The sequence below is a fragment of the Streptomyces sparsogenes subsp. cuspidosporus genome, from assembly GCF_039532705.1.
GTDB lineage: Bacteria > Actinomycetota > Actinomycetes > Streptomycetales > Streptomycetaceae > Streptomyces > Streptomyces sparsogenes.
Genome location: NZ_BAAASD010000028.1, coordinates 56,446 through 113,459 on the forward strand (window position 1 = coordinate 56,446; position 57,014 = coordinate 113,459).

Below are 57,014 nucleotides of genomic sequence, written 5' to 3' on the forward strand. Positions count from 1 at the left end.
AGGTCATGGGCTACGGCCCGATCCCCGCGACCGACAAGGCCCTCGCCAAGGCGGGGCTGACGATCGGGGACATCGGCCTCTTCGAGATCAACGAGGCCTTCGCCGTGCAGGTCCTGGCCTTCCTCGACCACTACGGCATCGACGACGACGATCCGCGCGTCAACCAGTACGGCGGCGCGATCGCGTTCGGCCACCCGCTCGCCTCCTCCGGGGTGCGGCTGATGACGCAGCTGGCCCGGCAGTTCGAGGAGCAGCCCGAGGTCCGCTACGGCATCACCACCATGTGCATCGGCTTCGGCATGGGCGGCACCGTGATCTGGGAGAACCCGCACTTCGAGGGGAACAAGTGAGCGGCATGACCACTACCGCAGAGCTTCTCAGGGGAGCGGCCGAGCTGTTCCCGGACGAGGTCGTGACGCAGGCCCACGTCCGCCACCTGGACCTGCCGCAGGGCGCGGGCCGCTTCGCGCTCATCACGCTCGACAACGGCCTGGACCACACCAAGCCCACCACCTTCGGCCCGGCGTCGCTGGCGAACCTGAACGCCGCGCTCGACCAGGTCGAGAAGGAGGCGGCCGAGGGCGAGATCGTCGGCATCGGCGTGACCGGCAAGCCGTTCATCTTCGCCGTCGGCGCCGACCTCAAGGGCGTCGAGCTGCTGAAGCGCCATGAGGACGCGCTGGCCATCGGCAGGGGCGGCCATGACGTCTTCAAGCGCCTCTCGACCCTGGCCGTGCCCACCTTCGCGTACTACAACGGCGCGGCGATGGGCGGCGGCGTCGAGGTCGGTCTGCACTGCGCCTACCGCACCGTCTCGGCCGCGCTGCCCGCCTTCTCGCTGCCCGAGGTGTTCCTGGGCCTGGTCCCCGGCTGGGGCGGCTGCACCCTGCTGCCCAACCTGATCGGCGCGGACCGTGCCGTCACGGTGATCATCGAGAACTCGCTCAACCAGAACCGCCAGCTCAAGGGCAAGCAGGTCTATGAGCTCGGGATCGCCGACGCGATCTTCGAGGGCGCGGACTTCCTGGAGCAGTCGCTGATCTGGACCGCGTCGGTGCTGCGCGGCGAGATCCAGGTGGTACGCCCGGAGGTGGACCGCGGCGAGGCCTGGGACGCGGCCGTCGAGCGCGGCCGCGCCATCGCCGACGGCAAGGTGCACGGGGCGGCCCCGGCCGCGTACCGGGCGCTGGACATCATCGCGGCCGCCAAGAACGGCGATCTGCGCCAGGGCTTCGAGGCGGAAGACGCGGCCCTCGCCGACCTGATCATGAGCGGCGAGCTGCGCAGCGGCATCTACGCCTTCAACCTGGTCCAGAAGCGCGGCAAGCGCCCGGCCGGCGCCCCGGACAAGTCCCTGGCCCGCCCGGTCACCAAGGTGGGCGTGGTCGGCGCGGGCCTGATGGCCTCGCAGCTCGCGCTGCTGTTCGCGCGCCGCCTGGAGGTGCCGGTCGTGCTGACCGACATCGACCAGGAGCGGATCGACAAGGGCGTCGGCTATGTCCACGCCGAGATCGACAAGCTGCTGCTCAAGGGCCGGGTCAACCAGGACAAGGCCAACCGCCTCAAGGCCGCGGTGACCGGCTCGCTCGACAAGGCCGCCGCCTTCTCGGACGCCGACTTCGTCATCGAGGCCGTCTTCGAGGAAATGGGCGTCAAGCAGCAGGTGTTCGCCGAGGTCGAGGCGGTCGTGCCGGAGCACGCCATCCTCGCCACCAACACCTCCTCGCTGTCCGTCAGCGAGATGGCCTCCAAGCTGCGGCACCCCGAGCGGGTCGTCGGCTTCCACTTCTTCAACCCGGTCGCCGTCCTGCCGCTGCTGGAGATCGTCCGCGGTGACAAGACCGACGACGCCTCGCTGGCCACCGCCTTCGGCGTGGCCAAGAAGCTGAAGAAGACGGCCGTCCTGGTCAAGGACGCCCCCGCTTTCGTCGTCAACCGGATCCTGACCCGCTTCCTGGGCGAGATCCAGAACGTCATCGACGAGGGCACCCCGGTCGAGGTCGCCGAGCGCGCCGTCGAGCCGCTCGGCCTGCCGATGTCCCCGCTGGTGCTGCTGGAGCTGGTCGGCCCGGCCATCGGCCTGCACGTCTCGGAGACCCTGCACCAGGCGTTCCCGGACCGCTTCACGGTCTCGGAGAACCTGAAGCGCGTGGTCGAGGCGGGCAAGCGCGGCTTCTACGTCCATGACTCCGGCAAGCCGGAGCTGGACCCGGAGGTCGCCGCACTGCTGGAGCAGGGCGACACGGTCCTGACGGAGGAGCAGGTGCGGCTGCGCGTCCTGGAGGCGGTCGCGCAGGAGATCGGCCTCATGCTGGACGAGGGCGTCGTCGCCGAGGCGCAGGACATCGACCTGTGCCTGATCACCGGCGCGGGCTGGCCCTTCCACCTGGGCGGCATCACCCCGTACCTGGACCGCGAGGGCGTCTCGGAGCGGGTGCTCGGCCACCGCTTCCTGGCCCCGGGCGTGGCGAGCGTCCCGGCGTAGCACGCGCGTTGTGCCCCGAGCGCCGGACGGGCCCCTCGCCCGTCCGGCGCTCGCGCGTTCAGACCCGGCCCGCCCAGACGGGGCGGCCGTCGGCCTGGATGTGCACCGTGGGCGAGTACTCCCGGTAGCCCCATGCGGAGGCGTTCTGCTCCACTACGAAGGCCTCGGCCTGGAACGCCTGGGCGGGGACGCGGGGGGCGGCGCAGCCGCCGAGGGGGCTGGTCACGGTCGCGCCGGCGGGGATGGTGACCTCCTGGGCGGTGCCCCAGGGCGCGGGGCAGTCGTGGGCGGCCCCGGCCCGGACGTAGCCGATCCTGACCTTCACGGTGACCGCCCGCGACGAGGAGTTGTCGAGCTGTACGACGAAGGACAGGGAGTCCTCGGAGAGGCTCGTGCAGGGCTTCCATGACACGGCGCCCACCGCCCGTACCCGGCCGCAGCGGTGATCGCCCTTCAGATCCGCCGCCGACGCGCTGTCCCCGGCCGGTGCCCCGGCCCCTTCCGAGGCGCCGCTGCGCAGCGCCATGGTGCCGGTGATCAGCCCCACGGCGAGCGCGGTCGCCACGGCGAACTGCCACCTCCGCCATCTCCGCACCGGCTTCGGCGGTTCTCCGGGCGTCGTGGGCAGGGCCGGCGCCTCCGGAACGGGGTGCGCCGCGGCGACGGTCGCGGGCGCGAGAGAGGCGAGGACCGCGTCCCGCCACCCGGGGCCGGCCACCTCTTTCAGGCGGCGCGCCAGATCCGCGATCTCCGCGCCGATCTGCGGCAGTTCCCTCGCGCTGTCCGGCGCCTTGTGCCGCAGCGCCCGCGCGATGGCCGCACAGTCCTCCTGGCCGGGCAGCCGGTTCTTCTTGCTGCCGGGCAGCAATTGATCGCGGCCCTTGAGCCAGTACGACAGAAGCGGCAGATCGATTTTCTTGCGACTCCGGCCGGCCCGCTCGAATTCCAGGCGCTCTCTTTCCAGTTCCGCGACCAGGCCGGCCCGGGTGGGGCGCCGTGCGGTGTCGGTGACCTGGCCGACGGTGGCCGCCCAGGCGTCGAGGGCCTGGACCAAGGCGTGCGCCAAGTCCTTGAAGAGCCCGGTCGGTTCCTCCATGAACACCCCCCGTGGTGAATGCCCTTCACGATAGAACAGCGCTTCATCGAGGGCCAAGCCGGAGCCCGACCGAGGCGGTCCCCGTTGCAGTGCGACACCAGAATCCGCAGGTCACAGCGGTGCACTTGGCACTGCAACGAGCCACCCCGTAGCACCGCGGGACTCCCCCTCCGAACCGGTGCACGGTGGTTTCCGGCGGCGCGGTCCGCACCGCCGACCACCCCCGGACCGGAAGGACCACCACCATGTGCCGACGCTGCAAGGGCGACGGGAAGTGCACCACCTGCGGCGGTTCCGGCTTCCGCGGCGTATGGAAGTGCGACAGCTGCCGCGGCAGCGGTGACTGCAAGGCCTGCGACGGTCGCGGCTGAGCGAATTCACATGAAATTCGCATGCGGAGAAATGAATTCACGCGAGACCAGGAGCATTTCATGAGGAACGACGACGCACTGCTGGAAAAGCTGGTCCGCCGCGCCGACGAGGAGGACTGCGAAGCCCCGCTTCCCATCACCCTCATGGTCGGCGGCGTGATCATCACCGGGGCCGTCCTCCCCCGGGACGAATGGCTCAGGCAGCACATGAGCCTGCTGTCCGAGAAGGACGCGCTGACCGAATTCGCCAAGGACTTCGCCAAGGACATGCTGCGGCACGAGCCCGAGACCACCCACATCCATCTGACCTGGACCCGGATCGTCACCGGCGGCCCCACCGTGCCCATCGACGAACACGGACTCCTGCGGGTGCCGCTGTCCGAGGTGGGCGCCTGGACGATCGGCGACCTGAACCCCATCGGGTGAGTGGCGGACATGCGCAAACTATCGATCACGGCCGGTGTCGTGCTGATCGTCGCCGCGTCGCTCGCGGCCGTCTTTGCCTACCGCAGCGGTACCTCAGCGGCGAAACCACCGGCGCAAGAGCTGAGATACGAACCCGGCGGCCCGGTTCCGGCCGAGGCCGCCCGGGTCGCGCGGGGCCTGGTGGCGGAGGACGAGAAGGCACAGCGAGTGGCGCTCGCGCCCGAGTTGGAGCGAACCCTGCCCGAGGGGCGACTGACCGCCAAGGGCGCGAAGCTTCACGTCAAGGACGGCACCTGGCATGAGGAGGACGGCATCGCCAACGCCCAAGCCTCCCTGGAAGAACCGGGGAAGCCCGTTCGGCGGGTGCTGCTGGGATTCGCCCGGAGCGACGGGGACTGGCGGATCATCCTCGCGGAGGTCATGCCATGACCCTCGCCGCCCGCTGCCGGGCCCTCGTCCCCTGCGCCGCCCTGATGCTCCTGCTCACCCTGCTCGGGGCGGCGCCCACCGCTGCCGCCGCCGAGCCACGAAGCTGCGTCGGCGGCGGTCTCCAGCAGATCGCCGAAAAGGAGCCCGTCACGAACACGATGCCCGTCCTCTTCGTCCACGGCATCAACGCGGGCGCCGACACCTGGGACGAGCCTGGAGACGATCCGGAAGGCTGGTTCCCCCGGAAGGTCGCAAAGCTGCGCCAGGTCACCGCGTGGACCTTCGACTACAAGCCGGCCCAGCCGGCCTGGGTCACGGACCCACGCATCGGCCCCGCGCTGCGGACCGCGATCGACTGCCTCGCCGACGCCTCCGGCCACAAGGTCATGGTGGTGGCCCACTCGATGGGCGGCCTGGCCACGCAGTACGCCGTCTCGCTGCCCAGTCGCACATCCGACGGCAAGGCATGGCAGAAGGTGGCCGAGGTGATCACCATCGGGACTCCCTTCCGGGGTAGTCCCGTGGCCACTGGGATGGACCTCCTCGTTCCGTTCCCCAAGGGGTCCGTGGAAGAACTGCTCATGAAGCAGGAGCTCTCCCTGTGCCGCGGCTACGCCGGAGGCGGGCTGCTCGACACTTGCCGGCTTCTCGACGTACTCCGCTCGCCACAGGGCCTGGCTCTCAAGGCCGACTCACCGCAGATCAGGAAGTTGCCGCCCTGGCCCAAGGCGCTGCCCGTCCGTGCCATGGCGGGAGACATCCGCCTGAACCTCGAGCTCCTGGGGCTCGGGCCGTCCTCGGGGACGCTCTCGCTGGGCGATATCGTGGTGCCTCTCTCTTCGGCCACCGCATACCACAACAAGTCCGGCGCCCCCTACGTCCTCGCCTGCGTCGCGCGCACGTTCATGCAGGTGCTGTTCAACGACTGCAATCACACCAGCGTCAAGACCGCGCCGAAAATCATGTCCGCCGCCATCGACCGGGTGAAGACCATGCAGCGGAAACAGGCGACACCAGACCTCGCCTACGCCACCGCCGACAGCGTCAACGTGTGGACCAACGGCAGCACCAAGAACATCGCCCCCGTCCCCAGCGGATACCGCGTACGGCAGCTCACCTGGTCGGCCGACGGCACCTCCCTCGCCTGGCTGGCCGAGCGGCGCGGCGGCACGGGCCGGAAGGTCTTCCAGGTGCGCCGGGCCCGGGGACAGCCCTTCGTCACCCCCCGCGTCCGTAGCTGGGAGTGCCCCGACTGCTCGGCGATCGCCTTCCGCGACAACCAACTGGTCTCCGACGGCGCCTCGGACCCGGATTCGCCGAAGCTGTGGAGCTACCCGCCCCTGGGCGGCGCGCGCAGGGCGCTGCCGGTGACGGGCCTGCCCTCGCCGGAGGAGTGCTTCGGCCCGACGTACTGCGGCCGCCTCCAACTCCTCGGCGCCGCACCCCACGGTGAGTTGACCGTCTCCTATTTCGACTCCGTCGGCAACTTCCCCGGAGTGGGCTCGTTCTACCACGTCTCACGCGAGGGCAGGGCCCGGCGCGTCCAGTCGTTCTACGGCAGCGGGCTCGGACCCGAGGTGGCTGCCGCGAGTCCACGGCGGGACAGGCTCGCCGTGCCCTGGTACCAGCACCTCAGCGCCTGCGAGGAGTACTCCAACGTGGCGATCGTCGACCAGCGCAGCGGACGCGTGGACCGGCCTGATCTGCCCTCCCGGGACGGCAACCTCTGGATGGTCGCGGCCTGGTTCGACCGCGACGGCCAGGCGTACGCGGCCTTCCGGTCGGAGCCCGGCTGCGACGGTGACGACCAGTACGCGCCGGACGGTCAGCGGATTCCCCGCTGGGGCGAGACGCGCGTCTACCGCGCCTCGAACGTCCGGTGGGTCCAGACGCGGGAGAAGCGGCCCGTTCTGGCGCGCGACGTCCATGCCTCGGGGAAGACGGCGACGGTGGTCGGCACCCCGGCGGTCGAGGTGTCGGGCGGGTACCACACGGGGACGCTGGTCGCGCAGAACGCCGCGAACGCGGAAGTCGAAGTGGCGCGCGGGGTGCACGCCTTCGCCTGGCAGCCGGCGTCCTGACGAGCCGGGCGGGTGGGCCCGCTACGGGCGGCAGGCCGCCCTACTCCCCCACCCGCCCCCACGCCCGCAGGGCCAGCCCCGGCTCGTCCGTCTTCTGGCGGGCCACCAGCAGGCCGTCGTCGGGGGCGAGGGCGGCGAGGACGACCAGGCCCAGGCCGTCCAGGGCCAGTGCCGGGCGGCTGGTGCCCGGCTCGCCCGACGGGGTCCACCACACGCCCGCCGTCTCGTGCTCCGTGGGGTGCGCCGCGACGGCCAGCCGCCCGCTCTTGGCGTCGCGGTGGGCCAGCACCGTGCAGTCGTGGCCGTCCACGGTCGTACGGACCACCGCGACCGGGCCCGTGCCCGTCTCCCCGCCCAGGGGGGCCGGTTCGCCCGCGCCGGGTCGCCAGGCCAGCACCTCGAGCCCCACCGCGTCGCGCCAGTAGTGGGTGACGGTGCCGGCGCCGGTGGCGACCCCGGCGGCGGAGCCCGCCTCGGGGCGTGCCGGGATGTCGTCGGCGCGTTGGTACGCGGCGCCGGGCTCGGGCTGGTGCCAGCGCAGGGCGCCGCGCGCCGCGGGCGCGAGCAGTTCTATGCGGCCGTCGGCGGCCGCGGTGGCGGACAGCCCGTCGAGCACGTCGGTGCCCTTGAGGTCGGTCCATCCGCCCCACTTGCCCTTGGCGTCCTGGCGCCGCGCGCTCACCCCGCGCCCGGCGTTGCGCACGAAGACGTGCACGGCCCCGGAGGAGTCCACGGCCGCGGCCGGCGCCCCGGTCCGCTGGGCCTTGCGGCGGTCCTTGGGGTGCGGGGTTCCGAGCGAGTGCCAGGCCGTGAGGGGCCTGCCCGTCTGGAACTGGGTGGCGTGCACGACGTCCACGTCCGGGCCGTCGCCGCCGCCCTGGCGGTGCCGCAGCCCCACCAAGTGGACGTAACCGTCCGCGCCCTGGGTCACCGTCAGCGCGGTCAGGCCCGCCACCTCCAGCAGCCGCGGCCCGGTCCACCGCGGGCCCCCGGGCCGCTCCTCGGTCCAGCGGGCGACGCCGCCCGCCACCGGTGCGTAGGCCGTGAGCCTTCCGTCCTTGCCGCGGAGCAACCGCAACGCCATGGCCCGCTGCAACCTTCCCTGACGTCGATCCCCTGGGGTGTGCCTCCACGGGGCTGGCGCGCCCCCTACTGACGCGACGCCACCCATAGTATTTTGCCTGCCCTATGGAAGGCCTGGTCGTCGTGGACGCGGCGAATGTCATCGGTTCGGTGCCCGACGGCTGGTGGCGGGACCGGCACGGCGCGGTCGAGCGGCTGCGGGACCGGCTCGCCGCCCTCGCCGGGCGCGGGCTGCCGCGGCGCCCCGGGGTCCCGGAGTGGGCCGGGCGACCGCCCGTGGACCTCGTGCTCGTGGTGGAGGGCGCCGCGCGGGAGGTCTCGCCCGTGCCGGGCGTGCGGGTGGAGCGGGCGGCCGGCAGCGGCGACGACCGGCTGGTGGAGGTGGTGGCGGCCCGCGAACCGGGGCGGCCCTGCCTGGTGGTGACCGCCGACCGCGAGCTGAGGGAGCGGGTGCGGGCGCTCGGGGCGGAGGTCACGGGCCCGCGCGCGGTCCGCCCCGCCGACTGAGCGGCCCGCCGGCGCCACGTACCCTTAGGCAAGCCTTCGCTAAGCGCGGGCCTGGGCCGGGAGTACGGAAGAGAGTAGGGCGAATGTCGGGAGTCGCGCGCCGTCGCGTCGGCTGGATATCCGCGGCGGCGCTGCTGCTCCTGGCCGCCGTGGCGGCGAGCCTGGCGATCGGCAGCCGCCAGATCTCCCTCGCCGAGGTCTACGACGCCCTGCTGCACGGCGGTACGAGCGACAACGCCCAGGTCGTACGGTCGCTGCGGGTGCCGCGGACCGTCATCGGCGTCATGGTGGGGGCCGCCCTCGCCGTGGCCGGCACCGTCCTCCAGGGCATCACCCGCAACCCGATCGCCGAGCCCGGGATCCTGGGCATCAGCCAGGGGGCCTCGCTGGGCGTGGTGTGCGCGATCGCCTTCTTCGGGGTGCACACGCTGACCGGTTACGTGTGGTTCGCGTTCGCGGGCGCGGCGGCCGCGGCGGTGTGCGTCTACGCGGTGGCCAGCGGCGGGCGCGGGGGCGCCTCCCCGGTCAAACTGGCCCTGGCCGGGGCCGCGATGAACGCGTTCATCGCCTCGGTGGTCTCGGCGATCGTCACCACCAACGCCCGGGCGCTGGACGAGTTCCGCTTCTGGGACGTGGGCTCGCTGAGCGGGCGGGACGCCACGATCGTCGGCCAGACCTGGCCGTTCCTGGCCCTCGGGCTGCTGCTGGTGCTGGCCATGGCCCGGGGTCTGGACGCGCTCGCCCTCGGCGACGACGTCGCCCGGGGGCTCGGCCGCAACGTCGCGCTGCTGCGGCTGGCCGGCACGGCGGGCGCGACCGTGCTGACCGGCGTCGCGGTCGCGGCCGCCGGGCCCATCGCCTTCACCGGCCTGGCGGTGCCGCACATCGCGCGCGCCCTCGTCGGCACCGCCCACCGCTGGCTGCTGCCCATGGCCGCGCTGCTCGGCCCGGTGATGCTCCTCCTCTCGGACGTCATCGGCCGCGTCGTCTTCCCGCCCTCGGAGGTGCCGGTGTCCGTGATGACCGCCCTGGCGGGCGTGCCGTTCCTGATCGCCCTGGTCCGCAGGAAGGCGGTGCCGGCCACGTGAGCGTGTCTTGGCGCGCTGCGCGGGCTGGACTGAGGAGCCGCGCAGCGACGAAGGAGCGAGCAGTGACGAGGGAAGCCCGCGCGCAGGAGCGCGCCAAGACTGAGCGGGAAAAGGGGCGCGTGTCTTGGCGCGCTGCGCGGGCTGGACTGAGGAGCCGCGCAGCGACGAAGGAGCGAGCAGTGACGAGGGAAGCCCGCGCGCAGGAGCGCGCCAAGACTGAGCGGGAAAAGGGGCGCGTGTCTTGGCGCGCTGCGCGGGCTGGACTGAGGAGCCGCGCAGCGACGAAGGAGCGAGCAGTGACGAGGGAAGCCCGCGCGCAGGAGCGCGCCAAGACTGAGCGGGGGGAAGGGGTGTGAGTACGTCACACGCTCGGCCGGCCGTGCGCGCCGCCGGATACAGCGTGGTCAGGGCCGGGCGGGGCAGCTTCCTGGTGCACCGGCGGGCCGCCGCGGCGGCCGGCGCCCTCGCCGCCGTGCTGGCCGTGGCCGTCGTGGCGTCGCTGTGCGTCGGCGAGTCGTTCGTCGCGCCGACGGAGGTCGTCCGCGTACTGCTGGGGCGGCCCAGCCCCGACGAACTGGTGGTGGGCACCCTGCGGCTGCCGCGCCTGGTGACCGGCCTGCTGGTGGGCGCGGCCTTCGGGGTGGCCGGCGCGCTGATCCAGACCGTGGCCCGCAACCCCCTCGCCAGCCCCGACGTCATCGGGGTGACGCACGGCGCGGGCGCCGCCACGGTCGCCGCCATGACCTTCGGCGTCACCTCGTACACCGCCCTGCCGTATGTGTCGGTCGGCGGCGGTCTGGCCGCCGCCGCGCTGGTGTACGTGTTCGCCTGGCGCAAGGGGCTCAGCGCCTCCCGCTTCGTGCTCATCGGCATCGGCATCTCGGTGGCCCTGGGCTCGCTGTCCCGGCTGTTCCTGACCAAGGGCGACTATCTGGTGGCCCAGCAGGCCAAGGTCTGGCTCACCGGGTCGCTCAACGGCCGCGGTTACGAGCAGGCCGCGCCGCTCGCCATGGCGCTGCTGCTGCCCGTGGTGCCGCTGCTGTGGGCGGCGCGGGCGCGGCGCGGGGTGTCGCTCGACGACGACACGGCCACCGCGCTCGGCATCCGGCTGGACCGGGTCCGGCTGGGGCTGAGCGCGATCGGGGTGGTGCTCGCGTCCGTCGCCACGGGCGCCGCCGGCCCGGTGGACTTCGTGGCGCTGCTGGCGCCGCAGATCGCCCGTCGGCTCGCCCGCACCGAGCAGCCTCCGCTGGTGTGCTCGGCCCTGACCGGGGCGCTCGTGGTGGTCGTCGCGGACCTGCTGGCCCGCAGGCTGTTCTCGCCGATCGAGCTGCCGGTCGGCGTGTTCACCGCCCTGGTGGGCGCCCCGTATCTGATGTGGCTGCTCATCCGCACCCGTAGCCGTTCCGGAGGCACCGCGTGACCGACAACCGCCTGACCGCGCGGGGGCTCACCCTCGCGTACGAGGACCGCACGGTCGTCGACGACCTCGACCTGGAGATCCCGCACGGGAAGGTCACGGTGATCGTCGGCCCCAACGCGTGCGGCAAGTCCACCCTGTTGCGGGCGCTCGGCCGGCTGCTGCGGCCGCGGCGCGGGGCCGTGCTGCTGGACGGCACCGAGCTGTCCCGGCTGCCCACCAAGCGGATCGCCCAGGCGATCGGGCTGCTGCCGCAGACGCCGGTGCCGCCGGAGGGGATCACGGTGGCGGACCTGGTCTCGCGCGGGCGGCAGCCGCACCAGAAGTGGTGGCAGCAGTGGTCGGAGGCGGACGAACGGGCCGTCGGCGAGGCGATGGAGCGCACCGGGACCGCCGACCTCGCGGACCGCCCCGTCGACGAGCTCTCCGGCGGCCAGCGGCAGCGGGTGTGGATCGCCATGGCGCTGGCCCAGGACACCGACCTGCTGCTGCTCGACGAGCCGACGACCTATCTCGACATCGCCCACCAGGTGGAGGTGCTGGACCTGGTGCGGCAGCTCAACCACGACCGCGGCCGCACCGTGGTCGCGGTCCTGCACGACCTGAACCAGGCGGCGCGCTACGCCGACCATCTGATCGCCATGCGGGGCGGCCGGATCGTGGCGCAGGGCGCGCCGGGTGACATCGTGACGGCCGAGCTGGTGCGGGAGGTGTTCGGGCTGGCCTCGGTCGTCGTACCGGATCCGGTGACCGGCGATCCGCTCGTGGTGCCGGGCGCCCCGCGGCGGTCGGGGGACGGGGGCGCTGCTACCGCAGCAGCCACAGGCCACATAAGGTAAGCCTCGCCTAAGAACTTGCATGACAGGAGCCTTGCCATGTCCTACCGACGTCGCGGTACCGCCGCCGTCGCCCTCGCCGTCGCCGCCGCGCTCTCCCTCGCGGCCTGCGGCTCCTCCGGCAGCGGGAAGGAAGGCGACGGCGGGCAGGGCGGCAAGAAGTCCGTCTCCAAGGACGGCAAGGACTTCGCGAGCGCGGCCGAGAAGACCGCCGCGATGGGCACGGACGCCAAGCCCGGCGAGTGGCCGCGCACCATCGACCACGCCATGGGCAGCACCGAGATCAAGGCCCAGCCGAAGCGAGTGGTCGTGCTGGACGTCGGCGAGCTGGACAACGTGGTGTCGCTCGGCATCAAGCCGGTCGGCCTGGCACCCACCGAAGGCTCCCCGGAGCTGCCCTCCTACCTGAAGAAGGAGGCGGGCGACCCGAAGAACGTCGGCACCATCAACAACCTCAACCTCGAGGCCATCGCCGCGCTCAAGCCCGATCTGATCCTCGGCAGCCAGCTGCGCGCCGCCGACAAGTACGACGAGCTGTCGAAGATCGCGCCGACCGTGTTCTCCATCCGCCCCGGCTTCACCTGGAAGCAGAACTACCTCCTCAACGCCGCCGCGCTCGACAAGACGGCCAAGGCGAAGGAGGAACTCGCCGACTACGACAAGAAGGTCAAGGCGCTGGGCAGGAAGCTGGGCGCCGAGAAGCCGACCGTCACCATGCTCCGGTTCCTGCCCGACGGCGTGATCCGCCTCTACGCCAACGCCTCGTTCATCGGCACGATCCTCAAGGACGCGGGCATTCCGCGCCCGAAGAACCAGGACATCGAGGACCTCGCCGCCGAGATCAGCGCCGAGAACATCGACCAGGCCGACGCCGACTACATCTTCACCGGCGTCTACGGCGACCCGAAGGCCACGGACCGCTCCAAGGCGCAGGGCAATCCACTGTGGAAGAACCTGAAGGCGGTCAAGGCCGGCCACGCCTACGACGTCCCGGACGAGACCTGGTACCTGGGCCTCGGGGTGATGGCGGCGGGCGAGGTCGTGGCGGACCTGGAGCGGCACCTCACCGCTTAGGCCCACCGGACAGGGCCTAACGCCCGGCCGGGGGCGGCGTCCTGGCGTCGCCCTCCGCCGCGCCCAGCCTGCTGTGCGCGCGCCCGTACAGGAAGTACAGGACGAAGCCGATCGCCATCCACACCCCGAACCGCACCCAGGTCTCGGTGGGCAGATTCAGCATCAGCCACACCGAGGCGGCGATCGAGGCCACCGGCAGTACGGGCACCCAGGGGGCGCGGAAGGCGCGGGGCAGGTCGGGGCGGGTGCGGCGCAGCACGAGGACGCCGAGGGCGACCACCACGAAGGCGAAGAGGGTGCCGATGTTCACCAGCGCCGCCAGCTCGGAGATGCTGGTGAACCCGGCCACGACGGCGATGACGACGCCGAGCACGATCGTCGAGCGGTACGGCGTGGCGTACTTCGGGTGGACCTTCGAGAACATCCTGGGCAGCAGTCCGTCGCGGCTCATCGCGAAGAAGACGCGGGTCTGCCCGAGCAGCAGGATCATGCAGACGGTGATGAGCCCGATGGCCGCGCCGAAGCTGATCAGGCCCGCGTAGAAGGGGTGCCCGGTCGCCTTGAAGGCGTCGGCCAGCGGGGCGTCCACCGACAGTCGGGTGTACTTCTGCATGCCGGTGACCACCACCGACACCGCGACGTACAGCACGGTGCAGATGAAGAGCGAGCCGAGGATGCCGCGCGGCATGTCCCGCTGCGGGTTCCTGGTCTCCTCGGCCGTGGTGGCCACGATGTCGAAGCCGATGAAGGCGAAGAAGACCACGGCGGCGGCGGTGAAGATGCCCTGGACGCCGAAGGTGGTCTGCTGGTAGCCGAACATCACCTCGATCAGCGGGGCCTTGAGCCCCTCGCTGGAGACCGTGCCCCGGGCCTCGGGGATGAAGGGGTGGTAGTTGTCGGTGTTGATGAAGAAGGCTCCGGCGATGATGACGAGCAGCACCACGGTCACCTTCACCGCCACCACGACGGCGGTGATGTGGGCGGACAGCTTCATGCCCAGGACCAGGATCGCGGTCAGCAGCAGCACCAGCAGGAAGGCGAGGATGTCGAAGCCGAAGCCGTGGGCCGCGTCGGGGCCGGACAGCGCGGCCGGCAGGTGCCATCCGATGTTGTCCAGCAGCGAGCGCACATAGCCGGACCAGCCGACCGCCACCACGGCGGTGGCCAGGGCGAATTCCAGGACCAGGTCCCAGCCGATGATCCAGGCGGGCAGTTCGCCGAGCGAGGCGTACGAGAAGGTGTACGCGGAGCCGGCCACCGGCACGGTGGAGGCGAACTCGGCGTAGCACAGCGCGGCCAGCGCGCAGGCGATCCCGGCGGCCACGAAGGCGAGCGCGGTCGCGGGGCCCGCCTGTTGTTTGGCGACGGCTCCGGTCAGTACGAAGATGCCGGTGCCGATGATGACGCCGACGCCGAAGACGGTCAGGTCGAGGGCGGACAGCGTCCTGGTCAGGGCGTGCTCGGGCTCCTCGGTGTCCCGGATGGACTGCTCCACGGACTTGGTCCGGAACAGGCCTCCGCGACCCCTGGCCCCGCCCCTGCCCCCGCCCCTGTCTCCGCCCCTGTCTCCGGCGCCCCCGCTGCTGGGTTCTCTCGTGTTCACCGCGCCACCTCCACACCTGCCCGTGCGCGACATGGTTCTGCTAACCGGACATCGGGGATGTATGCACACTCTCGGGCATGACGGATTCACCCGATAGGGGCAGAAAGGCTCGGAAAAGTACTGGGCCGGTCGGAGCACCGCGCGTGTCGCGCGGTGCTCCGACCGGCCCGGCAAAGAAACCAGCCCTACGGAACCCGGCCCGCTACGGAAGCCAGTCCGGCGCGGAGCCCAGCCCGCTACAGAACTCGGCCCGCCGCGGAACCCGGCCCGCTACGGAACCCGGCCCGGCGCGGAGGTCAGTCGCGTACGGGCTCGGCGGCGGTGGGCGCCTTCGGCGCGGCCCCCGGCCCGGTGCGCTCGGCGGACCGGCCCGCCTCGGCCGACTCGGCGGACTGGGCCGCGTCGCTCTCGTAGCGTCCGCCGATCCTGGACACCAGGCCGGTGACCTGGCGGGCGATGTCGGGGGCGGTCAGCCCGATCTCCGCCATGACCTCCTTGCGGGAGGCGTGGTCGAGGAAGCGCGGCGGGATGCCGAAGTCGCGCAGCGGCATGTCGACCCCGGAGTCGCGCAGCGCCTGCGCGATGGCGGAGCCCACGCCGCCCACCCGGATGTTGTCCTCGACGGTGACCACGACGCGGTGGCGCTCGGCGAGCGCGGGCAGCTCCTCGTCCACCGGCTTGACCCAGCGCGGGTCCACCACCGTGGTCGAAATGCCCTGCTTGTCCAGAAGGTCCGCTACTTCCAGGCACATCGGGGCCAGCGCGCCGACCGACACCAGCAGAACGTCCGGCCGCTCCGCGTCCGCCGGGGCGGGCTCGCGCAGCACGTCCATGCCGCCGATCCGGCCCACCGCGCGCACCGCCGGGCCGACCGCGCCCTTGGAGTAGCGCACCACCGTGGGGGCGTCCGCCACCTCCACGGCCTCGCGCAGCTGGGCGCGGACCTGATCGGCGTCGCGCGGGGCGGCGATCCGCAGGCCCGGGACGACCTGGAGCAGCGACAGGTCCCACATGCCGTTGTGCGAGGCGCCGTCGGTGCCGGTGATCCCGGCCCGGTCGAGCACGAAGGTCACCCCGCACCTGTGCAGCGCCACATCCATCAGGACCTGGTCGAAGGCGCGGTTGAGGAAGGTGGCGTAGACCGCGAAGACCGGGTGCAGCCCACCGGTGGCCAGGCCCGCCGCCGAGACGGCCGCGTGCTGCTCGGCGATGCCGACGTCGAAGACCCGGTCCGGGAAGCGCTCGGCGAACTTGGTGAGGCCCACCGGGTGCAGCATCGCCGCGGTGATCGCGACGATGTCCTCGCGCTCCTCGCCGAGCCGGACCATCTCCTCGCCGAAGACCGAGGTCCAGTCGGCGCCGGCCGCGGTGACGGGCAGCCCGGTGTCGGGGTGGATCGGGCCGATGCCGTGGAAGCGGTCGGTCTCGTCCTGCTCGGCCGGGGTGTAGCCGCGCCCCTTCTCGGTGAGGCAGTGCACGATGACCGGGCCGCCGAAACGCTTCGCCCGCTGCAGCGCGGACTCCAGCGCCTCGATGTCGTGGCCGTCGATCGGGCCCACGTACTTCAGCCCCAGGTCCTCGAACATGCCCTGCGGGGCGATGAAGTCCTTGAGCCCCTTCTTGGCGCCGTGCAGCGTCTCGTACAGCGGCCGGCCGACCACCGGGGTGCGCTCCAGGATGTCCTTGCCGCGGGCAAGGAAGCGCTCGTAGCCGTCGGTGGTGCGGAGGGTGGCCAGGTGGTTCGCCAGGCCGCCGATGGTCGGCGAGTACGACCGCTCGTTGTCGTTCACGACGATGACCAGCGGGCGGTTCTTGGCCGCGGCGATGTTGTTGAGCGCCTCCCAGGCCATGCCGCCGGTGAGCGCGCCGTCCCCGATGACCGCGACCACGTGGTCCTGCTTGCCCAGCAGCTCGTTGGCCTTGGCGAGCCCCTCGGCCCAGCCCAGCACGGTGGAGGCGTGGCTGTTCTCGATGACGTCGTGCTCGGACTCGGCCCGCGAGGGGTAGCCGGACAGCCCGCCCTTGCTCTTCAGCTTGGAGAAGTCCTGGCGTCCGGTGAGGAGTTTGTGGACGTACGACTGGTGGCCGGTGTCCAGCAGCACCTTGTCCCGGGGCGAGTCGAAGACCCGGTGCAGGGCGATGGTGAGCTCCACCACGCCGAGATTGGGCCCCAGGTGGCCACCGGTCTTCGAGACGGCGTCGACGAGGAAGGTGCGGATCTCCGCGGCCAGCTGGTCCAGCTGCTCCGGAGTGAGCCGGTCCAGATCACGCGGTCCCCTGATGTGGGTCAGCAGCACCCGTGCCTCCTCGCTGTCGAGCGTCTTCGTCGAGCCTTACCGGTCCGCCCGAGTCTAATGTTCCGGCCGGGCGGCCATACGCCGGTCCATGCGATCCGCGTCACGCGGACGGCGGCAAAAACACCCGTGCCCGGCACCGTCTGCACCAGACGGCACCGGACACGTGAGGTTGGGCACAGGCGAGCCGGGCCGCGAAGGGCCTCAGCCGCGCCCCGCCGAGCGCTGCGTCCTGCGCGACACCGAGTCGATCACGACCGCGGCCAGCAGCACCGCGCCGGTGATCATGTACTGCACGGAGTTCGCGACGCCCAGCAGGCTCATGCCGGACGCGATGGAGCCGATGACCAGCATGCCCAGCAGCGCCGACCAGACCGAGCCACGGCCGCCGAAGAGGCTGGTGCCGCCGATGACCGCGGCGGCGATCGCCTCCATCAGCAGGTTGCCGGTGCCGGCCTGCTGGCTCGCCGAACCGATCCGGGAGGCGATCATGATTCCGCCGAACGCGGCCATGAACCCGGACAGGGCGAACACCGAGATCCGCACCGCCACCACGTTGATGCCCGCGCGGCGGGCGGCCTCGACGCTGCCGCCCAGCGCGATCACCTTGCGCCCGTACGAGGTGCGGCGCACCACGAAGTCGAGCACGAGCAGCACCACCACGAGGATGACGGGCGCCAGCGGCAGGCCCATGTACTCGTTGAGCCGCCAGGCCGCCGCGTACGCGATGACCGCCAGCACCGCGGTGCGCACCAGGATCTCGCTCAGCGGCCGGGAGGGTATGCCGGCCGCCTTGCGGCGCCTGGCCCCCAGGAACTGGGCCAGGAAGAACACGGCCACGGCGACCGTCGCCGCCCCGTACGCGGCGATCAGCTGCGAGAAGTAGTGGCTGGACAGGGTCTGCACAAAGCCGTCGTCGTCGAGGTCGATGGTGCCGGTGGTGCCCAGCACCTGGAGCATCAGCCCGTTCCAGGCCAGCAGCCCGGCGAGGGTGACCACGAAGGCCGGGACGCCGATCTTGGCGAAGAAGAAGCCGTGCAGCGCGCCCAGGGCGGCGCCGAGGGCCAGCGCGATCAGCACCGCGAGCCCCTCGGGCACCCCGTGCCGGGTCGTGAGCACCGCCATGGTGGCCGCGGCCAGGCCGCTGAGCGAGCCGACGGACAGGTCGATCTCGCCGAGCAGCAGCACGAAGACGATGCCGACGGAGATCAGGCCGGTGCCGACGATGAGGATCGACAGGTCGGAGAGGTTCTTGGGCGACAGGAAGGCGTCGTCCTTGAACTGGTAGACGGCCCAGATCACGGCGATGCCGACGATGACCGGGAGCGCGCCCAGCTCACCGCTGCGCAGCTTGCGGCCGAACTCCTGGACGTAGCCGCGGAAGCCTTCCTGACGCACCAGCAGCCGGGGGTCCACCGCGGTGATCGCGTCCCCCGCGACCGGGGCCGCGTCCGGCGGGCCGTCGCCGTTGGTCTTGTCGATTTCGGTGGTCACTTGGCGGCCTCCGCGTTACGCGCCTTGCGGCGGGTCACGGCGTTGTCCGTGGCGCCGGTGATGGCAGAGATGATCTCTTCTTGAGAGGTGGTCTTCACATCGAAGGTGCCGTTGTTGCGGCCGAGCCGCAGCACCGCGACCCGGTCCGCCACGGCCTTCACATCGGCCATGTTGTGGCTGATGAGGACGACCGCGAGGCCGCGCTCGCGCAGCCGCTCCACCAGGTCGAGGACCTGCGCGGTCTGCTCCACGCCGAGGGCCGCGGTCGGCTCGTCGAGGATCACCAGCTTGGGCTCGCCGAGCATCGAGCGGGCGATGGCGACGGTCTGCCGCTGGCCGCCGGACAGCGAGGCGATCGGGATCCGCACGCTGGGGATGCGGATGGACAGGGTCTGCAGCAGCTCGCGGGAGCGGCGCTCCATCTCGACCTCGTCGAGCACCCCGGCGCGCCGGATCTCGCGGCCGAGGAAGAGATTGCCGACCACGTCGATGTTGTCGCACAGGGCGAGGTCCTGGTACACGGTGGCGATGCCCAGTTCCTGGGCGTCGTGCGGGCGGGTGACCTGGACCGGCCTGCCCTCCCACTCGACGACGCCCTCGTCGGCGGGGCCGACTCCGGCGATCGCCTTGACGAGGGTCGACTTGCCGGCGCCGTTGTCGCCCACCAGGGCGACCACTTCACCGGCGTGGACCTCCAGATGTATGTCCGTCAGCGCCTGGACGGCGCCGAACCGCTTGGAGATCCCGCGCAACGCCAACACGGGTTCGTTCGGCACGATGGCCATCTCCGATCTGAGCAGGGGCGGGCCCCTGCGGTGTAACGGAGGGGAGAGAGCGCTCTCCCCCCGGTGGGGGTGGTATCGACGGAGGGGGCGGGCCGCCCGTGGGCCACGGGCGGCCGGGGCCGCGCTACTTGATGCCGAGCTTGTCGCACTCGGCCTTGTACTTGGCCGTGCAGATGTCGGCGACCTTGTACAGGCCGTCCTTGACCACGGTGTCCTTGATGTTGTCCTTGGTCATCGACACCGGCGGGATCAGGGTCGCCGGGATCTTCTTGGTGGTCGGGCTGTCGGCCGTGGTCTCCGCCGGGACCTTCTCGCCGCGGCCGAGCGCGAGGGCCATCTTGGCCGCGGCCACCGCCTCCTGGCCATAGGGCTTGTACACGCTCATGTACTGCGTGCCCGCCAGCACCCGCTGGACGCCCGCGAGTTCTGCGTCCTGGCCGGTGACCGGGGGCAGCGGCTTGACCCCGCCGGCCTTGAGCGCGTTGATGGCGCCGCCGGCCATGGTGTCGTTGGCCGAGTAGACGCCGACGATGTTGTCCTTGCCGAGCGAGTTGATCGCACCGGTCATCGCCTTGTTGGCCTCGTCCGCGAGCCAGCGGTCGACGTCGTACTTCTTGCCGATGTCGACCTTGCCCTCCAGGACGGAGAGCGCGCCCTTCTTGAACAGGGCGGCGTTCGGGTCGGCCTCCCAGCCGTTGAGCATGACGATCTTGCCCGACTTGGCCTTGTCGCCGAGCGCCTTGAGCAGCGCCTCGCCCTGGACCTTGCCGACCGTCTCGTTGTCGAAGGAGGTGTACGCGGAGACCGGGCCCTCGGCGAGCCGGTCGTACGCGACGACCGGGATGCCGGCCTTGTCGGCCTTCTTGACCGAGCTGGAGATGGCCTTGGAGTCCACGGAGTCGAGGATGATCACGTCCACGTTCTTGGTGATCATCGAGTCGACCTGCTGCTGCTGGACGGAGGTGTCCGACTTGGCGTTGGCGTAGATCACCTTGCAGTCAGCGCAGTTCGCCTTGATCTCTTTCTCGATCAAGGGGTGGTCCATGGCTTCGTATCTGGCGGTCTGGTCTTCGGGAAGGAGCAGGCCGATGGTGAGCGGGCCGGTCTTCTTCTTTTTGTCGTCCTTGCTCTTGTCGGCTTCCTTGGCGGAGCCGCAGGCTGCGAGCGAGACCGCCATGGAGACGGCGGCCGTGGCGACGACGACGCGACGCATCGTTGCGTTCATGGTGGGGGTGACCTCCCTGACGAGGCCGCGTCATTGCGGCCGAGGTGGCTGGAAGTCAACTCGGCCGTCTGCATGGCGTCAAGAAGTAAATCCTTAACGAGATGGCAACGGTGCCATTCATTATCTGAGTGAACGCATGGTGAGTTGGGCGCCGATATCCCCGGAAGCCGATATTCCGATGCGGGCACAAACAAAAACCGGGGCCCCGGGTGCGGAGGGCACCCGGGGCCCCGGCTCACGCGCGGGCCCGTGGCCCCGCCCCGCTCGGGACGGGAACGTGCTCAGGTCAGGGTGGGTGTCCAGGCGGGGACCCGCCCGGCTGGCGCCGGCTGCCCGCTCGGTCAGAGGGAGGCCCCCGCTCGGGCCGGCGCGGGCGCGGCGCTCGAGTCGGAGACCCGCCGAGGGGTCAGGGGCCCGCTCCTGGCCAGGGGCCCGCTCAGGTCGGGCCGGCCGCCGCGCACCGGTCGGCGCGGGCTCGGCGCTCAGGTCAGCGCGGGCTCGGCGCTCCGGTCACGGTCCCGCTCAGGTCAGCGCGGGCGCGCCCGCCGACAGGGCGCCGTCGAGCAGTGTCGAGTCGCCCATCTCGCTCAGCACCAGCGCCAGCGCGCCCAGCACCTCGGCCCGGCCGCCCAGCGCTCCCGGCATCACCGACAGCCGGCGGGCCGCGCTCGGGATGGCGTACCGCGCCACCGACTCCCGGATCGGGCCGAGCACCAGCTCCCCCGCCTCGGCGAGATGGCCGCCCAGCACCACCCGGCTCGGGTTGATCAGGTTGCACAGGTTGGCCACGCCGCTGCCGATGTGCCGCCCCACGTCCGCGATCACCCGGCGGCAGCCGGGGTCGCCGTCCCGGGCCAGCTGCACCATGCGCTCCACGGTCAGGTCGGCGCCGTGGCTGGAGTACAGCAGCGGCAGCACGTACCGGGCCGCGGTGAACGTCTCCAGGCAGCCGCGGTTGCCGCAGCGGCACACCGGGCCGGACTCGTCCAGCGTGATGTGGCCGATCTCCCCGGCCGTGCCGCCGGGCCCGCGGTAGATCTGCCCGCTGATCACCAGGCCCGCGCCGACACCGTCGGCGACCTTGATGTACGCGAGGTCGGCGACCCCGCGCCCGGCCCCCCACACCAGCTCGCCGAGCGCGCCGAGGTTGGCGTCGTTGTCCACGTGCACCGGCACGCCCAGGCGCTCGGCCAGGTCGTCGCGCGGGTTGGTGCCCGCCCACCCCGGCAGGATCGCGGTCGAACCGAGCGTGCCGGTCTCGACGTCGATCGGGGCCGGCACGCCCAGGCCGACGCCCACCACCTTCTCCTGGCTGATGCCGGTCGCCGCGATCAGCCTGCTGACCAGGTGCTCGGCCCGGTCCAGGCCCTGCGAGGCGGAGGCGTCCACATCCAGCGGCTCGGACTCCTCGGCCAGCACCTGGTGGGCGAGGTTGCCGATGGCCACGCGCAGATGCGTGTGCCCGAAGTCCACCCCCACCACGATGCCCGCGTCCCCGCTCAGCGAGACGCTGCGCGCCCGGCGGCCGCCCGCGGAGGTCGGGGTGACCTCGACCGTGCCGCCGTCCTTGAGCTCACGGACGATGTTGGAGACGGTGGCCGCGGACAGCCCGGTGGTCCGGGCGATCTCCGCCTGGGTGAGCGAACCCGCCATACGCACCGCGCGTACCACCCGCTCGAGGTTGGCCCGGTGCAGCGACGACTGCGATCCCGGAGTCTCCACGCCCATCCACTCCTGCCTCCGCGGGCGGCACGACCGCCGCTCCGCCGGCCGGGCCGCAGCAGTGAGGCCCGGCTTGTCTCCAACATGTGAACTCTAAGCTGAGCCGCCTCGGTTGTCCCACGTCAAGTCCTTGACGGACCTTGACGGAGTCCGGTCGACTCCTTGATCGGATAAGTGCGCGCGAGGACGGCCCGTGGGCGATCACCGGTGAAACCCGGCGAGGCCCGCCGCCGCGCCGCGGTCCGCGCTCCGCCGTTCCGGTACGACATGAGGCTTCCCGTGGCCCGCACGCACAATCTCACGATCTCGATATCGCGCCAGCGTACGACGGGCGCGGCCGCGAAGTGCGGGGTGTCCAGCACCTGGGCTGCGGGCCCCGTCACACGCGCACCCGAGCCCCTGAAGAACAAGCCCCTGAAGACCGAGCCCTCAGCGGAACGCCCCCCCTGAAGACCGAGCCCTCAGAGAAGAAGGGGTACGAAGGTGGCGAGGTGCAGCCGCCCCAGCCCTCGGTCACGGTCCGCGACCACCAGCCGCTCGGCGCCCTCCTCCGCCGCGCCCCGCAGCGCGGCGGACAGCGCCCGCCACACCCCGGCGCAGCCGTGCCCCGGCGTGGCATGGCGCACCGTCGCTCCGGTCGCCTCCAGGGCCCCCGCCAGGTCGCACAGCCCTTCGCCCAGGACGTACGCGGTGCGTGGGCCGGGCGCGCGGTCGGGGGCCGGGGCGGAGGGTGGAGCCGGGGGTGGAGCGGGGGCCGCGGTCAGCGGCGGCAGGCAGTCCGCCGCCCCGGCCCGCTCCTCCGCCACCGCCCGAAGCGCCCAGTCGCCCGTCCCGCCGAGGGTCAGCACCGCCCCGGCCGCCGGGTCGAGCACGAACAGCGCGGCGTCGTCCAGGCCGCCGCCCCGGTGGATGCGGTCGAGGATCCTGAGTCCGCTGAACGGGGCGCCGACCCCCTGGTCGGCGAGGGAGAAGGCGCGCGGGTCGCCGGGGCAGGCGTCGGCGAGATAGCCGGCCACCAGGCCGGCGGGGGTCGCGTCGTACGCCTCGTGGGCCACCACCAGGTAGTCCAGCGGGCGGGGCGGCGACGCCCCCGGCGCCGGCCGCCCGTCCTGCCCGGGCGGGCCGGCCAGCAGCTCGCCGCCCATCTCCACGAAGGAGCGCCCGCCGGGCCGCGCGGGGAAGTCCAGCCCCCAGGTCCCGGCCAGGCGCAGCCCCGCCGCTGTCGCGTCCGCCATCCTCAGGCCATCCTCAGCGCTCGGCCGGGAGAGAGCGCATGAGGAAGTCGACCAGCGAGCCGACGGTCTCGAAGACGTCCGGCTCGATGGCGTCCGTGTCGACGACCACCCCCGCGTTGTCCTCCAGGTCGATCATCAGCTCGACGATGCTGGTGGAGTCGAGCCCCAGGTCCTCGAAGAGCCGCTTGTCCTCCTCCACCGGAGTGTCGGAGTACGGCACCATCGCCGCCACCGACCTGCCGATCGCCTCGACCATCTGCGCGCGGTCCATCCCGGGCCTCCCCTTGCTCACTGAACGAACTGGTGGTGTCGCTGCTTGCGCAGCAGGTCATCGGCGGTGTCCCGGTCGCGGACCAGCAGCGGCCGGCCCTCGTGGACCAGCACCTCGGCCGGGAATCCATGGCTGAGGAAGTGGCCGGGTGAGGCGCTCGGACCGTAGGCGCCCGACCGCAGCACGGCCAGGACGTCGCCCGGCGCGAGGCCGGGCAGCGGCACGGCGCGGGCGAGGGTGTCGTCCGGGGTGCACAGCGGGCCGGTGATGTGCCAGCGGCGCTCGGGCCCCGCGCCGCCGCCCGCGACCGCCGCGACGGGGAAGTTGCGGCGGGCGTAGGAGCCGACCCCGACCGCCGCCATGTGGTGGTGGGTGCCGCCGTCGGTGACGGCGAACGGGGTGCCGCGGGATTCCTTCACATACTGAACCCGCACCAGGTAGGCCCCGGCGCGGGCGGTGAGGAAGCGTCCGGACTCCAGCAGCAGCCGGGTGCCCGGACGGCGGCGCGTGAAGTCGCCCACGACGGGGGCGAGGCCCGCGCGCAGCGCGCCGAGGTCCAGGTCCCGCTCGCCGTCGAAGTACGCGACGCCGAGTCCGCCGCCGACGTCGACCGCCTCCAACTCGATGCCGGTGGCCGCCGCGACGCGTTCGGCGAGCGCGAGCACCTGGGCGGTGTTCTCCACGACCGCCGCCGCGTCGAGGATCCGGGTGCCGAGGTAGACGTGGACGCCCATCGGCACGGCGTGCATCAGCGCGCTCAACCGGTCTTTGCCGGAGAGCAGTTGTTCCTCGTCGATGCCGAACTGCCGGGGCTTGCCGCCCATGGCCAGCCGGGAGCCGGCCGCGGCGAAGGAGGGGTTGACGCGCAGCATCACCCGCTGGCGCAGCCCGGCCTGGCGCGCGGTGGCCTCGATGAGCTCGAGTTCCTGCCAGGACTCACACACGATGGCGTACACCCGGCCCTGGACGCAGGCGCGGATGTCGTCGGCGTTCTTGCCGGGGCCGAGGAAGATGATGTCCTCGGGGCGGGCGCCGGCCGTGCGGGCGGTGCGCAGCTCGACGAGCGAGGAGACCTCGGCGCGGGCGCCGTGGGCGAACAGCAGGGAGCAGACGCTGCTGTTGGGGTTGGCCTTCAGGGAGTAGAAGATCTCCACGGGGTGCGGCAGCGCGTCCGCGAGGGACCGGACCGCGCCCGCCAGCAGGTCGCCGTCGTAGACGTACAGCGGAGTGCCGTAGCGGTCCGCGAGGTCCGCGGCCCGGATGCCCTGGACGGCCTCAAAGCTCTCCATCGCTCCCTCTCTCGCTCCCCGGATCGCCGACCGGACCGCCGCCCGGACCGCCGACCGGCCCACCGAGCGGACCGCCGTCCCGCGCGCTGTCCCGTTCCAGGACCGCCGCGCCGAAGGTGGCGCCGAGGCCGACGGCGGCCAGCACATACCGGTCGCCGGGCGCGAGCCGCCCGGAGGCGCGCAGCGAGGCGAGGTTGAGGTACGGGTCGGCGCAGTTGGCGTGGCCCAGGCGCGGCAGGTTGTCGAGGAAGACCTGGGAGTAGGGCAGGCCCAGCTCCTTGGCCACGCCTTTCCAGGACAGGCGGTTGACGTTGTGCGGGACGATCCACCGTATGCCGTCGAGCCCGGTCCCCGCCTCCTCCAGCGCCTCCCCGATCACGGCGGCCAGGGCGGGCGCGTAGAGCCGGGTGTACTCGCGCTCCCGGTCGGGGTCCGCGCCGCCGAAGCCGCGGTAGAACCTGCCGTACGTGCGGAAGGCGGAGCCGAGCAGCCGGTCCCCGGGCACCCCGGGTCCGACCAGGCACGCGGCGGCGGCGTCGGCGACGACCGCGACGCCGGGGATGGTGGCCTGCTCGGGTCGGGCCACCCGGTCGCCGGTGAGCACCAGCGCGCTCCCGCCCTCGTCGGACAGCGTCTGCCCGGCCAGGAAGAGCGCGAACAGCCCGGCGGCGCAGTTCATCTGGCCGACGGAGAAGGCGGGGGCGTGGTCGAGGCCGAGCGCGGTGCGGACGCCGTCGAGCAGCCGGGGCCCGGCCGGGTCGGCCTCCTCGTGGGTGTGCGCGTACAGCACGTGGCGCACCGCGCGCGGGTCGGTGCCGCGCAGGGCCTCGCGGCCCGCGGCGGTGAGCATGTCGGCGAGCGAGTGGCCGGTGCTTCTGGGGATGTCGCGGAAGCCGAGGTAGTCGCGGTAGAAGCGGGCCTTGGCGTCGGGGAGGCCGGCGGCCGCGGTGGCCTCGGCGACCGTGAGCGCGGTGGGCGGGACGAAGGTGCCGACGGGCCCCAGGCGCATCGGGGTCACCCGGCCCCGCCCGCGGGCACGGCGCCCGAGCGGGCGTAGTCCTGGGCCAGCCGGAGCCGTTGGATGTCGCCGGTGCCCTCCATGAGTTCCAGCGCGGCGGCGTCGCGGGTCCACTTCTCCAGCAGCGGGTGGTCCAGCAGCGCGCCGCGCCCGAGGAGGGCGGGCAGCCGGTGGGTGACGTCCCGGACCAGCCGGATCGCCTCCAGCTTGCACAGGGCGGAGGCGTCGCCGCGGGCCCCGTCCGCCTCGACGAGGAGCGCGGTGCGGTGGACGAGGCGGGCGGCGGCCGCGAGGCGCAGCGAAACCGTCTCCAGCGCCCGCCGCTCGGCCGGGGTCGGGGTCCCGCGCTCGGCGCTCACGTAGTCGTACACGGCGCCGGCGAGGCCGACGGCGGTCGCGGCGATCTGCACCCGCGCCCCGTAGAAGGCGGTGACCGCGCCCCACATGCCCCGGCGGGTGGCGGGCAGATGGGCGCCGAGCAGGCGGTCCCGGGCGACCGGCACCGCGTCGAAGGTCATTTCGCTGATGCGGGCGCCCCGCAGCCCGATCATGTCGAGCGGCTCGCCGTGGGCGCCGGGCGCCGGGAGGTCCAGGACGACGGCGCGCACGCCCAGGGGCGAGGTGCCGGTCTGGGCGAACACGACGCCGACGCCGGCGCGCGAGCCGTTCCCGACGTATTTCTTGGCGCCGCTCAGCAGCCAGTCGCCGGTGCGGTCGGCGGGGTCCGCGGGGGTCAGGGTGGTCTGCATGCGGGTGGCGTCGCTGCCCGCCTGGGGCTCGGTGATGGCACAGAACGCCCAGGTGGCGCCGTCGGCGACGCGCTCGTAGAAGGCGGCCTGTTGGCGTTCGTCGCCCATGGTGCGGACGACGACCCCGGCGAGGGCGGGGGCGGGCCCGGCGAACATGGCGCCCGCGTCGCCACGCGCCAGCTCCATGGAACAGATCATCTGGCCGAGGAAGTCCTGCGGCAGGTCCCGCACCGCGGCCCGGGCCCGCGCGTCCTGGAACCGCTTCGGGATGCCCATGGAGCGGAAGAGGCGGAAGGCGGGGTTGTCCAGGTGGTCGTCCATGCGGGCCGGGTCGGCGTCGATGGCGAGGGCGGCCTCCCGCAGGGCGGGGGCGAGTGCGCGGGCGTGGTCGCGCAGGCGCTCGTGCGCGGCGTCCAGGGCCGGGTCCGTCACGACCGTCCCTCTCCGGGGTCTCGCGGCGACGGCGCCCACAGGCTGCCGACGTACGCCGAGACGTACAGCGAGCGCACGGGGTGGTCGGCCAGATAGCCGGCGCCGCCGAACAGGTTCGTCAGGGCCGCGTCGGCCTCATCGAGGCGCCGGTGCAGCTCGTGGGCGGCGTGCGGATCGGCGCCCGAGGTGGTCAGCAGCAGTTCGCAGGCCCGGACGGCGGCGACGCAGTCGGCGACCTTGGCGCGTACCAACTGCCGCTCGAGCAGCGGCCGGTCGCCGGAGCGCCGCCCGGCCACATGGGCCACCGCGCGCTCCAGCAGCGCCTCGGCGAGCCCGGCGCGCAGCGCGGCGAACAGCGTCCCGGCCAGGTCGAGCCGGTCCTGGGCGCTCCGGGGGCCGGGCCCCGGCGGGGCGCTCCCGGGGTCGGGCCCCGGCCCGGCGGTGTCGTCGGGGACGACCCGCAGCACCTCAAGCCCCTCGCGCTCGGCCAGTTCATGGCGCGGGCCGGGCCGTACGGTGGCCCGCTCGGCGGGCACCACGCGCCCGGCGAGCAGCCAGCCGCGCAGGTCGGGGGCCGTGCGGCCGGGAAGGACGCACAGGCCCCCGTCGGAGCAGGGAGCGGTGAAGTCCAGATGCCGCACGGCACGCGCCAGAGCCGCCGAGAGGCCGCTCTCGCGGGCGGTGCGCAGGACGTCCAGGGCGGCGGGGAGGGAATCCGCTCCGGGGGCCGTTACGGGGTCCGCCAGGGGTTCCGCCGCAGCGTCTGCCACGGGGGGCGTTTCGGAGGTCGTTTCGGGATCTTTGGCGGGCAATTCCGCAGCTTTTGCCGCCATATCCCCCAGCCCCATATACCCCAGCCCCCGTGATGGTCAATCGTGCGGCAAGACCCTAGGAGCAGCCAAGATCCGCGTCAAGACCTTGACACCCGATGGCGTATCCACTTCGATCCGGACCATGCGAAAGTCCTCCGCGGAGCAGAGCGTTCTAGCGGCACTGCGACAGGTTTTGGGACGCGGCGAGCTGTCCGGTGTCGACTCCGGCACCCTGCTCTTCGAGGACCTCGGTCTGGATTCCACCTCGGTTATCGAGCTGCTCATGCTCATCGAGACCGAGACCGGCGCCGAATTCGATACGGAAAGCCTGGAACTGGAGCATTTCGCCAGCGTCGGAACGCTCACGGAGTTCGTGAGTTCGCATGGCTAGCGGCGGCGGACCGGACGCCCGGCACGGACTGCACCGCCACTTCCTGAACTCGGCGCGCACCCACCCGGACCGGCCCGCGCTGCGGGTCGGGGACCGCGGCTGGACCTACGCGGAGGTGCACCGGACCGCGCTGTCCTGGGCCTCGGCCCTGGTGGAGGCGGCCGGGGGCAGGCCGACCGCGGTCGGCGTGCTGGCCGAGCGGGGCGAGGTGGCGTACGTCGGCGTCCTGGCCGCGATGTACGCGGGGGCCGCGGCGATGCCGCTGAATGTGGAATTCCCCGCGGCGCGCACCGATGCCATGCTGCGGGTCGCCCGCCCGGCCGTGGTCCTCGCGGACGACCGGGGGGCGGGGATCCTCGCCGAGCTGGCCGATCATCCCCCCGTGGTGCGGGCCGAGACGTTGAAAACACTCGGCGCCAATACCCGAGAACCCGCCGAAGGCGGCGAAAGCACCCCGGGTGAAAGCACCGCGGGTGGAAATCGCCCGGCGGAAAATCCGGGCGGGGCCGTGCCGTTCGAGCCGTGGCGCGTGGAACCGGACGACCGCGCGTACATCATGTTCACCTCCGGCTCCACCGGACGCCCGAAAGGCGTGCCCATCTCGCACCGGAATGCCGAGCACTTTCTGCGGTGTGTGCGGGAGCTCTACGACTTCGGGCCGCGGGACGTCTTCTCCCAGACCGTCGACATCACCTTCGACCCCCTGATCTTCGATCTGTTCGCCGCCTGGAGCGCGGGGGCGTGCGTCGCACGCGTCCCCGGCTTCGGCTACGCCGATCTCCCCGCGCTGGTGAACGAGCTCGGCATCACGGTCTGGTTCTCCGCCCCCAGCGCGATCTCCGTCGTCCGCAGGACGCGGCGGCTCACCGACGGGGCCATGCCCGGTCTGCGCTGGAGCTTCTTCGCCGGCGAGGCGCTGATGGAGCACGACGCGGCCGACTGGCAGCGGGCCGCCCCCGGGTCCACCGTGGTGAACCTGTACGGGCCCACGGAAGTCACCATGAACTGCACCGTCCACGCCTGGCGCGCCACGGACGTCCTTCCCCCCGAGGCGCACGGCGCCGTGCCCATGGGCCGGCTCCACCCCGGGATGCGCGCCATGCTCCTCGACGCGGACGGCGCCCGCCACCCGGAGCGGGGCGAACTGTGCGTCGCCGGGCCGCAGGTGTTCGCGGGCTATCTCGACCCGGCGGACGACGCCGGGCGCTTCCTCGACCTCGACGGCGAGCGCTGGTACCGCACCGGCGACCTGGTCACCACGGCCCCCGACGGCACCCTGCTGTACTCGGGCCGGCTCGACCACCAGGTGCAGATCCGGGGCGTGCGGGTGGAGATCCCCGAGGTGGAGTGGGCGCTGCGGCGCTGCCCGGGCGTGGACGAGGCGGTGGTGGTGGCGGTGCCCGCGGGCAACACCCATGCCCTGCACGCCTTTTACACCGGGACCGCCACCGAGCGGGGGCCGGTCGTCGAAGCGCTCGGCACCCTGCTCCCCCGGGCCGCGATCCCGCGCGTCCTGAAGCGGGTGGCCCGCTTCCCGCTGAACGCCCACGGCAAGACCGACCGCAAGGCGCTGGCCGAACAGGCCACGCGGGAGGCCGGCCAGCGGGACACCCGGCAGCGGGAGACCGGGCAGCAGGAGGCCGGCCAGCGGGAGACCGGGCGGGAAGCGGAGCGGCATGCCCGCCGCTGACCTCGGCTCCGCGTCGCCGTCCGTCCTGCACGAGCTGCTCGACGCGGCGGCCCGCCGCCACCCTTCCCGCCCGGCCCTCACCCACGCCGGGCGGACCTGGGACTACGCCCGGCTGCGCGCGGCCTCCCTGCGCGCCGCCGCGTGGCTGCGCGAGCGGGGCGCCGGGCGTGGCGACCGGGTGCTGCTGGCCCTGCCGCCCGGACTCGCCACCGCCGCCCTGGTGTACGGCTGTTCGCGGGTCGGGGCCGCCTTCTGCGTGCTGCACGAGCAGGTCCACGGCCCGGCCCTGGCCCATGTCCGCGAGGACAGCGAGGCCGTCCTCCTGGTCACCGCGGGCGACGGCCCGCCGCCCCTGGACGCCCCCCTGAACGCCCTGGACGCACCCCTGGACGCTTTGGACGTTCTGGAAGAAGAAGCGCCCGAGGCCGGGGCCGACCCCGGGGAGGAGCGTGCCCGGGGCGCGGGCCCGCTGTCCGTGGACCCGGTCTGCCTGATCTACACCTCCGGCTCCACCGGTCCGCCCAAGGCCGTGGTGTCCACCCACGCGCAACTGCTGTTCGCCGCCCGGGCGATCCACGGCGAGCTGGCGTACACGCGCGACGACGTCGTCTACTGCGCGCTTCCGCTGTCCTTCGACTACGGCCTCTACCAGCTCTTCCTCAGCGCCCTGGCGGGCGCCCACCTGTGGCTCGGCAGCGCCTCGGACGTGGGCCCGGTCCTGGTGAAGAACCTGCGCCGCTCGGGCGCCACGGTGCTGCCCGTCGTCCCCTCGCTCGCGCAGGGCCTGGCCCGTATGCTGCCGCGCTACGGCACCGACGGCATACGGCTGCGGCTGCTCACCAACACCGGCTCGGCGATGCCCCCGGGGGTGCTCGCCGAGCTGCGGGCCGCGCTGCCCCGGATGCGGGTGCAGCTGATGTTCGGCCTGACGGAGTGCAAGCGGGTGGCCGTCATGCCGCCCGACGAGGACCTGCGCAGGCCCGGGGCGTGCGGCCGGGCGCTGCCCGGCACGGAGGTCTTCGTGGTGGACGACCGGGGGCGGCGGGTGGGCCCCGGCACCGTCGGGGAGATCGTGGTGCGCGGCCCGCATGTGATGGCGGGTTACTGGCGGCGCCCGGAGCAGACCGCGGAGCGGTTCCCGCGCGCCGAGGGCCTCTTCCCCGAGCTGCGCACCGGCGACTACGGCCATCTGGACGAGGACGGCTATCTGTACTTCTCCGGGCGCCGCGACGATCTGTACAAGCAGCGGGGGTTCCGGGTGAGCGCGGAGGAGGTGGAGACCGCGGCCCGCCGGGTGCCCGGGGTGCGCGGCGCCGCCGTGCTGCCGCCGGCGGGGGACGGCGAGGAGGCGGTGCTGTGCGTGGCGGGCTCCTCGCTGCGCCCCGGTGAGGTGCTGGCCGCGCTCAAGCGGGAGATCGAGCCGTACAAGATCCCCGCCCGCTGCCTGGTAATCCCGGAGCTGCCGCTGACCGGGCACGGCAAGACGGACCGCAAGGCGCTCAGGGCGATCGCCGCAGAATCCTGACGGAGGTCTTCACGGGCCCACCGTCGCCCGCCAGGAAGCACAGGTCCTCGTGGGGGCCGCAGATCTTCCACACCGTCCCCGCGACCGACCGGTGCGGCGGCCACCGCTCCCCGTCGAGCAGCCCGTATCCGGCCATGGTGACGAGGTAGTACGGGTCGGCGGGCAGCCAGCGGTCACCGCGGCGCACCTCGAGCCAGGCGTGCGGCAGGGGGAACGCTCCTGCCAGCAGCAGCCCGGTGGCCGGCCGTACGGCCGCCCCGGCGTCCTCCGCGACGCGCACCAGATAGGTGGTGCCGGCGCGGCAGTCGGCCAGCCGGGTCTCCGCCACGAACCCGGCGTCGCCCCGCAGCCCGTCGGGCACGAGGTAGTACTCCAGCCGTGCCGCCTCCGGCAGCACCGGCCCCAGCTCCCGCGCGCAGTCGGCCGCTTCCCCGTCCGCGTCCCCGTCCGCGTCCGCGTCCGGCGCGTTCTCGCCGGCGGACACCTGGAGGTCCGCCTCGAAGACATCGGGCCCCATCCGCCGCAGCGTGCCGGCCACCACGGCGGAGGCGAGCTGCGGCGAGGGCTCCAGCACCCCGGGCGCCCGTCCCTGGAACCGCGTCCGGTAGGTGGCGTCACGGACCTCCGCCGCGTTGAAGGGCTGGGCCGACAGCCGCACCTGCAGCCAGGCGGGGGACGGGATGCGCAGGCCGAGGCCGAGGTTCTTCAGGTCGAGGTCGTCGAAGCGGCGGTCCGCCCCGCCGCCCTCGTGCGCGAGGCCCAGGTCCAGCGCCTCGCCCAGCAGCGCCTCGTCGATCCGGTGCACCCGCGCCGCGGTGTCGGCGCTCACCGTGAACCGCCGCCAGCGGTGCGGGATCCGCCCGGCCCGCTCCAGCACGTCCTTGACCGCCTGTTCGCGGCTCATCGCTCACCTCGCAGGATGTCGCGCAGCGAGGACGCGTCGCGGCGCATCAGCGGGTCGGCTATCTCCACGGCCTCGTAGTTCCCGTCCTTCTCGACCACGTGCACGATCACCCGGGCCGTGTGGTCGCACGCGGCCACCTCGGCGCCGGAGGCGAAGGAGAGCACCCAGCCCAGGTCCGGGTCGCGGCACGCCCGCGTCAGGGGGCGTTCGTGCCCGGCGGCGAAGGCCCGTACGGGTTCGGGCAGCGGGCCGCTCACCGGGGCGAGGGCGCCGAGCGCGGCGAGGCCCGTGCGCTGCAGCAGGGCCACCTTCGCGGCCCGCCGGTGGAGCGGGTCCTCGCTGTCCTGGAGGAAGCGCTTCAGCACCTCGGTCTCCGCCTCGTTCCGGACGAAGCCGCCCGCGTAGCTGGAGGCCCGCACCCGGTAGACGTACGACGGCTCGGCCGGCTTGCTGACCCGCGCCCCCGCCGCGACCAGCCGCAGCCACAGGTCCCACTCCTCGCCGTACGCCACCTGGCGGTAGCCGCCGACCCGCTCGTACAGCTCGCGCGCGAACAGCGAGCCGACCACGACGTAGTTCTGCGCCAGCAGTTGGATCAGCTGGTCGCCCGGGAGCGGCAGCCCGCCCTTGGAGTACGTGGCGGGGCGGAACGGGCCCTGGCCGGTCCAGGTCAGCGGGCGCGGGCTGATCAGGCCGGGCGAGGCCGCGTACGTCTCGCTCATCGCGGCCACGTGGTGCGGCAGGACGAGGTCGTCGCCGTCCAGTTGGAGCACCAGGTCCGTCTCCAGCGCCTCGATGGCGGCCCGCCGCGCACCCCACACCCCCAGGCGCCCGGGGCCGCGGTTGCGCAGCAGGGTCAGCGGGAGGATGGCGCGCCAGCGCTCGACCAGCCGCACGGTGTCGTCGTCCGAGTGGTCGTCGACGACCACCACCTGGTCGGCGGGTGTGGTCTGCATGGCCAGGGAGCCGAGCGCCTGGTCGATGAACGCCGCGGAGTTCATCGCGGCGATCACCACCCCGACCGTCTCACCGGACATGGACCGGCAGCCGCTCGTCGGTGTCCCGCGGGTCCTGCGGGTCCTGCTGGTCCCGCGGGTGCTGTCGCTCGTCGGCGGCGGTCACCACCAGTTCCTCCATCCGGAAGAACAGTTCACGCAGGTCCGGCCGGGGCAGATACCGGGTGTCGGCGGCTATGCCGAGCACCCGCTCGCCGCGCGGGGAGGTGCGTACGTCGCAGTAGAGCTTGACCGAGGGCAGCCGGAACGGCTCGGCCCAGCGGAATGACGTCGCCACCGTGCCGGGGCCGGGCGCCGGGCGGCCGTCGCCGTCGCCGTCTTCCCGGGGCGGGGCGAGGGCGCCGAGGTCGTTGTGCAGCACCGACAGGTCCATCTGCTCGCCGCGCTCCCGGCCGACCTTCGCCACCAGCCGCTCCAGGCGGGCGGGGTCGTACTGGGCGCGGGCGTACCCGCGCAGCTTGGCGAGGTGGGCGGCGCGGACGCTGTCGTCGAACGAGGGGCCGCCGACGTCGAAGCACAGCAGCACGTCGGAGGCGAGCGGGGCCACCATGGCCTGCCGCTCGGCGCCGATCCGGTTCGCGAAGATGGTCTTGAGCACGCAGCGGGTCAGGCCCGCGCGGCGCGCGAGCAGGGTGCCGAGGGCCGCGAGGTAGACGGTCTCCTCACCGGCCCGGCAGCGCGCGGCCACCTCCCGCGCCGCCGCCTCCAGCCGCCCCGACCTGAACTCGCCGTGGGCCCACTCCGGCGGCCTCCCGGGAGCCCTGAGCGTCTCTCCGGGATCGGCGAGCGCCCTTCCGCCGTCGGGCAGCGCCCTTCCGGGGTCGGCGGCGGTGGGAAACATGGTCCGCGGCGCGCGCAGCAGCAGCGAGCGCTGGTACGCGGCGGCGCGGCGGTCCGCCGTGCGCCCGGCCGCCGACCGCTCGGCCACGGCGAGGTCGGCGGGCTGCGGCACGGGCCCGGCGGGTACGGCGGCGGCGTCGGCGAGCAGGGCCCTCGCCTGGCGTACGACGAGGCCGGCCGCCCAGCCGTCCACGGCCACGTGCGACAGGTAGAGCGCGAGGTGGCGCGGCCCGCCGGGCCCGGTCAGCACCGCGGCGCGCACGCCCCACTCCCGGGACAGGTCGAAGTCCGTGGCGGCGAGGGCGTCCAGGGCCGCGGCCGGGTCGTCGCCGTGGAGGACCCGGACCGCGAGCCGTCCCTCCCCCGCCACCTCCTGGTACGGGGCGGAGTCGGCGGTGCCGTCCCGGTAGAGGGTGCGCAGGCTCTCGTGGACGGTGACCAGCGCCCGTACCGCGTCGATCACGTCCGGCAGCGCGCGGCCCTCGGGCACCGGCAGCGACAGCCGCTGGTTGTAGTCGTAGTGGGCCCGGTCGGCCCGGCTCTGCAGCGCGCGGTAGATGACCTGCTGGCCCCAGGTGAGCGGGGCGCGCACGGCGCGCAGCCCACGGAACTCGATGACGACCTCTTCGCCCGCGCCGGTCAACGCTGCCTCAGCACGAAGTCCGCGATCCGGCCGACGGTCGAGAGGTTCTCCGGGGAGACCTCACCGTCGGGCACGTCGATCCCGTAGTTCCCCTGGAGCCAGACCAGCAGCTCCAGCATGGCCATCGAGTCGAAGTCGGGGATCTCCAGCAGGTTGGTGCCGGGGCCGGGCGGGGCCTCGGCCAGCGCGGGCACCACCACGGTGATCTGCCGGGCGATCTCCTCGACCAGGCTCTCGCGGTCCATCACGCGCTTCCTTCCTTCTCTCGCTCGGCCGCCGGCTCGGCTGCCGACTCGGTCGGCGGCCCGGCCACCGGCCCGGGTGCGGTCCGCGCTCCCGCCCGGCTCTGGGCGTGTGGGGAGAGGACCTTGCCGGTCGCCGAGCGGGGCAGTTCGGCGAGCACCTCGACCCGCCGGGGGATCTTGTGCTCCGCCAGCCGCTCCCGGCACCAGCCGATGAGCGCGTCGGCCGTGACCGGGCCGGGGGCCGCGACCCGGGCCACCGGCACCTGGCCCCGGCCGCCGTCCTCCGCCGCGAAGACCTGCGCCTCGGTGACGGCGGGGTGTTCGGCGAGCACCCGCTCCACCTCGACCGGATTGACCTTCTTCCCCCCGACGTTGACCATCCGGGCCAGCCGGCCGACCAGCCTGACCGAGCCGTCGGGGGCCAGCGTCGCCAGGTCCCCGGTGCGCAGCAGGTCCCCGTGCAGGGACAGCGGGCGCAGCCCGTCGGCATGGGCGTAGCCGTCGGCCAGCGAGTCGGTGGCCAGCAGGAGTTCGCCCGCGCCGTCCTCCTCGCCGACGTCAAGCAGGCTCGCCACGATGCCGGGCAGCGGCCGGCCGACATCCCCCGGGCGGTCGTGCGCCGGGTCGACCCGCTTGATGGTGATCGCGCCGGTCTCGGAGGAGCCGTAGTTGTTGAGCAGCGCGAAGCCGTGCGCCTTGGTGACCGCCTCCGCGGCGCCGGCGGGGATCGGCGCCCCGGCGGACACCGCGCGCTCCAGGCCGTCGAAGCGGGAGGCGGTGTCGGCCGCCATGAGCCGGTAGTGGAAGGGCAGGGCGATCAGGACCCGGGCCCCGGCGTCCCGGACGGCGGCCGCGAGCTGGGAGGGCACCAGGCGCGATCCGCACAGCGTCACCGGCGCCCCGCTGAGCAGCGGGGCGAGCATGCCCAGGGTGTATCCGTACGCGTGGACGACCGGCGCCGCGCACACCACAGGGGTGGTGGGGCCGTATTCGAGGAAGGCGGCGCACCGCAGCGCGTCCGCGAGCTGGGCGCGGGCCGACCGCACGGCGCCCGCGGGCTCGCCCGTCGAGCCGGAGGTGAGGAAGATGCCCGAGCGCGGGGAGCCGAAGGCGGGCCCTTCCGCCGCGCTCCCTCCCCCGCCCTCGCCGCCGCTGACGGAGACGACCACCGAGAGCCCGTCACGCTCCCATGTGGGCTTGGCGTCGGGGCCGGGGTCGGAGCCCGGGCCGGGGCCGGGGTCTGAGAGCAGCAGATGCGGCCCGAAGGCGGCGCCGATGCGGGCGTACTCCGCCTCGGTCTGGCCGGAGTCCAGGTGCACCAGCGGCACTTCGAGCAGATCGCAGGCCAGCGTCGCGACGAGCGTCAGCACGGGCCTGCTCGTACGGGCGGCCACCAGCCGCAGCGGCCCCCGCTCGCGAAGGCGCCCGGCCAGGTCCTCGGCCGCCCCCAGCAGCCCGTCCCAGCTCCAGGTCCGGCCGGTCTGCTCCCTGACGGCGACGCGGCGCGGATCGGCGATCCGGCCCGCGGTCTCCTCGCACAGCCCCGTGGACACCGCGGCTCCTCCCCGTTGTACGCCTCGTCGCGCCGGCCGCTTTCCGCTCGTGCGGCACCGCGGCTCCGCGGCGCGGCCAGGAATTCCGCCGCCGGGCGCGCAATTCCGTCGTCGGGGAATTGCGCGCCCGGAAACGGCGACGTGTCACCCGGGATCTCGCCGGGAAACTACCGGCACCTTACAGTCGCTCAGCGCGGGGGTGAGAGGGATCTGCGGCAACATCATCCGCGGATCGGGAATCGCCGGGAGACAAGCCGCCCCTCTTCGGACCGAAAGGGCCGAAGAGGGGCGGGGCTTACGAAACGGCTTGCGAAACGGCTTACGGCGCCGGTTACAGCGCAGGCAGGTCGCGGGTTACTTGAGCGCCCCCGCGGTCAGACCCGCCTGCACCTGGCGCTGGAAGACGATGTAGACGCCGAGCACCGGCAGCATCGCCAGGACCAGACCCGCGAACAGCGCGGACCAGTCGCCCTTGTACTGCTGGCTGGCCGCGAGCTGCACCAGCCCCTGCGTCAGCACCCGCTTGTCCTCATCCGTGGTGAGCACGGTGGGCAGCATGTACTGGTTCCACTGCCCGAGGAAGTTGAAGATGCCGACGCTGATCAGGCCCGGCTTCGCCATCGGCAGCATCACCTGGAAGAAGGTCCGGGTCTGCGAGGCCCCGTCGAGCATCGCCGCTTCCGCCACCGACGTGGGCAGCGTCTTGAAGAAGGACGTGAGGAAGAAGACGGTGAACGGCAGCGAATAGGCGATATAGACCAGAATCAGCCCGTGGAACGTGTTGAGCAGGCTCATGTTCCGCATGACGAAGAACAGCGGCACCAGCGCCAGGATGACCGGGAAGCTCATTCCGCCCACGAACAGGAAGTAGACGAAGCGCTTGCCGGGGAATTCGAAGCGGGCCAGGACGTAGGCCGCCATCGACCCCAGCAGCATCGTCCCGACCAGCGAGCACCCCACCACCAGGACGGTGTTGAGGAAGAAGTCGCCGATGTTCGACTTGCTCCAGGCCCGCGACCAGTTGTCGAAGTGCAGGCTGGACGGCAGGCCCCAGGGAGAGGTGAAGATCTCCTTGTCGGTCTTGAGCGAGCTCATCACCGCCCACAGCAGCGGCAGGGTGACCAGCAGTCCCCAGAGCACCAGCATGCCGTGCGAGAAGACGTTGAGGACCTTCCCCTCGCTGCTGATCCGGCCCTCGGGGGTGAAGCGCGGCGGGCGCTGCCCCTTGGCCGGGGGCGCCGCGCCGGGCGCCTCCTCCGTCTTCGTGGCGCCCGGGAGCTCCGAGGGCTGTGCTTGCGCGGTCACTGTGCTACCCCCAGGTCGGCGGAGATACGGCGGTTCCGGTGTGCGGTGGTGGGCCCCGTCATCAGTACTCCAGCCGCTCGCGCCGGCCGAGCCTGCCCACGATGACCGCGAAGATCAGGGTCACGATCAGCATCGCGACACCGATGGCCGTCGCGCGCCCGGCCTGCCCGTCACGGAACGTCTTGGTGTAGACCATGTAGCCCAGCACCTGAGTGGCATCCGCGGGTCCGCCGGGCCCCACGGTCATGATCTGCACGACGGCGAAGGCGTCCAGGGCGAGGATGCCCATGTAGATCCAGCCGGTCTGGACGGTGTCCCACAGCAGCGGCAGGGTGATCCTGAAGAAGGTCGTGATGCGGTTGGCGCCGTCCAGCAGCGCCGCCTCGTAGAAGTCCTTGGGAATGGCGCTCATTCCGGCGGAGAAGAGGACGACGTAGAAGCCGACGTTGCACCACACCATGACCACCATGAGGCACCACAGCGCGAGCTTGGGATCGGCGAGCCACTCCTGCTGAAGCGAATCCAGCCCGATTCCCCCGAGGAACGCGTTGAGCGCGCCGTTCCGCGGATTGTACGTGAACTGGAACAGCAGGGCGACGATCGCGATCGAGAGCACCTGCGGGAAGAAGTACACCACCTTGTAGATGCTCGACCCGCGCACCCCCGAGACGGCCGCGTTCTTCTTGCTGCGGCCGCCCACATTGAGCATGAAGGCGAAGAACAGCCCGAGCCCGAGCGTCACCAGCGGCACGACCAGCAGCAGGAGCACATTGTGCCCGACCGCTTTCCAGAAGAGGTCGTCGTGCAGGAGCCAGTCGTAGTTCTTGAACCCGACCATCTTGAAGTCGGAGCTCAGTCCGGTCCAGTCCGTGAAGGAGTAATAAATGGACTGGATGAACGGCGACACCACGAAGATCGCATAAATGACGACCGGCAGGGCAAGGAATCCCACAGGGAATCCGTACTGCCGGTACGCGCGCTCGAACTTCTGCCGCTTGGACAGCTTGACGCGCGGTGACCTGGCGCCCGGGTGCTTCCCACCCGGGACCTTCGCGACCACCGCCGTAGCCGACTGGTGCTTACCGTGCTGCATCTCTACCGACCTCGGTCTTCCCCTGCGGAAAACAGCCGCTGGTGACGCTCGGACCTCATCAGGCGTGCTTGTACTTCTTCACGGCGTCGTCCTTGGCCGTGTCGTCGGCGAACTTCTGGATCTTCTTGATCGCCTCGGCCGGGGTCATCCGGCCCGCCATCATCTCGCCCAGCGCGCCGACGCCGATCTGCTGCTTCTGCAGCGCCACGTACCAGTCCTGGAGACGCGGGTTGACGACGTTCTTGCCGGCCTTCTCCAGCGCCGCCTGAGCGGACGCCAGGCCCGGCGGCAGGGACAGCCCGTCGGTGCCGCCGTTGAGCGAGGTGAGCGAGGAGACCTGCTTGACGAAGTTCTTGGTGGACTTCTCGCCGAGCATGATGCGCAGCAGTTCCATGCCGCCCTCGGGGTTCTTCGCCGACTTGGGCACGATGAAGGGCTCCCCGCCGGAGGCCCAGATGGTGCCGAACGGCATCTTGTCGCCGCTGTCCAGGCTGGACGGCGCGCCGACGGACATCTGGAAGTCGTCCGGGGTGGTCTTCTTCGCCTCGTTCTCGACCCAGGAGCCGTTCGGGATGAACAGCGCCTTGCCCTGGTTCCAGGCGGTCTGCGACTCGATGTGGGTCAGGCCGGCGCTGCCCTTGAGGACGTAGCCCTTCTTGTACAGCTCGTAGTACGCCTCGAAGGCGGCCTTGACGGCCGGGTGCTTCCAGGCGTTCGGCTCCAGGTTGTCGATCGCGATCAGCGTCTCGGGGCCGCCGATCTTCGCGATGAAGGGGTAGAGGCTGAACGGCAGGTAGTACGGGTACTTGCCCGGGTACGTCCAGCCGGCGATGCCCTTCTTCTTCGCCTTCTCGCAGAGCTTGAGCATGTCGTCCCACGTCTCGGGGTACTCGGCGTCAAGCTTCTGGAGGTTGGTCTTGGAGTACCACACGCCGTACACGGTGTAGGCGTAGTACAGGATCCAGACCGACTTGCCGTCGAACTGGCCCATCTCCACGACACCGGGGCGCAGCGTGTCGCGCACCTTCTTGTTCGGGTCGTCCACCGAGGGGGCGTCCAGCAGCGGCGTCAGGTCGGTCAGCTGGTTCTTCGCGACCAGGGTGCCGAAGTCCATCTGCTCGGCGCCGGAGTTGTCGATCAGGTCCGGCGGGGTGCCGCCGTTGAACCGCGGCTGCAGGACCGTCTGGATCTTCTGGGTGGCGGAGTGCTTGATCTTGCCCTTGGTCTTCGGGAAAGCCTTCGCGTACTCGGCCTCGGCGTCCTTGGCGTACTTCTGGCCGAAACCACCGTCGAAAATGACGACGTCGAGCCCGGCGCTCTCATTGACGGCAAGCGGGTTCTTGGCGCTCTTCTCGCCCTTGTCGACCTTGTTTCCGTCGTCGTCACCGCCGCTCGCGCAGGCGGTCAGCGTGCTGATGGACGGCACGGCTACCAGTCCGAGCGCCGCGGACCGCTTGATCAGGTCGCGACGGCCGAAATCTGGGGTGGATCCCATGCTCAAGTCCTCGCCTTCGTCAGGACTCAGGCGGTGTAGCGGTTTCCCGTACATACTCGCCTCCGGCGAGGGGCCCGACACCGCGGGTCAGTTGAAGCGTGAATCGGAGTATTGCTGAGTGTGCGCCGGGGAGCACGGAGGCCCGCTAAGGCGGGCGCGACGTGGAGCCGCATGGCGGCCTCCCCCCGGGGCGACAGGTATAGTCCACTGGACCTCAAGTGGGCAAGATCGAAAGGTCATCGGGCCGGAGTCTTTCCCGAGTTGAGACCTGTCCGACATACCGTAGGGGACACAGCCCGTGCGGCACGCCGTCGTGCGCGGATACGATCGAAAGGCGGTCCCTGTGGTCCGGAAGCAATTCCCCTTCGCCTCCACGCTTGTCGTGGTCGCGACACTCGCGTCGATATCGGCGTGCGGCTCCGAAGGGGGCGGATCCTCCAGTGGAGACACCAAGGGCGGCGCCGCGATCGGGAAGGGCATGGCCCAGCTGCCGGTCGAGCCGACCGAGTCCCCCAGCCCCACCGAGGACCCGACGGACTACCCGACGGACGATCCCACGGACGAACCGACGGGCGGCGGCGGGCTGGTCACCTCGGACGCCAAGATGGGCACGTGCGGCTGGGGCTCGGACGGCATCCCGTACGCCAATGTGAAGATCACCAATTCGGACTCGACCACGTCCTACTACTCGCTGCTCGTCGGCTTCGTCGACTCCGACGGCACGGTGATCACCACCGGCATCGAGTCGGACCGCGCGGTCGCCGCGAACTCGACCAAGACCATCAAGGTCCTCGGGCTCAAGGCGGACTCGTCCAAGAAGGCCAAGCAGTGCCGGATCTCGCTCGGCACCAAGTCGAAGACCGCGTCCTGAGCCGCCGCTGAGGGTCCGGGAGCGGGAGCGGCCCCACCCCCACCGCGGCCGGTCCCCTCCTCCCGGCCGGTTCGCTCGACCTGGCCGGTTCCGCTTGCACCGGCCGGTTCCGCTTGCCCGGCCGGTTCCGCTTGCCCGACCCGTTTCGCTTGCCCGGCCCGTTTCCCTCGCCCCGGCCTGATTCCCTTGCCCCGGCGCCGGATTCCCCCAGCTTCGCGCGGCCCTCCTTGACACCGCCGGGCGCAGCCTCCCTACTTAACTCTGCCCTACGGAACTGACAACGTTGTCCAGCTCGTGGAGAGGCGGAGCATGCCACCGAGACCATCCAGACCAGGGCACATACTCCGACGACCGGCCGCCCTGGTGGCGGCCGTGGTGCTGACACTGACGGCCCAGGGCGCGGCGGCCGCCGCCCCGCACGGCGAGCCCGGCGCCGCGTCCGCCAAGTCGTCCTCCAAACCATCCTCCTCATCGTCCTTCGAGTCGTCCTTCGCATCGTCCTTCGAATCGAAGGACCCGCAGCCCGACTGGCGCAACACGGTCGAGACGGGGCCCGACGGCGAGAAGAAGACCTCCGGCGTCGACGGCGGCTACAGCAGCGGCATCCCCGGCAATGTCACCGACAAGGTCACCGCGGTCCGCGCCAGCGCGGAGAACGCCGGGGGCGGCGAGGTGAAGGAGAACCTCGTCGACGGCGAGACCACCACCAAGTGGCTCGCGTTCGAAAAGACCGCCTGGCTGGAATTCGACCTCAGCGACCCGGTCAAGGCCGTCCGCTACGCCCTCACCTCCGCCAATGACGCCCCCGGTCGCGACCCGGCCGACTGGACCCTCAAGGGCTCCGCGGACGGCTCCGACTGGACGACCCTGGACACCCGCGAGAAGCAGTCCTTCGCCTCCCGCCACCAGACCCGCGCATTCGGCTTCGACAACGCGACGGCGTACCGACACTACCGGCTGGAGATCACCCGCAACTCCGGTGATCCCACCACCCAGTTGGCCGAGGTGCAGTTGGCGACCGCCGACACCGCCCCGCCCGCCCCCGCCGAGATGCGCACCCAGGTCGACCGCGGCGCCTCCGGCTCCCCCACCGCCAAGGCGAACGCCGGCTTCACCGGCACCCACGCCCTGCTGTACGCGGGCACCCACAAGCCGGACGGCCGCGCGTACTCGTACAACAAGATCTTCGACGTCGACACGGCCGTCACCCGCGACACCCTGCTCTCGTACCGCATCTTCCCCTCCATGCCGGAGACCGACCTCGACTACCCGGCCACCCATGTCTCCGTCGACCTCGCCTTCACCGACGGCACCTACCTGAGCGACCTGCCCGGCGCGGTCGACCAGCACGGCGCCCGGCTGAGCCCCCAGGGCCAGGCCGCCTCCAAGACGCTGTACGTCAACCAGTGGAACCACAAGGAGTCGCGGATCGGCGCGGTCGCGGCCGGCAAGACGATCGACCGGATCCTGGTCGCGTACGACTCCCCCAAGGGCCCGGCGAAGTTCCGCGGCTGGGTGGACGACATCTCCATCGCCCCCAAGGCCCCCGAGAAGCGGCTGAAGCACGTGTCCGACTACGCCGTCACCACCCGCGGCACCAACTCCAGCGGCAGCTTCTCCCGCGGCAACAACTTCCCGGCCACCGCCGTCCCGGGCGGCTTCAACTTCTGGACGCCGGTCACCAACGCGGGCTCGACCAGCTGGCTGTACGAGTACGCCCGCGCCAACAACGCGGACAACCTCCCCACCGTCCAGGCCTTCAGCGCGAGCCATGAGCCGAGCCCCTGGATGGGCGACCGCCAGACGTTCCAGGTCATGCCCTCGGCCGCGTCCGATGTGCCCGACGCCGGCCGCACCGCCCGCGCCCTCCCCTTCCGCCACACCAACGAGACCGCCCGGCCGTGCTACTACGGCGTGACCTTCGAGAACGGCCTCAAGACGGAGATCACCCCCACCGACCACGCGGCAATCATGCGCTTCACGTACCCCGGCGACGACGCGAGCGTCATCTTCGACAACGTCACCGGGGACGGCGGGTTGACGCTGGACGCCGAGCGCGGCCTCGTCAGCGGCTACTCCGACGTCAAGAGCGGCCTCAGCACGGGGGCGGGGCGCATGTTCGTGTACGGCGTCTTCGACGCGCCCGTCAGCGCGGGCGGCAAGCTGTCCGGCGGGGCCGGCAAGGACGTCACCGGCTACTTCCGCTTCAAGCCCGGCGCGGACCGTACGGTGACGCTCCGGATCGCCACCTCCCTGATCAGCCTCGACCAGGCGAAGGCGAACCTGGACCGCGAAATCCCGGCCTCGGCTTCATTCACGCAGGTCAAGGACCGTGCGCAGACGGCTTGGGACACGATACTGGGGAGAGTCGAGGTCGAGGGCGCGACTCGCGACCAGCTCACCACGCTCTACTCCAGCCTCTACCGGCTGTACCTGTATCCCAATTCCGCTTTCGAGAACACAGGGACCGCGGCCAAGCCCCGGTACCAATACGCCAGCGCCTTCTCCAAGCCGGTCGGCGAGAACACCCCGACCCACACGGGCGCCAAGATCGTCGACGGCCAGGTCTACGTCAACAACGGTTTCTGGGACACCTACCGCACCACCTGGCCCGCGTACTCCCTCCTGACCCCGAAGCGGGCCGGGAAGATGGTCGACGGCTTCGTCCAGCAGTACAAGGACGGCGGCTGGATCGCCCGCTGGTCCTCCCCCGGCTACGCCGACCTGATGACCGGCACCAGCTCGGACGTCGCCTTCGCCGACGCCTACCTCAAGGGCGTCCCCCTCGACGCCGAGGCCGCCTACGAGGCCGCCCTGAAGAACGCCACCACCGTCCCGCCCTCCTCGGGCGTCGGCCGCAAGGGCATGGACCGCTCGCTCTTCCTCGGCTACACCACCACCGACACCCACGAGGGCCTGTCCTGGGCGCTGGAGGGCTACCTCAACGACTTCGGCCTCGCGAAGATGGGCAAGGCGCTCTACGCGAAGACCAAGAAGGCCCGTTACAAGGAGGAGTCCGACTACTTCCTGCACCGCGCCCAGAACTACGTCAAGCTCTTCGACGACAAGGCCGGCTTCTTCCAGGGCAAGAACGCGGATGGCGCGTGGCGTGTCGAGTCCGACAAGTACGACCCCCGCGTCTGGGGCTACGACTACACCGAGACCAACGGCTGGGGCTACGCCTTCACGGCCCCCCAGGACACCCGGGGCCTCGCCAACCTCTACGGCGGCCGGTCCGGGCTCGCGAAGAAGCTCGACACCTACTTCTCCACCCCGGAAACCGCCTCCCCCGACCTCGCCGGCTCCTACGGCGGCGTCATCCACGAGATGACCGAGGCCCGGGACGTCCGCATGGGCATGTACGGCCACAGCAACCAGGTCGCCCACCACGTGACGTACATGTACGACGCGGCCGGCCAGCCCTGGAAGACCCAGGCGAAGGTCCGCGAGGTCCTCTCCCGCCTCTACACCGGCAGCGAGATCGGCCAGGGCTACCACGGCGACGAGGACAACGGCGAGCAGTCCGCGTGGTACGTCTTCAGCGCGCTGGGCTTCTACCCGCTGGTGATGGGCGGCTCGGAGTACGCGGTGGGCTCCCCCTTGTTCACCAAGGCGACGGTGCACCTGGAGAACGGCCGCGACCTGGTCATCCGGGCCCCGAAGAACAGCGCGCGGAACGTCTACGTCCAGAGGTTGAGGGTCAACGGCAAGCCGTGGGGCTCGACCGCGCTGCCGCACTCGGTGCTCGCGCGCGGCGGCACGCTGGACTTCGACATGGGCGCCAAGCCCACGAAGTGGGGCACGGGGAAGGGCGCAGCGCCTACATCGATTACGACGAACGACAAGGTCCCGACCCCGCGCCGCGACGTGACGGCGCCGCCGAGCGGGGGTCCGGGCGCGGAGCTGCTGGACGACACGTCGAAGACGGAGGCGACGTTCGAGTCGGTCGACCTTCCGGTCGCGGATGGTTCGGCGCGGGTGGTCCAGTACACCCTGACCTCGCCTGCGGATCGGGCCAAGGCCCCCTCGGGGTGGGTGCTTCAGGGCTCCCGCGACGGCGAAAAGTGGACGGATGTGGACCGGCGGTCGGGCGAGTCCTTCGCCTGGGACAAGCAGACGCGGGTCTTCTCGGTGCACGCGCCGGGGTCGTATGAGCGCTACCGCCTTGTACCCGAGGGCAAGGCAACCCTGGCGGAGGTGGAGCTGCTGGGGTAGCAGCGACGCCAGTGACTGTGCGGTGAGTATCGGACCTGTCCGATACTCACCGCACCACCGAAGTCTTACTGGCTGTGCACGATCTGGATCAGGTTGCCGCAGGTGTCGTCCAACACTGCCGTGGTGACCGTCCCCATCTCCAGCGGCTCCTGGGTAAAGTGCACCCCCAGCTCGCGCAGTCGGTCGAACTCCGCGCGTACGTCGTCCACGGCGAAAGAGGCGGCCGGGATGCCGTCCTCGACCAGCGCCGTCTTGTACGGCGGCACGGCGGGATGGCCGGAGGGCTCAAGCAGCAGTTCGGTCCCGTCAGGATCCTCCGGCGAGACCACGGTCAGCCACCGGGCCGTACCCAGCGGGATGTCGTGCTTCTTCACGAAGCCCAGCACGTCGGTATAGAAGCGCAGGGCTTGCTCCTGGTCGTCGACGAAGACGCTGGTGACGTAGATCTTCATGGGGTGCCCTCCGGTGCATCGCGCTTGAGCCATCGGGTCACGATGCGCTCAAGGGGCTGGGTGTCGAGGTCGTGGAACTTGTAGCGGCCCTGGCGCCGCGAGACGACCAGACCCGCGGATTCCAGTACGGCAAGGTGCTGGCTGATCGCCTGACGGGACGATCCCAGACCGTGCTTGGTCGTAAGCCGCGTGCAGATCTCGAACAGCGTCTGGCCGTTCCGCTCCGTCAGCTCATCGAGGATCTTCCTGCGGGTCGGGTCGGCCAGCGCCTTGAAGACATCCTCCGCCATGACCCCCAGCATAGGCAAGTAACGACTTGCCTATCAAGGCGAGGCTGCCGCCCGCGTCGCCGTGCGCGCACTTGGGTCACCCAGCAGAGGTCCGTTCAGGGCGGATAATCACCTCGCTCCCCAGCGGCACGAACCCAGCGGCGAGAAAGGCGCGGAGCGATCGGGCGTTTCCCGGAGAGACAGCGGCAAACACCGGCTCGCCGGCGGGCACCAGGGTCAGGGCGTCGCGCAGGAGAGACCGCCCCAGCCCGCTGCTGCTGTTGTTGCTGCTGCCGCCGCCAGGCTCGTCGAGTTCGACGCTTAGCTCACGCCGTCCGGCCAGACCGTCCGCCAGCGTGACAAGACCACGCTCGTCTCCGTGGACGCGGACACCGGTGCGCAGTTCCCTGGCGTGACGAACCCGGGGGTGATCCTCGACATCCAGCCGCTGCGGCAAGCGAGGCGAGCCCGATGCGCCGCGCGCGACGAGTACGGCGTCGAGGGTGCCGATCCGGCCACCCTGACCCGCGAGGTAGCGCAGGAAGTCAGGGGCCAGGGATCCGCCGTAGCCATCGGGTTCCTGGGACTGGACCTCACCGGAGGAAAGGGCGGTGGCGATGACCGCGTGCCCCGTGAAGGCGACCGAGCACTCCAAGCCGCGTGGCAGAGCGGGAAGGATGGAGACCTGACCGTCTGCGGACGGGAAGCGTCCGTCGGCGGCGTTGTGGAACAGCGCCAGCAGGGGGTGAGGGGTGAGCGTGCTGTCTGCCTGGTCAAGGTCGGACATGCGTCCGACCCTACGACGCGTCAGCCGCACATGAGCATGCGCTTTGCGGTGAGTATCGGACAGCGACACGCCGTGGCGTCGGCGTGTCGCTGTCCGATACTCACCGCAAATCAGGCTTCGGCCCGTACGCGCTTCAGGCCGCCTGGACCGGCTGGAACGTGGGCACGGAAGGCGCACCGAACCAGAGGAGCCGAGCGGTGATGTCGTCCCGACGCCCGAACCACCAGGCGGCGCGCTCGGGCGACTTGAGGCTGAGGCGGTGTCGGCCGTCGGCGGTGACGACATGGGCGGTTCCGTCGCTGTAGGCGAGCCCCCAGGCGGCGATCTCACCGTCCGGGACGCCTGGGGCCACGTCGTACTGGACGGTGACGGCGAAGACGCGAGGGGCGTTGTCCAGGGCGAGCTGGCAGAGCTCTTTGTCGATGTCGTACGGGGTTTCGTTGGCCATGGAAGTCTCCCGATCAGGAGGGGAATTGGACCAGGGCGAAGCCGTGCGCTTACGGTGGCGCGACGCTGCCCGCCGAAGTGGCTTGGGTCACACCGTAGCGTGAATTATGGACTGCATCCCATGTTTGATGCGGATGGAGCCCAAGTACGCCCGTTAGGGTGACACCGCACGCCTGGACCGATCAGGGAGAGATCGCTCATGGCCCCAACCAGCCGCCCACCGACCGTGCGGCAACGGCGCCTTGGCGCCGAGCTGCGCCGACTCCGCGAACGCACGGACATGTCCGCAACCGAAGCGGGTAAGCACTTCGGCGCCAGCCAGTCGCGCATGAGCAGCATCGAGGCAGGGCGCTATGCGGTGAGCGCGGACCGGGTACGGGCGCTGGCCGGCCTGTACGACTGCGCGGATCAGGAATTGATCGAGGCATTGACCCAGATGACCGGGAGACAGACCCGGGGCTGGTGGGAGCAGGACCGGGAAGTACTGCCTGCGGGGCTGCTCGACATGGCCGAACTGGAGCATCACGCCCGCTTTGTGCGCGCGGCCACCATGGTCCACATCCCCGGGTTGCTCCAGACGAGGGACCACGCCCGCGCACTCTTCGACGCCACGGTGCCTCCGCTCCCACCGCCCGCTGTGGAACACCGCGTCTCGTTCCGCGTCAAACGGCAGGGGATCCTCTACGACAGCAAACCGACCCTGCTGACGGCGATCATTCATGAAGCCGCCCTACGGATGGGGGTGGGCGGTCCGAATGTAGCCCGGGCGCAACTTCAGCACCTCGCCGAGATGAGCGAACACGAGAACATCAAGCTCATGGTCATCCCGTTCGGCGCGGGACCCCTCCATGGCTCCGGTCACCCCATCGACTACTTCGGCGGCACGGTGCCACAACTCGACACCGTCCAGCTCGACACGGATCACGGCACCGTACTACTCGACGCGGAAGCCCACCTCATGAAGTATCGGAGCGTGCTGAACCATCTTGAGAGCTACGCGCTCAAGCCAGCAGCGTCCCGCGACCTGATCCACCACGTCATGAAGACTCTCTGAGAGGTAGCAAATCATGTCCGCCCAGGCCTGGCAGAAGTCGTCCTACAGCCAAGAGGGATCCGCTTGCCTTTACGTCGCCAGGGTGCCTGATGACTGGCACAAGTCATCGTTCAGCGCAGAAGCAGCCAACTGCCTCAATGTAGCCGCCCCCGCCCCCGAAGCCATCAAAATCCGCGAGAGCGACGACCCTGACGTAATCCTCACCACCACGCCCGCCACCCTCGGCGTCTTCATACGCGCAGCAAAATCGGGCCGCTTCGACAACCTGGTCAACTCATGAATCGCCCACCGCTGGTGAGCGGCGTGACCCCCAGCAAGCCGGAACTACTGACCATCACGGAGTTCGCCGACCGAGCCCGCTCATGGCTTACGCTAGCTGATCGGTGAGTCTTTCAGGCATCGGGCGACTGGCTACAGGGAAGAGAAGACTACCTCTTTATTCACTCATAGCTTCGTCAATTGCTGTCGCCACGGACAGTGGCGTTTGCTCATCATGCGGATCGTCCATCCCAAGAAGCGGGAGGTTAAGAAGAACCACCACATCATTCCCGAATTCACGCCGAATCACCCGGAGGCTTTGAACAATCGCAAAATATGCAGGGCTCACCTCTGCGAAGTCCTCACGGACCGCGATCTCGCTTCCTTTCCTCACAAATGGCCGATACGGAGGAATTACCACCCATGAAGGCATCCCATCCCCCGTTTCATTCGGCAGGATCTGAGCCTCGTCGCGTGTTGGTCGCCCGCCATAGCGCTCAAAAGCCCAGACGCCGGCCATTACGACAATATCGGCCTCCACTGACGCAGCTCTGGCCTCGACCACGTCCACGCCATCCCGCGCCCGGAAGACATTAGTCCACGATTCCACAGTCTGCGAATCATTCGCCGCCATATAAATTTTCATATCAATTAATACTAGGGGTCGGATTGCGAAGATTGATATCGACAGCGACCTTAGTTCCACTAGTCGAGGTAAAGGTGGCAACCTCACCCAACAGTTGAATTTCTTCAAATGGATTCGATTCCATAAAAAAGATCGCCCAAATCAGCGAACGATCAGGAGCCAAGCGAGCAACGAATCCCTCTGAGCCGTACGAACCATCGCCACCCCAGAGGCCCCCCTGCCCCAGTTCCACCGAGATCAGCCCGTCGACCGAAGACGTCCAATCCGGCCCTCTCGCCAGCATGTCACTCACATCAAAGGGTGCGAGCACCTTCCATCCACCTGGTGCATCGGAAGCGAGAACGACATCGTAGGAATGTCCATCGGCGAAGTAAAGTGCGTCCCGGATCGGCAGCCGAAATTCCGTCCACAGGCGTTGGATTTGACTCATCCTTCCCCTTTGCACTTTTTGTTGCGCGCGTGCTTCGGCCTTTCCCGCAACCCCGTCAAGGGGACCGGCTCCCCCGGTTCATTTCTATTTCTTGCCGAATTCATGCGTCTGGCAATTTGCTGGGCCCACGTCCGTCCGGTAGTCCACGGCATCGCACAAGACCTCTAAGAGGCAGAAGACGTGCCGCCTAGGACTGGCAAAAGTCATCGTTCAGCGCCGAAGCGGCCAACCGCCTCTACGTCGCCGCCCCGCCCCCGGCGCCATTCAAAATCCGCCAGAGCGACGACCCCGACGTCATCCTCGCCGCCACGCCCGCCACCCTCGACGTCTTCATACACGCCGCCAGACAGGCCAGCCCGATCACCTCACCGTGACGACTGCAAGGAAAGCCGTCCGAAACGCCTGATTTACTTCATGGAAGCCTCGGGATCAGCGCCAGCCATGCATTGAGGTCTTCTCTCAGCGAACCCTCCTCCAGACACCCCACGACTTTCTTCAAGGGCCTCAGGATGTTCTTGACGCGGCGAAGAAATAGTATCTCGGGAACCGGAAGCCGGTCCCAGCCGTCAGCTCTTCGCGAGACCTCATCGCGCTCGCATCCGATCTTCTCGACCGAGTACAGCACGAGGGCTCTGGGATCCCTTGCAGAGCACGGCTCGCCAGGACCGAAGTTCTCGATCATGTACGAGCGAGAAAGTACTTCCTCGCCCGCCGCGTCAAGTTCATTGACGCCGCCTTCGCTGAACTTAAGGCGGGCAGCCTGCACGGCGAGGTCTCCCCATCGGATGCGCTGACCGTCGGGGAGACTTCGGTTCTGCATCCTCCCGACGCAAAAGTCGCGCATCGCCGACCAAGATTGTGCAGTGAGGTAGGGCCTCGACGCCTCCGAGAGGAACGCTTCCACGTCTTCAAGAGACATTCGCGAAATTGCGCCGGACTCCAGAACCTGCCTGTCTTTCATTTTACCTCTATGGGGCGTAGTGAGTTATTCCCGAATCATCAAAATTGATTCCTGCCCGCGCGAAAGCGTCCCTGCCTATCTGGAGACTTTGATTAGAGGGGCGATAGTGCCCGCTATCATTGTCCAGGAACAGCCCAAAGTAATTCCCGTCAAATCCTGCCACCTCCGCCTGTCCTGCCGCAAGGACGTCATCACCACCGGTCAGAACCGGGTGTTTGAGTTCCCCTACGCCTGGGATGTCCTTAGGCATAACAACAAGTTCGCCATTCGTGTTGACTGCCCACTTGATCTTGCCAGAGTTGAGCACGTCGCCGAACTCGGCATCACCCGGTTTGACTGGCTTGACCCCCGCGCGTTCGGCAGCCGCAAGTTCGTCGGCCAGATCTTCGGGGAACTGATTCCGATATGGGGATAGGCCCAGCGGGTCGACCCGGATATGAGGGTTGTGGACGTAGGCCAGCGGGTTGGGGGCGGGGCTGAGCCCGAGGGGGTCCGGCGTGAGGTAGCGGGCCGTGGTGGGGTCGTAGTAGCGGTGGTGGTTGTAGTGGAGGCCGGTTTCCGGGTCGTAGTACTGGCCCGGGAAGCGGAGGGGTGTGTAGGTGCTGCTGTCGGCGGCCCAGGTGGTGGTGCCCCAGAGGGTAGTGCGGGTGTGCCAGGCGATGTCGCCCGACTCGTCGATGAGTTCGGTGGGCGTGCCGACCAAGTCGGTGACGATGGCGAAGAAGCGCTGGTCTATCTCGCGCTGGGTGGTGGCCTCGGTGATGCGCTCCGTCTGGGAGATCGGGTGCAGGCCCTGGTGGTCCCACGTCAGGGTGACCGGGTGAGCGAGGTCGGGTGCAGTGGTGGTCTGTTCAATGAGTGTGGAACCGTCCCACGTGAAGTCCACCTGCTCGACCACCGTCTCGCCATCCGCCGCGAGGCGCTGCTTCGCGGTGCGGCGGCCGAAGGGGTCGTACAGGTAGCGCCACACCGTGCCGTCGGGGGTGGTGACCGAGGTGAGGCGGTCTTCGGCGTCCCAGGTGTAGTGCCAGGTGTCGGGCTTCTTCGACAGGCGGGTTTTCTGGCGGAGGGTGAGGCGGCCCGCCTCGTCGTGTTCGTAGCGGGTGTTACCCGCGCGGGTGATGCGCGTGCCGGTGTAGGCGCGGGCGCCGGTGGCTTCCTGGGCGGGGTGTTCGGTGGGCCAGGAGGCTTGGGTCTGGTTTCCCGCCTCGTCGTACGCGTACCTCTCGGTCCAGTCCTGTGCCCTGACCGTCGTGACGCGGCCCCCCGCGTCGAGATCGAAGGTGCGGCGGCCGGAGAGCTGGTCGTCGATCGCGGTGACGTAGCCGTCGGCGCGGTACGTGTATGTCCGGTGGTGGATCGTGTCGGCGGCTGGTCCGGCCAGCGACTGTTCGGTGAGGCGGCCCACCGGGTCCCAGATCTGGGACAGGGTTAACTCGTCCCCGATGCGCCGGGTGACCTCGCGGCCTGCCGCGTCGTGGTCGAAGGCGACGGTGTGGCCGGAGGCCGTGAGGGTGGTGCGGTTGCCTGCCGCGTCGTAGGCGTAGGTCGTGGTTGCGCCACTCGGCGTGGTGCGGCGGGTGCGGCGGCCCAAGGCGTCGTAGGTGTGGGTCACGACCCGGCCGTTGACCATTTCCGCCTTGATCCGGCCCAGCCGGTCGCGCTGGTAGACCACTTCGGCACCCGGGCCGGTGGCCTGCATGAGGCGGCCTGCGGGATCGTACGTGTAGTGGGTGACGCGGTCTTCGACGCTCTTGCTGGTGATGCGGCCCGCCGCGTCGTGCTCGAAGCGGACCGTCTGGCCGGCCGGATTGGTGTGGGCCGTGAGGCGGTCCGCCGCGTCGTGGGTGTACGTGAGCGTGCGGTTGTCGAAGTCCGTCTCCGCCACCAGGCGGCCCGCCGGGTCGTAGGTGTATGACCAGGTGAGACCCTGGGGGTTAAGCACCTGGGTGAGGCGCAGCTGCGCGTCGTGCGTGAATTCGTAGCGCACACCGTCCGGGCCGGTGCGGGCGGCCAGCAGGTCGAAGTGGGTGTACTCGTACGAGGTCACCCCGCCCGCCGCGTCGACGCTCCGCGTGCAGTTGCCCTCGCCGTCGTACGTCCAGGTTTCCGTCGTCCCGTCCGGGTTGGTGCGGGCGGCGAGCTTGCCCTCCACGGTCCAGCGAAGGTGTGTGGCGTGGCCCAACGGATCCGTGAGCACAATCGGGCGACCGAAGGCGTCGCGCTCGTAGCGGGTGTTCGCTCCCAGCGGGTCCGTGATTTCGACCGGCAAGCCCGCCGCGTCGCAGCGAACGCGCGTGGTTTCTCCGAGCGCGTTGGTGACGGCGGTCAGGTGGCCGTGGTCGTCATACGTGTAGCGGGTCGTGTGTCCGGCAGGGTCCGTGACGCTCGTCCGGTGGCCCGCCTCGTCATAGGTCTGGCGCCACGTCGCGCCGTCCGGGCCGGTCACGGACACGGGGAGGCCCAGCGCGTTGTACGTGGCGGTGGACTCGTGGCCGTCCGGGCCCGTGATCCGCGTGAGGTGTCCGGCCTCGTCGTAGCCGTAGGCCGTGGTGTGGCCGAGCGGATCCGTCCTGGTCAGGGGATGGTCGTGGCGGTCGTAGGTGGTGCGGGTGGTGTGGCCCAGCGGGTCGGTGACGGCGACGATCTGGCAGGCGTCGTCGACCAGGTAGCGGGTGGCATGGCCGTCAGGTGTCGTGACAGTGGTGACGCGGTGGCCGGTGGCCTGGTCGATGCCGTCGTAGTCGAGGCGCAGGGATATGTGGCCCGCCTCGCCGCCTTGCGCGATGCAGCGGTCGCGGTTGTCGTAGACGTAGTCGTACCGGCGCTGGTTGGTGTCGGTCCAGGCGATGACCCGGCGCTCGTCGTCGTATTCGAACCGCAGCGGTAAGCCGCTGGAGTTGATGACCTCGGTGAGGTTTCCGTCGGTATAGCCGTAGCGGAGCAGTTCCTGATCCGAGCCGTCAGGCGCCGCCCCTACCAGGTGCAGGGCGGTGACCCGGCCATCGGCGGTGGTCAGCTTCAGGTGGTAGCCAGCCGAGTGGACGATACCGAGAGGTGTGCCGTCCGGGTCGTATTCGAAGGTGATGACGTTGCCGGAGCGGTCGGATATCTGCTCCAGCCGCGCGGTCCCGTCGCCCCCGCCGTCCGGGCCGGTGAAGTAGAGAATGTGGCCGGCGGTGGGGTCGGTGACGGTGTAGTGGCCGTGCTCGTCACGCTCGAGCGGCCAGCGAGGGCCCGTGTCGGGGAGGGTCGGCAAGCCGGGGGCAGGATGCGGGTAACACAGCATCATGCCGTCCTCCGTCAGGAAGACGACACCTTCCGCGTCGATCTCGAGCCGCTGGTCGGCCGTGCTCGACCATGACGGGCCGAACCAGCGACCTTCCGTGTATCCCGATTCCACGCGGCGAGTGAAGACAAGCGGCAGCACTCCGGGCAGAACCACGTCCGTCTGCGGCAGGAACATCTTTCCCGTCGCCAGATCGATCGGGTCCGTGTGGCCGCTTTCCTTCTCCTTGCGGCCGAAGGCTTTCTTTCCCCACTTCTTCAACGAGTCGCGGATCCTGCCGCGCGGCCGGGCGTATTTGCCCGCCGTGGCCCCCTTGCGCGCCGCACCGATCCCCTTGGCGCCCACCACTTCGGGGAGGAATCTGCCCGCGCCCTCGGCGGGGTCTTTGGCGAACCCCTCCAGCATCTGCTTGCCCGCGCCGAAGGGGTCGTTGGCCACCGTGACCAGGCCCGCCGCCGTGTTGTTCAGGCCGGTGGCGTACTCGGCCGGGTGCGTGATGTTGTACGGATCCAGCGGGTTCAGGCTGCGCGCGAAACCGACGAACCCCGCACCAGCCTTGAACACACCCGCCGTGAAGTGCGTGGCGTCCAGCTTCAGGCCGGTCAGGCCGTCGTCGGCCTGGTCGAAGTACGACGGCTTGGGCGGGGCCGCGTCGCGCGCGGCTTTGACGGCGGTGCGGGCGGTGTCCGCCGCCTCGTTGCGCTGGCGGCGGGCCTCGTCGAGTTTCTGCTGCGCCAGTTTGGCCTTGCCCGGGCCCGGGTCGTGGAACTCGCCCGGTTTGCAGGCGTCCTTGCCGTCCTCGATGGCGGCGTTGTACGCGTCGACCTGCTTGTTGTAGGCGGTTCTCGCGTCGTTTGAGGCCTTCTTCGCGGCCTTGTAGTCGTCGATCGCCTCCTGCGCCTGGGTCTGGGCCCACTCGACCGTGCCCGCGAAGGTGTCCATCGCGGTGGCGGCCTTCTCGCACGCGTCGGCGGCCTTGTACCACTTCTTCGGCTCGACGGCCACCTCCTCACGGAACGCGTCCGCCGCCTTGCCCTTCCAGTGGGCCGAGTCAAGCCGCTTCAGACCGTCGCCGACGTCGTTGAACGCCTTCTTGAAGTCCCGCAGGTGCGAGGCGGTGGACCGGATCTTGCTCGCGCTGCCGTAGATGAGCTTCTTCGGGTCCTCGGTCTCGTCCAACTGCATCTCGGCGACATCCGCGCCCAGCGCGTTCGCCGCCGAGCGGGACTTGTCGCGGAGCCAGTCCGCCCCGCTCTCCCAGCCGACCTTGTCCAGGCCCTCCGCGAGCTTGTTGCCGCCCGCCTCGACGACGTCCCCGAGCGCCTCTACGCCGTCCTCGACCTTGTCCTCGATGACATCGGGGACGAAATCACCAAACCCCATCAGCCCGCGCCCCCGTCCTGTCCGTCACCCCGCTGCTCGGGCGGCAGGGCGTACTCGGCGATGGCGCTCTTGTGGGAGATCTTGTCGCCGGTGGCCTGCCAGGTGGCCTTGATCTCCTCGCTCGCCTTGTCGTACGACTCCTTGCTGTAGTCCGGGCGCCAGGCCGAGTAGATCTCCCCCCAGTCCTTCTGGGTGACCTCCTCTTCGCTCAGATGCGGGTTGCCGGTCAACGAGTTGGCCACCACCTTGTAGGTGCCCTCGATGTACCGGTCCTCCTCCCACTGCATCCCCGCGGCCAGACCGACCTTCTTCGCCAGCTTGTTCGCGTCCTGGATCAGGCCGCGCACCCCCCACTCCCAGCGCTCGCAGAAGTCCTCGAAGTCCTTGGCGAGCCCGTTGTGTCCCGCCTCCATCGAGGTCAGCGACAACTCCTCGAACCCGGCCCCCATCACCGCGTCCGTCGCCGTCCCGATGTCCTTCAACTCGCTGATCGCCGCTCGCAGGCCCTTGGTGATGTCCTGTAACGCTTCCTTGTCCAGCTTCAGGTCCGGGTCCTTGTCGCCGCTCATCGAGCGTCCCCCTCCAGTCGCCGGGGCAGGGCGCTACCGGGGATCGGTCTTGACCCGGCTACACGCGTAGCGCTCCAGCGGCGCCTGATCCGTCGTAGCGCGATCTGCCCAGGCAGACTCATCACGCGGCGTTACCCTCCCCGGTCGAACTCCCTTGGTGCGCAAGAGTATTCGATGGTCAACGCAGTGTCACCGCCATTTGGGCGCGTGTCGCCAGAGCCTGACCCGGGGAGCCGGGGAGCCGGGAGAGGCCCCGGTCAGCGTTCATCCGGCGCCGCGTGGGCCAGCCAACGCGCGATGGCCTCCCTCGTCTCCCGTGGAATCGAGCCGCTGTCGGTCATGCGGGCCCCCATCTCCCGCAGGGACCGGATTCGGTGCGGATTCCGCAGGCAGACGACATCCGTCCACTTCTCTCCCTGCGATCCCCGGACAATGACGTTGCCGTCGAGCGACAGCATCACGAATTCAGGGTGGCCCCACCCGCACCCCGTCACCTGGGCCGCGGCGCCGGCCCCGGCAAGGTCCCATTCGGCCCGCAGCGCCACCCGCGCCCACCATGAGGCGCCATGCTCGGATTCCGGCCCTGCCGACGCGCACAGGAACTGCGGATCCTCCCGCGAGAACAGTCCCTGGTCCGCGGCCAGCATGTACCACTCGTGGTTGAATCTCTCCCGAAAGTCCGGCGCGTCGGATTCCACACTCGCGGCCCACTCTTCTCCTTCAGCCGCCGCCGAATTCGCGAAGGCCGCCAGGCGCGGCGGAATGAGTGGGGCGGATGGCTCCACCATGCCCAGGTATGTCAGGCCCGCTGCGGCCAGTCCTTTTACCAGTTCTGCTTCCTGCATGAAGTCCTCTGAG

The 57,014-nt window shown here is 70.8% G+C and carries 49 protein-coding genes and 1 pseudogene (1 of these 50 running past the window's edge); 18 read left to right on the forward strand and 32 right to left on the reverse strand.

Features of this window, described 5'->3' with window-relative positions:
• Positions 1-350 carry the 3' end of a thiolase family protein gene (locus ABFY07_RS27645; protein WP_346177077.1) on the forward strand. It extends 868 nt beyond the left edge of the window, so only the last 350 of its 1,218 coding nucleotides appear in the window; its start codon lies beyond the left edge, outside the window; it ends in the stop codon at positions 348-350.
• Positions 351-355: 5 nt separating this feature from the next.
• The gene (locus ABFY07_RS27650; RefSeq protein WP_346177078.1) at positions 356-2,485 is read left to right on the forward strand and encodes a 3-hydroxyacyl-CoA dehydrogenase NAD-binding domain-containing protein; all 2,130 of its coding nucleotides are present in this window, start codon (positions 356-358) and stop codon (positions 2,483-2,485) included.
• A gap of 58 nt (positions 2,486-2,543) precedes the next feature.
• Here ABFY07_RS27650 and ABFY07_RS27655 read toward each other — a convergent pair whose 3' ends face one another.
• The gene (locus ABFY07_RS27655; RefSeq protein WP_346177079.1) at positions 2,544-3,581 is read right to left on the reverse strand and encodes a serine/threonine-protein kinase; all 1,038 of its coding nucleotides are present in this window, start codon (positions 3,579-3,581) and stop codon (positions 2,544-2,546) included.
• 431 nt (positions 3,582-4,012) lie between these two features.
• On the opposite strand from ABFY07_RS27655, the gene ABFY07_RS27660 reads away from it, so the two are divergent.
• From ABFY07_RS27660 to ABFY07_RS27670, 3 genes are read left to right on the forward strand one after another with little or no spacing between them, the layout of a single operon-like run.
• Positions 4,013-4,378: a hypothetical protein gene (locus tag ABFY07_RS27660; RefSeq protein WP_346177080.1), complete on the forward strand. Its 366-nt coding sequence runs from the start codon at positions 4,013-4,015 to the stop codon at positions 4,376-4,378.
• Positions 4,379-4,807, forward strand: coding sequence for a hypothetical protein (locus ABFY07_RS27665; protein WP_346177081.1), 429 nt, complete (start codon positions 4,379-4,381; stop codon positions 4,805-4,807).
• Positions 4,804-6,888, forward strand: coding sequence for an esterase/lipase family protein (locus ABFY07_RS27670; RefSeq protein WP_346177082.1), 2,085 nt, complete (start codon positions 4,804-4,806; stop codon positions 6,886-6,888). The genes ABFY07_RS27665 and ABFY07_RS27670 overlap by 4 nt, the downstream gene beginning before the upstream one ends.
• A gap of 40 nt (positions 6,889-6,928) precedes the next feature.
• Here ABFY07_RS27670 and ABFY07_RS27675 read toward each other — a convergent pair whose 3' ends face one another.
• Positions 6,929-7,972: a PLL family lectin gene (locus tag ABFY07_RS27675; protein ID WP_346177083.1), complete on the reverse strand. Its 1,044-nt coding sequence runs from the start codon at positions 7,970-7,972 to the stop codon at positions 6,929-6,931.
• Positions 7,973-8,076: 104 nt separating this feature from the next.
• Here ABFY07_RS27675 and ABFY07_RS27680 point away from each other — a divergent pair, with 104 nt between their 5' ends.
• The 5 genes from ABFY07_RS27680 to ABFY07_RS27700 all read left to right on the forward strand — a co-directional run bounded on the left by ABFY07_RS27680 (position 8,077) and on the right by ABFY07_RS27700 (position 12,896).
• Complete coding sequence (locus ABFY07_RS27680) at positions 8,077-8,478, forward strand: NTP pyrophosphohydrolase (protein ID WP_346177084.1); 402 nt, start codon at positions 8,077-8,079, stop codon at positions 8,476-8,478.
• Between the two features lie 83 nt (positions 8,479-8,561).
• Positions 8,562-9,566: a FecCD family ABC transporter permease gene (locus tag ABFY07_RS27685; RefSeq protein WP_346177085.1), complete on the forward strand. Its 1,005-nt coding sequence runs from the start codon at positions 8,562-8,564 to the stop codon at positions 9,564-9,566.
• Positions 9,567-9,918: 352 nt separating this feature from the next.
• Complete coding sequence (locus tag ABFY07_RS27690) at positions 9,919-10,989, forward strand: FecCD family ABC transporter permease (RefSeq protein WP_346177086.1); 1,071 nt, start codon at positions 9,919-9,921, stop codon at positions 10,987-10,989.
• Positions 10,986-11,825 carry an ABC transporter ATP-binding protein gene (locus ABFY07_RS27695; RefSeq protein ID WP_346177087.1) on the forward strand — a complete coding sequence of 280 codons (840 nt, stop codon included), beginning with the start codon at positions 10,986-10,988 and terminating at the stop codon, positions 11,823-11,825. Before ABFY07_RS27690 ends, ABFY07_RS27695 begins: the two co-directional genes overlap by 4 nt.
• Positions 11,826-11,861: 36 nt before the next feature.
• Positions 11,862-12,896: an ABC transporter substrate-binding protein gene (locus tag ABFY07_RS27700; RefSeq protein ID WP_346177088.1), complete on the forward strand. Its 1,035-nt coding sequence runs from the start codon at positions 11,862-11,864 to the stop codon at positions 12,894-12,896.
• A gap of 16 nt (positions 12,897-12,912) precedes the next feature.
• On the opposite strand, the gene ABFY07_RS27705 is transcribed toward ABFY07_RS27700, so the two are convergent.
• From ABFY07_RS27705 to ABFY07_RS27760, 12 genes are all read right to left on the reverse strand, one after another.
• Positions 12,913-14,391, reverse strand: a complete 1,479-nt coding sequence (locus ABFY07_RS27705; RefSeq protein WP_346177089.1) for an amino acid permease — start codon at positions 14,389-14,391, stop codon at positions 12,913-12,915.
• 404 nt (positions 14,392-14,795) lie between these two features.
• Positions 14,796-16,796, reverse strand: coding sequence for a 1-deoxy-D-xylulose-5-phosphate synthase (dxs, locus tag ABFY07_RS27710; RefSeq protein ID WP_346177090.1), 2,001 nt, complete (start codon positions 16,794-16,796; stop codon positions 14,796-14,798).
• A 201-nt stretch (positions 16,797-16,997) separates the two neighbouring features.
• Positions 16,998-18,287 carry a sugar ABC transporter permease gene (locus ABFY07_RS27715; RefSeq protein ID WP_346177091.1) on the reverse strand — a complete coding sequence of 430 codons (1,290 nt, stop codon included), beginning with the start codon at positions 18,285-18,287 and terminating at the stop codon, positions 16,998-17,000.
• Positions 18,284-19,072: an ATP-binding cassette domain-containing protein gene (locus ABFY07_RS27720; protein ID WP_346177092.1), complete on the reverse strand. Its 789-nt coding sequence runs from the start codon at positions 19,070-19,072 to the stop codon at positions 18,284-18,286. The genes ABFY07_RS27715 and ABFY07_RS27720 overlap by 4 nt, the downstream gene beginning before the upstream one ends.
• A gap of 124 nt (positions 19,073-19,196) precedes the next feature.
• Positions 19,197-20,297, reverse strand: a complete 1,101-nt coding sequence (locus ABFY07_RS27725) for a substrate-binding domain-containing protein (RefSeq protein ID WP_346177093.1) — start codon at positions 20,295-20,297, stop codon at positions 19,197-19,199.
• A gap of 522 nt (positions 20,298-20,819) precedes the next feature.
• The gene (locus ABFY07_RS27730; RefSeq protein WP_065965528.1) at positions 20,820-22,019 is read right to left on the reverse strand and encodes an ROK family transcriptional regulator; all 1,200 of its coding nucleotides are present in this window, start codon (positions 22,017-22,019) and stop codon (positions 20,820-20,822) included.
• A 461-nt stretch (positions 22,020-22,480) separates the two neighbouring features.
• Positions 22,481-23,254, reverse strand: a complete 774-nt coding sequence (locus ABFY07_RS27735; RefSeq protein ID WP_346177094.1) for a hypothetical protein — start codon at positions 23,252-23,254, stop codon at positions 22,481-22,483.
• Positions 23,255-23,267: 13 nt separating this feature from the next.
• Positions 23,268-23,525 carry an acyl carrier protein gene (locus ABFY07_RS27740; protein WP_346177095.1) on the reverse strand — a complete coding sequence of 86 codons (258 nt, stop codon included), beginning with the start codon at positions 23,523-23,525 and terminating at the stop codon, positions 23,268-23,270.
• A gap of 17 nt (positions 23,526-23,542) precedes the next feature.
• Positions 23,543-24,814 carry a type III PLP-dependent enzyme gene (locus tag ABFY07_RS27745; RefSeq protein ID WP_346177096.1) on the reverse strand — a complete coding sequence of 424 codons (1,272 nt, stop codon included), beginning with the start codon at positions 24,812-24,814 and terminating at the stop codon, positions 23,543-23,545.
• Positions 24,801-25,823, reverse strand: coding sequence for a 3-oxoacyl-[acyl-carrier-protein] synthase III C-terminal domain-containing protein (locus ABFY07_RS27750; protein ID WP_346177097.1), 1,023 nt, complete (start codon positions 25,821-25,823; stop codon positions 24,801-24,803). The genes ABFY07_RS27745 and ABFY07_RS27750 overlap by 14 nt, the downstream gene beginning before the upstream one ends.
• 5 nt (positions 25,824-25,828) lie before the next feature.
• The gene (locus tag ABFY07_RS27755) at positions 25,829-27,013 is read right to left on the reverse strand and encodes an acyl-CoA dehydrogenase family protein (RefSeq protein WP_346177098.1); all 1,185 of its coding nucleotides are present in this window, start codon (positions 27,011-27,013) and stop codon (positions 25,829-25,831) included.
• Complete coding sequence (locus ABFY07_RS27760) at positions 27,010-27,783, reverse strand: acyl-CoA dehydrogenase family protein (RefSeq protein ID WP_346177099.1); 774 nt, start codon at positions 27,781-27,783, stop codon at positions 27,010-27,012. The genes ABFY07_RS27755 and ABFY07_RS27760 overlap by 4 nt, the downstream gene beginning before the upstream one ends.
• Before the next feature lie 184 nt (positions 27,784-27,967).
• On the opposite strand from ABFY07_RS27760, the gene ABFY07_RS27765 reads away from it, so the two are divergent.
• From ABFY07_RS27765 to ABFY07_RS27775, 3 genes are read left to right on the forward strand one after another with little or no spacing between them, the layout of a single operon-like run.
• Positions 27,968-28,216, forward strand: a complete 249-nt coding sequence (locus ABFY07_RS27765; RefSeq protein WP_065965515.1) for an acyl carrier protein — start codon at positions 27,968-27,970, stop codon at positions 28,214-28,216.
• A complete protein-coding gene (locus tag ABFY07_RS27770) occupies positions 28,209-29,906 on the forward strand; it encodes an AMP-binding protein (RefSeq protein ID WP_346177100.1) in 1,698 nt (565 codons plus the stop codon). The genes ABFY07_RS27765 and ABFY07_RS27770 overlap by 8 nt, the downstream gene beginning before the upstream one ends.
• The gene (locus tag ABFY07_RS27775; RefSeq protein WP_346177101.1) at positions 29,893-31,431 is read left to right on the forward strand and encodes a class I adenylate-forming enzyme family protein; all 1,539 of its coding nucleotides are present in this window, start codon (positions 29,893-29,895) and stop codon (positions 31,429-31,431) included. The genes ABFY07_RS27770 and ABFY07_RS27775 overlap by 14 nt, the downstream gene beginning before the upstream one ends.
• On the opposite strand, the gene ABFY07_RS27780 is transcribed toward ABFY07_RS27775, so the two are convergent.
• From ABFY07_RS27780 to ngcE, 8 genes are all read right to left on the reverse strand, one after another.
• On the reverse strand, positions 31,406-32,335 hold the full coding sequence (locus tag ABFY07_RS27780; RefSeq protein WP_346177102.1) for a hypothetical protein: 930 nt from the start codon (positions 32,333-32,335) through the stop codon (positions 31,406-31,408). The genes ABFY07_RS27775 and ABFY07_RS27780 overlap by 26 nt on opposite strands.
• Positions 32,332-33,372 (reverse strand): glycosyltransferase, encoded by a 1,041-nt coding sequence (locus ABFY07_RS27785; RefSeq protein WP_346177103.1) that lies wholly within the window; start codon positions 33,370-33,372, stop codon positions 32,332-32,334. Before ABFY07_RS27785 ends, ABFY07_RS27780 begins: the two co-directional genes overlap by 4 nt.
• On the reverse strand, positions 33,362-34,834 hold the full coding sequence (locus ABFY07_RS27790) for a condensation domain-containing protein (RefSeq protein WP_346177104.1): 1,473 nt from the start codon (positions 34,832-34,834) through the stop codon (positions 33,362-33,364). The genes ABFY07_RS27785 and ABFY07_RS27790 overlap by 11 nt, the downstream gene beginning before the upstream one ends.
• Positions 34,831-35,079 carry an acyl carrier protein gene (locus ABFY07_RS27795; RefSeq protein ID WP_065965509.1) on the reverse strand — a complete coding sequence of 83 codons (249 nt, stop codon included), beginning with the start codon at positions 35,077-35,079 and terminating at the stop codon, positions 34,831-34,833. The genes ABFY07_RS27790 and ABFY07_RS27795 overlap by 4 nt, the downstream gene beginning before the upstream one ends.
• A complete protein-coding gene (locus tag ABFY07_RS27800; protein WP_346177105.1) occupies positions 35,079-36,632 on the reverse strand; it encodes a class I adenylate-forming enzyme family protein in 1,554 nt (517 codons plus the stop codon). The genes ABFY07_RS27795 and ABFY07_RS27800 overlap by 1 nt, the downstream gene beginning before the upstream one ends.
• 354 nt (positions 36,633-36,986) lie before the next feature.
• Entirely contained in the window at positions 36,987-37,937 is a 951-nt protein-coding gene (locus tag ABFY07_RS27805) for a carbohydrate ABC transporter permease (protein WP_346177106.1), read from the reverse strand.
• 61 nt (positions 37,938-37,998) lie between these two features.
• Positions 37,999-39,030 carry a carbohydrate ABC transporter permease gene (locus ABFY07_RS27810; RefSeq protein WP_346177107.1) on the reverse strand — a complete coding sequence of 344 codons (1,032 nt, stop codon included), beginning with the start codon at positions 39,028-39,030 and terminating at the stop codon, positions 37,999-38,001.
• Positions 39,031-39,088: 58 nt separating this feature from the next.
• Entirely contained in the window at positions 39,089-40,525 is a 1,437-nt protein-coding gene (ngcE, locus tag ABFY07_RS27815; RefSeq protein WP_346177108.1) for an N-acetylglucosamine/diacetylchitobiose ABC transporter substrate-binding protein, read from the reverse strand.
• A 343-nt stretch (positions 40,526-40,868) separates the two neighbouring features.
• Here ngcE and ABFY07_RS27820 point away from each other — a divergent pair, with 343 nt between their 5' ends.
• Positions 40,869-41,396, forward strand: a complete 528-nt coding sequence (locus ABFY07_RS27820) for a hypothetical protein (RefSeq protein WP_346177109.1) — start codon at positions 40,869-40,871, stop codon at positions 41,394-41,396.
• Between the two features lie 309 nt (positions 41,397-41,705).
• Positions 41,706-45,611 (forward strand): GH92 family glycosyl hydrolase, encoded by a 3,906-nt coding sequence (locus tag ABFY07_RS27825; protein ID WP_346177110.1) that lies wholly within the window; start codon positions 41,706-41,708, stop codon positions 45,609-45,611.
• A 65-nt stretch (positions 45,612-45,676) separates the two neighbouring features.
• Here ABFY07_RS27825 and ABFY07_RS27830 read toward each other — a convergent pair whose 3' ends face one another.
• From ABFY07_RS27830 to ABFY07_RS27845, 4 genes are all read right to left on the reverse strand, one after another.
• The gene (locus ABFY07_RS27830; protein WP_346177111.1) at positions 45,677-46,063 is read right to left on the reverse strand and encodes a VOC family protein; all 387 of its coding nucleotides are present in this window, start codon (positions 46,061-46,063) and stop codon (positions 45,677-45,679) included.
• Positions 46,060-46,353: an ArsR/SmtB family transcription factor gene (locus ABFY07_RS27835; RefSeq protein WP_346177112.1), complete on the reverse strand. Its 294-nt coding sequence runs from the start codon at positions 46,351-46,353 to the stop codon at positions 46,060-46,062. The genes ABFY07_RS27830 and ABFY07_RS27835 overlap by 4 nt, the downstream gene beginning before the upstream one ends.
• A 76-nt stretch (positions 46,354-46,429) precedes the next feature.
• Positions 46,430-47,119, reverse strand: a complete 690-nt coding sequence (locus ABFY07_RS27840; RefSeq protein WP_346177113.1) for a hypothetical protein — start codon at positions 47,117-47,119, stop codon at positions 46,430-46,432.
• A 133-nt stretch (positions 47,120-47,252) separates the two neighbouring features.
• A complete protein-coding gene (locus tag ABFY07_RS27845) occupies positions 47,253-47,567 on the reverse strand; it encodes a hypothetical protein (protein WP_346177114.1) in 315 nt (104 codons plus the stop codon).
• Between the two features lie 198 nt (positions 47,568-47,765).
• Here ABFY07_RS27845 and ABFY07_RS27850 point away from each other — a divergent pair, with 198 nt between their 5' ends.
• Positions 47,766-48,620: a helix-turn-helix domain-containing protein gene (locus tag ABFY07_RS27850; RefSeq protein WP_346177115.1), complete on the forward strand. Its 855-nt coding sequence runs from the start codon at positions 47,766-47,768 to the stop codon at positions 48,618-48,620.
• A gap of 13 nt (positions 48,621-48,633) precedes the next feature.
• Entirely contained in the window at positions 48,634-48,900 is a 267-nt protein-coding gene (locus ABFY07_RS27855; protein ID WP_346177116.1) for a DUF397 domain-containing protein, read from the forward strand.
• A 156-nt stretch (positions 48,901-49,056) separates the two neighbouring features.
• Here ABFY07_RS27855 and ABFY07_RS27860 read toward each other — a convergent pair whose 3' ends face one another.
• Together ABFY07_RS27860 and ABFY07_RS27865 are read right to left on the reverse strand one after the other, a co-directional pair.
• Positions 49,057-49,524, reverse strand: a complete 468-nt coding sequence (locus tag ABFY07_RS27860) for a hypothetical protein (RefSeq protein ID WP_346177117.1) — start codon at positions 49,522-49,524, stop codon at positions 49,057-49,059.
• A 1-nt stretch (position 49,525) separates the two neighbouring features.
• Positions 49,526-49,954 (reverse strand): hypothetical protein, encoded by a 429-nt coding sequence (locus tag ABFY07_RS27865; RefSeq protein ID WP_346177118.1) that lies wholly within the window; start codon positions 49,952-49,954, stop codon positions 49,526-49,528.
• 251 nt (positions 49,955-50,205) lie between these two features.
• Here ABFY07_RS27865 and ABFY07_RS27870 point away from each other — a divergent pair.
• Positions 50,206-50,328: pseudogene (locus ABFY07_RS27870) on the forward strand (hypothetical protein); the annotation flags it as partial.
• 38 nt (positions 50,329-50,366) lie between these two features.
• Here ABFY07_RS27870 and ABFY07_RS27875 read toward each other — a convergent pair.
• From ABFY07_RS27875 to ABFY07_RS27890, 4 genes are all read right to left on the reverse strand, one after another.
• Positions 50,367-50,915, reverse strand: a complete 549-nt coding sequence (locus tag ABFY07_RS27875) for a hypothetical protein (protein WP_346177119.1) — start codon at positions 50,913-50,915, stop codon at positions 50,367-50,369.
• Between the two features lie 7 nt (positions 50,916-50,922).
• A complete protein-coding gene (locus tag ABFY07_RS27880; RefSeq protein ID WP_346177120.1) occupies positions 50,923-55,587 on the reverse strand; it encodes a putative T7SS-secreted protein in 4,665 nt (1,554 codons plus the stop codon).
• A complete protein-coding gene (locus tag ABFY07_RS27885; RefSeq protein WP_346177121.1) occupies positions 55,587-56,156 on the reverse strand; it encodes a hypothetical protein in 570 nt (189 codons plus the stop codon). The genes ABFY07_RS27880 and ABFY07_RS27885 overlap by 1 nt, the downstream gene beginning before the upstream one ends.
• A gap of 257 nt (positions 56,157-56,413) precedes the next feature.
• Positions 56,414-57,001: a hypothetical protein gene (locus ABFY07_RS27890; protein WP_346177122.1), complete on the reverse strand. Its 588-nt coding sequence runs from the start codon at positions 56,999-57,001 to the stop codon at positions 56,414-56,416.
• Positions 57,002-57,014: the final 13 nt, after the last annotated feature.

Coding starts and splice junctions, on each gene's coding strand:
- ABFY07_RS27650 (WP_346177078.1), top strand. CDS start 356: ATGACCACTACCGCAGAGCTTCTCAGGGGAGCGGCCGAGCTGTTCCCG.
- ABFY07_RS27655 (WP_346177079.1), bottom strand. CDS start 3,581: ATGGAGGAACCGACCGGGCTCTTCAAGGACTTGGCGCACGCCTTGGTC.
- ABFY07_RS27660 (WP_346177080.1), top strand. CDS start 4,013: ATGAGGAACGACGACGCACTGCTGGAAAAGCTGGTCCGCCGCGCCGAC.
- ABFY07_RS27670 (WP_346177082.1), top strand. CDS start 4,804: ATGACCCTCGCCGCCCGCTGCCGGGCCCTCGTCCCCTGCGCCGCCCTG.
- ABFY07_RS27675 (WP_346177083.1), bottom strand. CDS start 7,972: ATGGCGTTGCGGTTGCTCCGCGGCAAGGACGGAAGGCTCACGGCCTAC.
- ABFY07_RS27680 (WP_346177084.1), top strand. CDS start 8,077: ATGGAAGGCCTGGTCGTCGTGGACGCGGCGAATGTCATCGGTTCGGTG.
- ABFY07_RS27685 (WP_346177085.1), top strand. CDS start 8,562: ATGTCGGGAGTCGCGCGCCGTCGCGTCGGCTGGATATCCGCGGCGGCG.
- ABFY07_RS27700 (WP_346177088.1), top strand. CDS start 11,862: ATGTCCTACCGACGTCGCGGTACCGCCGCCGTCGCCCTCGCCGTCGCC.
- ABFY07_RS27720 (WP_346177092.1), bottom strand. CDS start 19,072: ATGGCCATCGTGCCGAACGAACCCGTGTTGGCGTTGCGCGGGATCTCC.
- ABFY07_RS27725 (WP_346177093.1), bottom strand. CDS start 20,297: ATGAACGCAACGATGCGTCGCGTCGTCGTCGCCACGGCCGCCGTCTCC.
- ABFY07_RS27735 (WP_346177094.1), bottom strand. CDS start 23,254: ATGGCGGACGCGACAGCGGCGGGGCTGCGCCTGGCCGGGACCTGGGGG.
- ABFY07_RS27740 (WP_346177095.1), bottom strand. CDS start 23,525: ATGGACCGCGCGCAGATGGTCGAGGCGATCGGCAGGTCGGTGGCGGCG.
- ABFY07_RS27745 (WP_346177096.1), bottom strand. CDS start 24,814: ATGGAGAGCTTTGAGGCCGTCCAGGGCATCCGGGCCGCGGACCTCGCG.
- ABFY07_RS27750 (WP_346177097.1), bottom strand. CDS start 25,823: ATGCGCCTGGGGCCCGTCGGCACCTTCGTCCCGCCCACCGCGCTCACG.
- ABFY07_RS27765 (WP_065965515.1), top strand. CDS start 27,968: ATGCGAAAGTCCTCCGCGGAGCAGAGCGTTCTAGCGGCACTGCGACAG.
- ABFY07_RS27770 (WP_346177100.1), top strand. CDS start 28,209: ATGGCTAGCGGCGGCGGACCGGACGCCCGGCACGGACTGCACCGCCAC.
- ABFY07_RS27775 (WP_346177101.1), top strand. CDS start 29,893: ATGCCCGCCGCTGACCTCGGCTCCGCGTCGCCGTCCGTCCTGCACGAG.
- ABFY07_RS27780 (WP_346177102.1), bottom strand. CDS start 32,335: ATGAGCCGCGAACAGGCGGTCAAGGACGTGCTGGAGCGGGCCGGGCGG.
- ABFY07_RS27785 (WP_346177103.1), bottom strand. CDS start 33,372: ATGTCCGGTGAGACGGTCGGGGTGGTGATCGCCGCGATGAACTCCGCG.
- ABFY07_RS27795 (WP_065965509.1), bottom strand. CDS start 35,079: ATGGACCGCGAGAGCCTGGTCGAGGAGATCGCCCGGCAGATCACCGTG.
- ABFY07_RS27810 (WP_346177107.1), bottom strand. CDS start 39,030: ATGCAGCACGGTAAGCACCAGTCGGCTACGGCGGTGGTCGCGAAGGTC.
- ngcE (WP_346177108.1), bottom strand. CDS start 40,525: ATGGGATCCACCCCAGATTTCGGCCGTCGCGACCTGATCAAGCGGTCC.
- ABFY07_RS27825 (WP_346177110.1), top strand. CDS start 41,706: ATGCCACCGAGACCATCCAGACCAGGGCACATACTCCGACGACCGGCC.
- ABFY07_RS27830 (WP_346177111.1), bottom strand. CDS start 46,063: ATGAAGATCTACGTCACCAGCGTCTTCGTCGACGACCAGGAGCAAGCC.
- ABFY07_RS27835 (WP_346177112.1), bottom strand. CDS start 46,353: ATGGCGGAGGATGTCTTCAAGGCGCTGGCCGACCCGACCCGCAGGAAG.
- ABFY07_RS27840 (WP_346177113.1), bottom strand. CDS start 47,119: ATGTCCGACCTTGACCAGGCAGACAGCACGCTCACCCCTCACCCCCTG.
- ABFY07_RS27845 (WP_346177114.1), bottom strand. CDS start 47,567: ATGGCCAACGAAACCCCGTACGACATCGACAAAGAGCTCTGCCAGCTC.
- ABFY07_RS27850 (WP_346177115.1), top strand. CDS start 47,766: ATGGCCCCAACCAGCCGCCCACCGACCGTGCGGCAACGGCGCCTTGGC.
- ABFY07_RS27855 (WP_346177116.1), top strand. CDS start 48,634: ATGTCCGCCCAGGCCTGGCAGAAGTCGTCCTACAGCCAAGAGGGATCC.
- ABFY07_RS27860 (WP_346177117.1), bottom strand. CDS start 49,524: ATGAAAATTTATATGGCGGCGAATGATTCGCAGACTGTGGAATCGTGG.
- ABFY07_RS27865 (WP_346177118.1), bottom strand. CDS start 49,954: ATGAGTCAAATCCAACGCCTGTGGACGGAATTTCGGCTGCCGATCCGG.
- ABFY07_RS27875 (WP_346177119.1), bottom strand. CDS start 50,915: ATGAAAGACAGGCAGGTTCTGGAGTCCGGCGCAATTTCGCGAATGTCT.
- ABFY07_RS27880 (WP_346177120.1), bottom strand. CDS start 55,587: ATGGGGTTTGGTGATTTCGTCCCCGATGTCATCGAGGACAAGGTCGAG.
- ABFY07_RS27885 (WP_346177121.1), bottom strand. CDS start 56,156: ATGAGCGGCGACAAGGACCCGGACCTGAAGCTGGACAAGGAAGCGTTA.
- ABFY07_RS27890 (WP_346177122.1), bottom strand. CDS start 57,001: ATGCAGGAAGCAGAACTGGTAAAAGGACTGGCCGCAGCGGGCCTGACA.